69 protein-coding genes (1 of these 69 running past the window's edge) are annotated in these 57671 nt (G+C 27.5%); 4 read left to right on the forward strand and 65 right to left on the reverse strand.

Annotation, left to right across the window (positions count from 1 at the left end; genetic code table 11):
* Nucleotides 1-871: 871 nt before the first annotated feature.
* The 7 genes from OXH55_RS06555 to OXH55_RS06585 all read right to left on the reverse strand — a co-directional run bounded on the left by OXH55_RS06555 (nt 872) and on the right by OXH55_RS06585 (nt 10079).
* Nucleotides 872-2149 carry an FAD-dependent oxidoreductase gene (locus tag OXH55_RS06555; RefSeq protein WP_268049030.1) on the reverse strand — a complete coding sequence of 426 codons (1278 nt, stop codon included), beginning with the start codon at nt 2147-2149 and terminating at the stop codon, nt 872-874.
* A complete protein-coding gene (locus OXH55_RS06560) occupies nt 2146-3129 on the reverse strand; it encodes a sulfide/dihydroorotate dehydrogenase-like FAD/NAD-binding protein (protein ID WP_268049031.1) in 984 nt (327 codons plus the stop codon). The genes OXH55_RS06555 and OXH55_RS06560 overlap by 4 nt, the downstream gene beginning before the upstream one ends.
* A gap of 200 nt (nt 3130-3329) precedes the next feature.
* Nucleotides 3330-4352, reverse strand: coding sequence for a LacI family DNA-binding transcriptional regulator (locus tag OXH55_RS06565; protein WP_268049032.1), 1023 nt, complete (start codon nt 4350-4352; stop codon nt 3330-3332).
* A gap of 53 nt (nt 4353-4405) precedes the next feature.
* Nucleotides 4406-6028, reverse strand: coding sequence for an alpha-glucan family phosphorylase (gene glgP, locus OXH55_RS06570; protein WP_268049033.1), 1623 nt, complete (start codon nt 6026-6028; stop codon nt 4406-4408).
* 188 nt (nt 6029-6216) lie between these two features.
* On the reverse strand, nt 6217-7185 hold the full coding sequence (locus tag OXH55_RS06575; protein ID WP_268049034.1) for an ROK family protein: 969 nt from the start codon (nt 7183-7185) through the stop codon (nt 6217-6219).
* Nucleotides 7186-7505: 320 nt separating this feature from the next.
* The gene (gene recQ, locus OXH55_RS06580) at nt 7506-9635 is read right to left on the reverse strand and encodes a DNA helicase RecQ (protein WP_268049035.1); all 2130 of its coding nucleotides are present in this window, start codon (nt 9633-9635) and stop codon (nt 7506-7508) included.
* Nucleotides 9636-9875: 240 nt separating this feature from the next.
* On the reverse strand, nt 9876-10079 hold the full coding sequence (locus OXH55_RS06585) for a hypothetical protein (RefSeq protein ID WP_268049036.1): 204 nt from the start codon (nt 10077-10079) through the stop codon (nt 9876-9878).
* A gap of 128 nt (nt 10080-10207) precedes the next feature.
* Here OXH55_RS06585 and OXH55_RS06590 point away from each other — a divergent pair, with 128 nt between their 5' ends.
* A complete protein-coding gene (locus tag OXH55_RS06590) occupies nt 10208-10765 on the forward strand; it encodes a 2'-5' RNA ligase family protein (RefSeq protein WP_268049037.1) in 558 nt (185 codons plus the stop codon).
* Nucleotides 10766-10871: 106 nt separating this feature from the next.
* Here OXH55_RS06590 and OXH55_RS06595 read toward each other — a convergent pair whose 3' ends face one another.
* Entirely contained in the window at nt 10872-11990 is a 1119-nt protein-coding gene (locus OXH55_RS06595) for a D-alanyl-D-alanine carboxypeptidase family protein (protein WP_418921833.1), read from the reverse strand.
* A gap of 186 nt (nt 11991-12176) precedes the next feature.
* On the opposite strand from OXH55_RS06595, the gene OXH55_RS20100 reads away from it, so the two are divergent.
* Together OXH55_RS20100 and ytfJ are read left to right on the forward strand one after the other, a co-directional pair.
* The gene (locus OXH55_RS20100; protein ID WP_268049038.1) at nt 12177-12707 is read left to right on the forward strand and encodes a DUF2953 domain-containing protein; all 531 of its coding nucleotides are present in this window, start codon (nt 12177-12179) and stop codon (nt 12705-12707) included.
* A complete protein-coding gene (gene ytfJ, locus OXH55_RS06605) occupies nt 12708-13127 on the forward strand; it encodes a GerW family sporulation protein (protein ID WP_268049039.1) in 420 nt (139 codons plus the stop codon).
* A gap of 3 nt (nt 13128-13130) precedes the next feature.
* On the opposite strand, the gene scpB is transcribed toward ytfJ, so the two are convergent.
* The 43 genes from scpB to dapF form a co-directional block, all read right to left on the reverse strand.
* A complete protein-coding gene (gene scpB, locus OXH55_RS06610) occupies nt 13131-13727 on the reverse strand; it encodes an SMC-Scp complex subunit ScpB (protein ID WP_268049040.1) in 597 nt (198 codons plus the stop codon).
* On the reverse strand, nt 13717-14469 hold the full coding sequence (locus OXH55_RS06615) for a segregation/condensation protein A (RefSeq protein WP_268049041.1): 753 nt from the start codon (nt 14467-14469) through the stop codon (nt 13717-13719). Before OXH55_RS06615 ends, scpB begins: the two co-directional genes overlap by 11 nt.
* On the reverse strand, nt 14447-15649 hold the full coding sequence (locus tag OXH55_RS06620) for a tRNA nucleotidyltransferase/poly(A) polymerase family protein (RefSeq protein ID WP_268049042.1): 1203 nt from the start codon (nt 15647-15649) through the stop codon (nt 14447-14449). Before OXH55_RS06620 ends, OXH55_RS06615 begins: the two co-directional genes overlap by 23 nt.
* A gap of 141 nt (nt 15650-15790) precedes the next feature.
* Nucleotides 15791-16966, reverse strand: coding sequence for a D-alanyl-D-alanine carboxypeptidase family protein (locus tag OXH55_RS06625; protein WP_268049043.1), 1176 nt, complete (start codon nt 16964-16966; stop codon nt 15791-15793).
* A gap of 189 nt (nt 16967-17155) precedes the next feature.
* Nucleotides 17156-18034, reverse strand: coding sequence for a site-specific tyrosine recombinase XerD (xerD, locus tag OXH55_RS06630; protein WP_268049044.1), 879 nt, complete (start codon nt 18032-18034; stop codon nt 17156-17158).
* Nucleotides 18035-18074: 40 nt separating this feature from the next.
* Nucleotides 18075-18305 carry an endonuclease III gene (locus tag OXH55_RS06635; protein ID WP_268049045.1) on the reverse strand — a complete coding sequence of 77 codons (231 nt, stop codon included), beginning with the start codon at nt 18303-18305 and terminating at the stop codon, nt 18075-18077.
* The gene (gene spoIIM, locus OXH55_RS06640) at nt 18302-18955 is read right to left on the reverse strand and encodes a stage II sporulation protein M (RefSeq protein WP_268049046.1); all 654 of its coding nucleotides are present in this window, start codon (nt 18953-18955) and stop codon (nt 18302-18304) included. Before spoIIM ends, OXH55_RS06635 begins: the two co-directional genes overlap by 4 nt.
* A gap of 69 nt (nt 18956-19024) precedes the next feature.
* Nucleotides 19025-19543, reverse strand: coding sequence for an NUDIX hydrolase (locus tag OXH55_RS06645; RefSeq protein WP_268049047.1), 519 nt, complete (start codon nt 19541-19543; stop codon nt 19025-19027).
* A 23-nt stretch (nt 19544-19566) separates the two neighbouring features.
* The gene (gene spo0A / locus OXH55_RS06650) at nt 19567-20379 is read right to left on the reverse strand and encodes a sporulation transcription factor Spo0A (protein ID WP_268049048.1); all 813 of its coding nucleotides are present in this window, start codon (nt 20377-20379) and stop codon (nt 19567-19569) included.
* A 41-nt stretch (nt 20380-20420) separates the two neighbouring features.
* Nucleotides 20421-21710 (reverse strand): SpoIVB peptidase, encoded by a 1290-nt coding sequence (gene spoIVB, locus OXH55_RS06655; RefSeq protein ID WP_268049049.1) that lies wholly within the window; start codon nt 21708-21710, stop codon nt 20421-20423.
* Nucleotides 21711-21881: 171 nt separating this feature from the next.
* Nucleotides 21882-23585: a DNA repair protein RecN gene (recN, locus tag OXH55_RS06660; protein ID WP_268049050.1), complete on the reverse strand. Its 1704-nt coding sequence runs from the start codon at nt 23583-23585 to the stop codon at nt 21882-21884.
* 9 nt (nt 23586-23594) lie between these two features.
* Nucleotides 23595-24050, reverse strand: a complete 456-nt coding sequence (locus OXH55_RS06665) for an arginine repressor (protein ID WP_268049051.1) — start codon at nt 24048-24050, stop codon at nt 23595-23597.
* An 18-nt stretch (nt 24051-24068) separates the two neighbouring features.
* Nucleotides 24069-24890, reverse strand: a complete 822-nt coding sequence (locus OXH55_RS06670) for an NAD(+)/NADH kinase (RefSeq protein WP_268049052.1) — start codon at nt 24888-24890, stop codon at nt 24069-24071.
* Between the two features lie 11 nt (nt 24891-24901).
* Nucleotides 24902-25714 (reverse strand): TlyA family RNA methyltransferase, encoded by an 813-nt coding sequence (locus tag OXH55_RS06675; protein WP_268049053.1) that lies wholly within the window; start codon nt 25712-25714, stop codon nt 24902-24904.
* Between the two features lie 35 nt (nt 25715-25749).
* The gene (dxs, locus tag OXH55_RS06680; RefSeq protein ID WP_268049054.1) at nt 25750-27609 is read right to left on the reverse strand and encodes a 1-deoxy-D-xylulose-5-phosphate synthase; all 1860 of its coding nucleotides are present in this window, start codon (nt 27607-27609) and stop codon (nt 25750-25752) included.
* Between the two features lie 4 nt (nt 27610-27613).
* Nucleotides 27614-28216, reverse strand: coding sequence for a hypothetical protein (locus OXH55_RS06685; protein ID WP_268049055.1), 603 nt, complete (start codon nt 28214-28216; stop codon nt 27614-27616).
* A 673-nt stretch (nt 28217-28889) separates the two neighbouring features.
* Nucleotides 28890-29762: a polyprenyl synthetase family protein gene (locus tag OXH55_RS06690; RefSeq protein WP_268049056.1), complete on the reverse strand. Its 873-nt coding sequence runs from the start codon at nt 29760-29762 to the stop codon at nt 28890-28892.
* 1 nt (nt 29763) lies between these two features.
* A complete protein-coding gene (locus OXH55_RS06695; RefSeq protein ID WP_268049057.1) occupies nt 29764-29985 on the reverse strand; it encodes an exodeoxyribonuclease VII small subunit in 222 nt (73 codons plus the stop codon).
* Nucleotides 29986-30000: 15 nt separating this feature from the next.
* Nucleotides 30001-31209 (reverse strand): exodeoxyribonuclease VII large subunit, encoded by a 1209-nt coding sequence (gene xseA, locus OXH55_RS06700; RefSeq protein WP_268049058.1) that lies wholly within the window; start codon nt 31207-31209, stop codon nt 30001-30003.
* A gap of 1 nt (nt 31210) precedes the next feature.
* Nucleotides 31211-32047, reverse strand: coding sequence for a bifunctional methylenetetrahydrofolate dehydrogenase/methenyltetrahydrofolate cyclohydrolase (locus OXH55_RS06705; RefSeq protein WP_268049059.1), 837 nt, complete (start codon nt 32045-32047; stop codon nt 31211-31213).
* Nucleotides 32048-32072: 25 nt separating this feature from the next.
* Nucleotides 32073-32474: a transcription antitermination factor NusB gene (gene nusB / locus OXH55_RS06710; RefSeq protein ID WP_268049060.1), complete on the reverse strand. Its 402-nt coding sequence runs from the start codon at nt 32472-32474 to the stop codon at nt 32073-32075.
* Nucleotides 32475-32597: 123 nt separating this feature from the next.
* Nucleotides 32598-32990 carry an Asp23/Gls24 family envelope stress response protein gene (locus tag OXH55_RS06715; protein WP_268049061.1) on the reverse strand — a complete coding sequence of 131 codons (393 nt, stop codon included), beginning with the start codon at nt 32988-32990 and terminating at the stop codon, nt 32598-32600.
* 85 nt (nt 32991-33075) lie between these two features.
* Nucleotides 33076-33588 carry a SpoIIIAH-like family protein gene (locus OXH55_RS06720; protein ID WP_268049062.1) on the reverse strand — a complete coding sequence of 171 codons (513 nt, stop codon included), beginning with the start codon at nt 33586-33588 and terminating at the stop codon, nt 33076-33078.
* 72 nt (nt 33589-33660) lie between these two features.
* Nucleotides 33661-34296 (reverse strand): stage III sporulation protein AG, encoded by a 636-nt coding sequence (gene spoIIIAG / locus OXH55_RS06725; RefSeq protein WP_268049063.1) that lies wholly within the window; start codon nt 34294-34296, stop codon nt 33661-33663.
* 40 nt (nt 34297-34336) lie between these two features.
* Entirely contained in the window at nt 34337-34921 is a 585-nt protein-coding gene (spoIIIAF, locus tag OXH55_RS06730) for a stage III sporulation protein AF (RefSeq protein WP_268049064.1), read from the reverse strand.
* A 15-nt stretch (nt 34922-34936) separates the two neighbouring features.
* Nucleotides 34937-36091 (reverse strand): stage III sporulation protein AE, encoded by a 1155-nt coding sequence (gene spoIIIAE, locus OXH55_RS06735; RefSeq protein ID WP_268049065.1) that lies wholly within the window; start codon nt 36089-36091, stop codon nt 34937-34939.
* 21 nt (nt 36092-36112) lie between these two features.
* On the reverse strand, nt 36113-36496 hold the full coding sequence (gene spoIIIAD, locus OXH55_RS06740) for a stage III sporulation protein AD (protein ID WP_268049066.1): 384 nt from the start codon (nt 36494-36496) through the stop codon (nt 36113-36115).
* Between the two features lie 14 nt (nt 36497-36510).
* Nucleotides 36511-36708, reverse strand: coding sequence for a stage III sporulation protein AC (gene spoIIIAC / locus OXH55_RS06745; protein ID WP_268049067.1), 198 nt, complete (start codon nt 36706-36708; stop codon nt 36511-36513).
* 12 nt (nt 36709-36720) lie between these two features.
* Nucleotides 36721-37242 (reverse strand): stage III sporulation protein SpoIIIAB, encoded by a 522-nt coding sequence (gene spoIIIAB, locus OXH55_RS06750; protein WP_268049068.1) that lies wholly within the window; start codon nt 37240-37242, stop codon nt 36721-36723.
* A gap of 1 nt (nt 37243) precedes the next feature.
* Entirely contained in the window at nt 37244-38167 is a 924-nt protein-coding gene (gene spoIIIAA, locus OXH55_RS06755; protein ID WP_268049069.1) for a stage III sporulation protein AA, read from the reverse strand.
* A 136-nt stretch (nt 38168-38303) separates the two neighbouring features.
* Nucleotides 38304-38693: a CD1247 N-terminal domain-containing protein gene (locus OXH55_RS06760; protein WP_268049070.1), complete on the reverse strand. Its 390-nt coding sequence runs from the start codon at nt 38691-38693 to the stop codon at nt 38304-38306.
* Nucleotides 38694-38715: 22 nt separating this feature from the next.
* A complete protein-coding gene (gene efp / locus OXH55_RS06765; RefSeq protein WP_268049071.1) occupies nt 38716-39273 on the reverse strand; it encodes an elongation factor P in 558 nt (185 codons plus the stop codon).
* A gap of 259 nt (nt 39274-39532) precedes the next feature.
* Nucleotides 39533-39946: a hypothetical protein gene (locus tag OXH55_RS06770; RefSeq protein WP_268049072.1), complete on the reverse strand. Its 414-nt coding sequence runs from the start codon at nt 39944-39946 to the stop codon at nt 39533-39535.
* A complete protein-coding gene (locus OXH55_RS06775; protein WP_268049073.1) occupies nt 39939-40409 on the reverse strand; it encodes a hypothetical protein in 471 nt (156 codons plus the stop codon). Before OXH55_RS06775 ends, OXH55_RS06770 begins: the two co-directional genes overlap by 8 nt.
* A 3-nt stretch (nt 40410-40412) precedes the next feature.
* Nucleotides 40413-41186 (reverse strand): hypothetical protein, encoded by a 774-nt coding sequence (locus OXH55_RS06780; protein WP_268049074.1) that lies wholly within the window; start codon nt 41184-41186, stop codon nt 40413-40415.
* A gap of 16 nt (nt 41187-41202) precedes the next feature.
* Nucleotides 41203-41613 carry a hypothetical protein gene (locus OXH55_RS06785; RefSeq protein ID WP_268049075.1) on the reverse strand — a complete coding sequence of 137 codons (411 nt, stop codon included), beginning with the start codon at nt 41611-41613 and terminating at the stop codon, nt 41203-41205.
* Nucleotides 41613-42083 (reverse strand): type II secretion system protein, encoded by a 471-nt coding sequence (locus OXH55_RS06790; protein WP_268049076.1) that lies wholly within the window; start codon nt 42081-42083, stop codon nt 41613-41615. The genes OXH55_RS06785 and OXH55_RS06790 overlap by 1 nt, the downstream gene beginning before the upstream one ends.
* 3 nt (nt 42084-42086) lie before the next feature.
* Nucleotides 42087-42536, reverse strand: coding sequence for a hypothetical protein (locus OXH55_RS06795; protein ID WP_268049077.1), 450 nt, complete (start codon nt 42534-42536; stop codon nt 42087-42089).
* Nucleotides 42520-42960: a prepilin-type N-terminal cleavage/methylation domain-containing protein gene (locus OXH55_RS06800; protein ID WP_268049078.1), complete on the reverse strand. Its 441-nt coding sequence runs from the start codon at nt 42958-42960 to the stop codon at nt 42520-42522. The genes OXH55_RS06795 and OXH55_RS06800 overlap by 17 nt, the downstream gene beginning before the upstream one ends.
* Nucleotides 42961-43025: 65 nt before the next feature.
* Complete coding sequence (locus OXH55_RS06805; protein WP_268049079.1) at nt 43026-43418, reverse strand: type II secretion system protein; 393 nt, start codon at nt 43416-43418, stop codon at nt 43026-43028.
* Between the two features lie 22 nt (nt 43419-43440).
* Complete coding sequence (locus OXH55_RS06810) at nt 43441-44640, reverse strand: type II secretion system F family protein (RefSeq protein WP_268049080.1); 1200 nt, start codon at nt 44638-44640, stop codon at nt 43441-43443.
* Complete coding sequence (locus OXH55_RS06815; RefSeq protein WP_268049081.1) at nt 44627-46303, reverse strand: GspE/PulE family protein; 1677 nt, start codon at nt 46301-46303, stop codon at nt 44627-44629. The genes OXH55_RS06810 and OXH55_RS06815 overlap by 14 nt, the downstream gene beginning before the upstream one ends.
* Before the next feature lie 146 nt (nt 46304-46449).
* Complete coding sequence (dapF, locus tag OXH55_RS06820; protein WP_268049082.1) at nt 46450-47271, reverse strand: diaminopimelate epimerase; 822 nt, start codon at nt 47269-47271, stop codon at nt 46450-46452.
* A 163-nt stretch (nt 47272-47434) separates the two neighbouring features.
* On the opposite strand from dapF, the gene OXH55_RS06825 reads away from it, so the two are divergent.
* Nucleotides 47435-49177 carry an Rqc2 family fibronectin-binding protein gene (locus tag OXH55_RS06825; RefSeq protein WP_268049083.1) on the forward strand — a complete coding sequence of 581 codons (1743 nt, stop codon included), beginning with the start codon at nt 47435-47437 and terminating at the stop codon, nt 49175-49177.
* A 73-nt stretch (nt 49178-49250) separates the two neighbouring features.
* Here the strand turns inward: OXH55_RS06825 and pyrR are convergent, their stop codons facing one another.
* The 14 genes from pyrR to OXH55_RS06895 all read right to left on the reverse strand — a co-directional run.
* Nucleotides 49251-49787 (reverse strand): bifunctional pyr operon transcriptional regulator/uracil phosphoribosyltransferase PyrR, encoded by a 537-nt coding sequence (pyrR, locus tag OXH55_RS06830; RefSeq protein WP_268049084.1) that lies wholly within the window; start codon nt 49785-49787, stop codon nt 49251-49253.
* A 34-nt stretch (nt 49788-49821) separates the two neighbouring features.
* Entirely contained in the window at nt 49822-50730 is a 909-nt protein-coding gene (locus tag OXH55_RS06835; RefSeq protein WP_268049085.1) for an RluA family pseudouridine synthase, read from the reverse strand.
* Nucleotides 50730-51176: a signal peptidase II gene (lspA, locus tag OXH55_RS06840; RefSeq protein WP_268049086.1), complete on the reverse strand. Its 447-nt coding sequence runs from the start codon at nt 51174-51176 to the stop codon at nt 50730-50732. The genes OXH55_RS06835 and lspA overlap by 1 nt, the downstream gene beginning before the upstream one ends.
* Nucleotides 51177-51331: 155 nt before the next feature.
* Entirely contained in the window at nt 51332-51949 is a 618-nt protein-coding gene (locus OXH55_RS06845) for a TraR/DksA C4-type zinc finger protein (protein WP_268049087.1), read from the reverse strand.
* A 108-nt stretch (nt 51950-52057) separates the two neighbouring features.
* A complete protein-coding gene (gene aroF / locus OXH55_RS06850; protein ID WP_268049088.1) occupies nt 52058-52858 on the reverse strand; it encodes a 3-deoxy-7-phosphoheptulonate synthase in 801 nt (266 codons plus the stop codon).
* Between the two features lie 11 nt (nt 52859-52869).
* Nucleotides 52870-53562: a 5'-methylthioadenosine/adenosylhomocysteine nucleosidase gene (locus OXH55_RS06855; RefSeq protein ID WP_268049089.1), complete on the reverse strand. Its 693-nt coding sequence runs from the start codon at nt 53560-53562 to the stop codon at nt 52870-52872.
* A gap of 145 nt (nt 53563-53707) precedes the next feature.
* Nucleotides 53708-54304 (reverse strand): DivIVA domain-containing protein, encoded by a 597-nt coding sequence (locus OXH55_RS06860; protein WP_268049090.1) that lies wholly within the window; start codon nt 54302-54304, stop codon nt 53708-53710.
* 16 nt (nt 54305-54320) lie between these two features.
* Entirely contained in the window at nt 54321-55103 is a 783-nt protein-coding gene (locus tag OXH55_RS06865) for a YlmH family RNA-binding protein (RefSeq protein ID WP_268049091.1), read from the reverse strand.
* A 3-nt stretch (nt 55104-55106) separates the two neighbouring features.
* Nucleotides 55107-55388 (reverse strand): YggT family protein, encoded by a 282-nt coding sequence (locus OXH55_RS06870; protein ID WP_268049092.1) that lies wholly within the window; start codon nt 55386-55388, stop codon nt 55107-55109.
* A 2-nt stretch (nt 55389-55390) separates the two neighbouring features.
* Nucleotides 55391-55852, reverse strand: coding sequence for a cell division protein SepF (locus OXH55_RS06875; RefSeq protein ID WP_268049093.1), 462 nt, complete (start codon nt 55850-55852; stop codon nt 55391-55393).
* A gap of 12 nt (nt 55853-55864) precedes the next feature.
* Nucleotides 55865-56530 carry a YggS family pyridoxal phosphate-dependent enzyme gene (locus tag OXH55_RS06880; RefSeq protein ID WP_268049637.1) on the reverse strand — a complete coding sequence of 222 codons (666 nt, stop codon included), beginning with the start codon at nt 56528-56530 and terminating at the stop codon, nt 55865-55867.
* Nucleotides 56531-56552: 22 nt separating this feature from the next.
* Nucleotides 56553-57296: a DUF881 domain-containing protein gene (locus OXH55_RS06885; protein WP_268049094.1), complete on the reverse strand. Its 744-nt coding sequence runs from the start codon at nt 57294-57296 to the stop codon at nt 56553-56555.
* 12 nt (nt 57297-57308) lie between these two features.
* Nucleotides 57309-57647, reverse strand: coding sequence for a small basic family protein (locus OXH55_RS06890; RefSeq protein ID WP_268049095.1), 339 nt, complete (start codon nt 57645-57647; stop codon nt 57309-57311).
* A 15-nt stretch (nt 57648-57662) separates the two neighbouring features.
* A protein-coding gene (locus tag OXH55_RS06895; RefSeq protein WP_268049096.1) for a DUF881 domain-containing protein crosses the window boundary here: on the reverse strand, nt 57663-57671 show its end. The gene runs 705 nt beyond the window's last position; the window shows 9 of its 714 coding nt (coding positions 706-714); its start codon lies beyond the right edge, outside the window; its stop codon occupies nt 57663-57665.

Raw genomic sequence — 57671 nt, forward strand, 5'->3', positions numbered from 1 at the left:
ATGTGTTAGGCACGCCGCCAGCGTTCGTCCTGAGCCAGGATCAAACTCTCAATTTAAAAGTTTAATCTTTACTCAAATTTATTGACTGACTGTGTTTCCTTACTTCTGTTTAATTTTCAAAGACCAATTTCTTTCTCGCCGCCTTGCGACAGCTCACTTAGTATATCATCTCAACTTGTCCTTGTCAACAACTTTTTTGAATTTTTTAAAATTCATATTTCGTTGTTAATCTGCCGCCCTCTTGTGGCGACGAAGAATATCTTATCATAAATCCCAACCCAATTATGCTTAATAAATCGAATCTGATTAAATTATCTTTTGCTTTCTACGTATTTTTTGATTTTTCTATATTATTATTATAGTGATACACCTGGGAAGGTATATAAGGAAATTCAACTCAACAACCACCTCATTAAAGTAATTGGGTTGATTTACGTGCTCAAAATCCAAATACATCTGAAATAATTAACTATATTATAGATAAATTGTTAATATAGTTATATAAACCCCTTCCTTGGTTAACGATATATTTATGGAAATTTAAAACAAAAGTCATTTCATTTATAAAATACGAAGCAATAGTCTTTAACAACATTATTAATAGATCATCTACAATATAATTAAATAAATTAGCCTATATCTTTTATTACTAAATAAAATAAGATATAGGCTTTGTATTTTGGATAAAAAACTATCTACATACTTTCTATTAAGATTCTTTTGTTTTACAGTTTATTTAGTTGATGATTTTCCTATGTTATCTTTAAAAGTTATAAAATTATTAAACATACCTAAAACCTTGTCTTCAAGTTTTCATATAACTTATAGAATTGTTTGTGAAATTACAAATATTATAGACTAGCCCTTTATTTTACACCAACTGCTGCCCTAATATTCCATTCAAATTCAATTTATCAATTCTAGATTTAATCACTTCTATGTCAATTGTATATAATCCTTGTTCTTGCATTCTCTTGAAATATTCTGCTCCTGCAAAAGTATATCTGTTACGTCTTCCTTCTGCTGTCATCATTTTATAATTTGCATAAGCTATAATATCTCCTATGGCTGTACTTCTTGGAAGAATTAGCATTGGCATACCAAGTGTATATCTCACTGCATTGTGTCCTGCTAATGAACCAGTACAAATAGCTTCAGTATGACCTACAAACAACCCCGCTTTCTCTCCTGCACAGAATAAATTATCTATTCCTTTAACTTTCATATCATCAGTTCTTGGAGCTACTGAAAGATATCTTATCGAATTTCCTTTTCCTCCTGCATATGGATCAATATATTTTGCTGATTCAAATCCTTTTATTTTTCTTAATTTGTCTAATGGATAATATGTTGTCATTAACTTAACATGTCCTGTGTCTAAAAGAATTAAATTCTCTGCAAATTCTTTTAAAGCGTATTGCTGACAAACCTTAACTTTTAGCTTATCTAGGTTTACATCTTCTGGTGGAACTTTTGCTATATATACTCCTTTTTCTTCTAATTCTTTAATTATTCCAGGATCTAAACTCTCTTTACAAAGCTTACAAGAACCACTGAAAGCTCCAAATACATCTACTTCTCTTTCACCCTGCAAATCATCTACTCCTGCTCTAGCACTTATACTAACTCTTGGTCCAAAGGCTGGACATCTAAGAGTGCACATAGAACATCCATTTCCATAGCGCAAGCAATTACCCATAGGACCTGTTGATCCTGTAGTTTCAATAAATACATCTCCATCTACATAAGTACCATCTGATAAATAAATACCTTTTATTTTGCTATCTTCCTTTTCTACATCCACAATCCTAGTTATGAAATTTAATTCTATACCAACTGATTTTAAATAATTTCTAACTTCAGGTTCTATTTTATTTACATCATAAAGCCATGCATGTTTATGCCCTGGGAAATCCATATTTTTATGTCTGCTATTTTTATCAGTTAAATTTATTAAATCTCCACTACCAAGAGCTATTAACTCTTCTGAAGCAGTAAATCTTCCGTTATTTCTCATTATCCCGCCAACATTGCCAAGTCCTAAAAGCATATCTGTTTTTTCATAAAGACTTACTTGTGCGCCAGCTTTCTTAGCTGTAATTGCTGCAGCACAACCAGCCCATCCGCCGCCTATTACAATAACCTTCATATTAATCTTCTCCCTTCAAAGATATATTTAGGATCTGTTTGCAGCTTGCAAAGTCTTTTTACTCTATGCCCTTTAAACCTTGCCGTACATGCACCACATACCCCTTCGCCACAGCACATTTTAGCATTGTTGCAGCAAGAGTAACTTACACAATCATCAAGGTATTTCATAACCTTATAAATTAAAATATCTGCTCCAGCACAATGTACTAGATTAATATTTTCTTCCTTTAGTAATTTAGATAATATGTTCTTCAAGTCTTCTGTTATTTCTCCATTTGAAAAAGTATTACATTCAATTACATTTGCACTGCATATATCCAAATATTTTTTGATAAATATTTCATTATAATTTGCCTTATCAATAATTGCTGTAATTTTATTTCCATTAGAATATAATTTTTTCATAACTGGTATCATCGGGGCTTGACCTATCCCCCTAGCAATTATAATTGAATGTGCATCTTTACTGTTATAAACATGTTTTATTCCAAATACACCATTCCAAAAAGGTCCTTTAACTAAGATATCTTCATCCTCTTTTAATTCATCAATTTTTTTAGTTTTAGTACCTTTTATTTCTAAAGCAATTTTTATAGTATTTTCTTGTAAATCTACATCCATAATAGAAAGTGGTGCATCATAAAATTTATCAGTACATGGATTTCTCAAAAACACAAAACTTCCCGGACGTACTAATTCTTGTGCAAGTTTATGTGTTGTACGTATCGTAAGTATTATTAAGTCATTATCTGCTGTTTCTTTTTTTACTATTTTACATTTATAATTTTTTCTTCCTTCTTTTGCTTTCATCCCATTCCAAACATATTCTTGATATACACAAGTTCCTTTCCACTTCACACAATCACAAAAAGTTTTGCCGCAAAGTTGAGAGCATAACAGGCAATCTCCTGTTTCAGCTAAATGGCAAGGACAATACTCAGTTGCACAATCAATACAATCTATTATTTCATACTTCATTTTTGGCCCTCCCTTAACCACTATACTATTAAAATATTTTAATAGTGCATATTTTGTTACATACATAACAACAAAAAATTAAAAGACAAGAAGTCTTGTTTCATTAACTTCTTGTCTTTTATAAAATATACTGTATAATCGTTTACAGCATCTATTCAATTTTATCTCGTAACGATACATATAAAATTAATATTTATATGTTAAAAATTCCTTTCAATAACAGAGTCTCTATGTATTATCTCTGTCTCTACAATTTTTTTCCTATCATTAAACTTACCTTTACCATTTATCTTCTTTAAAAGCAATTCAGCCGCATAAAAACCAAGATTGTATATATTAATATCTATGGAAGTTAGCGGTGGTGCAGTAAGTTGAGAAATATAGAAATTATTAAAGCTTATAATTGATATATCTTCTGGGATTTTCACATTCATTTCACTAGCTGCCTTAATAGCTCCTAATGCCATTATATCGTCAGTAATTAATACTGATGTAGGAGGATTTTTAGCACTTAATATTTTCTTCATGCCCTCATATCCACCCTTTTCTATGAATTCACTTGAAATCACCATATTTTCGTCTATATCAATAGAATTTTCTATAAGTGCCTTTTTATATCCCTCATATCTATCTACGGAAACCAGCAGGTTCATAGAACCATTAATAAGCCCGATTCGCCTATGTCCTTGATTAATTAGATATATCATAGCGTCATAAGCAGCCTTAACATTATCATTATCTACATAAATAATATCTGAATCATCCACTGGACGTCCTATTACTGAAAATGAAATATTCATTTTCCTAAGTTCTGCAAGTATTGGATCATCAACACTTGTATACATTAAAATTATACCATCAACCATTCTTCCTCTTACAAGGGAATGCATAGAAACAATTTGCTCTTCCTTTGTTTCACCACCAGTTAAAAGGATATTATACTTCCTATTATATAAGGCTTTAGTAATTCCTCTTAAGGCTTCTGGAAAAAAAGGGTTTAACAAGGATTTTTCAGCAGAATTAGGCATTATAATTCCTATAGTCTTTGTTGCCTTGGATACAAGACTTCTTGCAATAGCGTTGGGATGATATGACATATCTTTCATTATTTTCCTTACTTTTTCTTTAGTAGCATCACTAATTCTCGAATCATCTGAGATAACTCTTGATACAGTTGACGGTGCTACCCCCGCTTTTTTTGCAATTTCTTTTATCGTTACCATTTTGACACCCACTCATTTCTAAATATTATAACACCTAATTATATCATCATTTTTTATTTTATATAGAGTTTTTCATAATATTCTTCTATCATTCTATTCATAGAAAAATATTCTCGTGTACTTTTAATACTTGTTTTCATCATTTCTATCCATTTTTCTTTGTTTTCATAATAAGTAGGTATTACTTCGTTTAAAATCACATCATATAATGCATCACAATCGTGTTTATCTAATTCTTCAACATTATCGCTTTCAAATCCATCTCCAAACTGCCATCCATTTATCTTATGCTGGCAAGCTTCTGGCCACCACCCATCTAAGATTGAACAATTTAGTACTCCGTTCATAGCCGCTTTCATTCCAGATGTACCACTAGCTTCTAAAGGTCTTCTTGGATTATTTAGCCATATATCTGCTCCTCTTGTAAGAGCTCTTCCAATATTCATATCATAGTTTTGTAAGAATACAACACTATTGGGATATTCTTTTGTCATTTTTTCTAACTTTCCAACTATCTTCTTTCCAGTATCATCTAATGGATGTCCTTTGCCTGAAAATACAATTTGTACTTTTCCACTCTTAAGAAGTGGAGCAATTATTTCTTCTTTAGTAAAAATTAAATCACTTCTTTTATATGGTGCTGCTCTTCTTGAAAAACCTATAAGTAGTTTATCAGAATCTAATTTCACACCATTTTTTTCTTCAACAAAAGCAATAAGTTCTTTCTTATTTTCCATATGAGCCTTCCATATGTCTCCATCTATCTCATAAGCTTTAGTTACTCTTTCATCAACCCATGTAGGTACGTGAATTGCATTTGTTATTCCAATTATTTCACTTCTTCCAGAAGTAGTCTTCCACATCTTATTAGCAGTCTCTGCATGAAGCTGTGCTACTGCATTAGATTTTCTTGAAAGTCTTAAAGCAGCAACAGTCATATTAAACGGTTCTCCACCTATTCTTACCATTTGTTCTCTGTTTAATCCATTAAAGGCTCCCATATAGCCTAACGCATCTATTGTATGAGATTCATTTCCTTGTATAATAGGTGTATGAGTTGTAAAAACAACTTCTTCTCGAGTTTGTCTCCAAGCTTCTTCAAAACTATAACCGGATTGCATTTTCTCTTTTATGAGTTCCAAAGCTGCAAGAACAGCATGACCTTCATTAAAATGATATACATCTATATTCAAGCCAAGTTCTCTTAACAGTTTTACTCCACCTATTCCTAGAACTATTTCTTGGGCTATTCTTTCTTCTTTAAACCATCCATATAATTGCCCAGTTATCCATCTATCTTCACCATTATTTTCAGGTATATCTGTATCTAAAAGATATATAGGATTATTTCTAAATTTTTCAATTTTCCAAACCTTACAAACTACATCTCTATTTCTTATCTTAACGGTTACCTTTATTCCTGTATCTTCTAAAAAATCATAAGTATAGTTGTGATATGAATCGTATGGCGTTCCATCATCTCCTATGCATTGGTCACTATATCCCTGTTTCCACTTTATACCTATACCTATTAATGGCACATTTAAGTCCTTAGCAGCTTTTAAATAATCACCTGCAAGTATTCCAAGACCACCTGCATACATTTTAAAATTTGATTCTAAACCATACTCCATGCAGAAATATGCAACTAAGGGTAACTTCTTATTATCTAGCATATAAAACTCCTCCTTAAATATTAAGAATACTCTTATATTCAGTTATAAAGTTCTAAACTAATTTCCGTAAATTTAGCTTTCTTCATTTGAAATGCAAACGTTTGCTTAATTTATAAAATAAGTATATCACAAATTTTCAATATTGTCATAATATTTCAAAACATTTTGTGATATACTTATTTTCCTACTTAAATTATATCTAGCATAGCTGCACCAATAATTCCTGCATCATTCCCTAAAGTTGCCTTTTCCATTTTGCATAAAGGAATTTCTTTGTAAAGCTTATATTTATTAATTTCATCTATTAATTTATCTTCAAAAAAGTCCCAAGCTGCAGATACTCCTCCTCCAATTGATATTAAATCCACATCCATTATGCTTAACAAATTATTTATTCCTATAGCTAAATATTTTACAAATCTATCTATAACAAGATTTGCTACTTTATCTCCTTCTTTTGCACAATCAAAAACTACTTTAGCATCTATCTTATTTACCTCTTCATTTACAAGCTCCATTATTCTACTATTCATTCCTTCATTAATGAGTTTTTGAGCATATTTTATTATTGCTGTTGCTGAAGCAAAAGTTTCAAAGCACCCATTATTTCCACAGGAACAATTATAAAAATTCTCTCCTAAAGTCATATGTCCAATTTCAAAAGCAATACCATTCTTCCCTCTATATATTTTACCATCTAACAGTAATCCTCCACCAACGCCAGTACCTAATGTAACCATAAAGGAATTTTTATGATTTTTCATACTGCCAGCTAAATATTCACCTCCAGCAGCTGCATTGGCATCATTTTCAATTAAAATATTAATATTTATATCTTTTTCAAACACATTATTTAATTCAGTTTTAAGTATTTCTCTAAGCTTTATATTTTTCCAATATAAATTTACACACTCTTTAACTATTCCATTTTCATAGTCAACAAGTCCTGGTACTCCTATACCTATTAATTCAATATCATCTATAACTAATTTATTTTTTTCTAATAAGTTTTTAATTAAACTCACCATATCTTTTATTATACTTTCAGCACCATTTTCACAATTGGTTTTTGTACTCATCTTACAAATAAGCTTTGCTTCACTATCTACAAGTCCTGCAGCTATATTTGTTCCTCCTAAGTCAATTCCTATATGCATTTATATTACCCTCTTTCTTATATTTTTCACTCTATATTTATAAAATAGATTTTTACAAAAGCCATAACAATCTGCAATCGTTTGCCTTAAATGCAAAATTTTCTTAGTATTTTCTTTATTATAACATTATCTTTTAATTCTTACATCATTTAATTTGATTTGAATTATTTTTTGTATATTTTGCACATATATGTATCAATGAATTTTTATATTTTAAGTCAAATTGTACATTGAATTTAGCTGTATACGTTATAATATATTAATAAATATTTTTCAGTTAAAGCATAGAAGAATGTTGCTACGCAACATTCTTCTTTCTTCTAGTTTGCATTTTTATACTTGCACAACACAGCCTTAATAGCATTGTAGTCTACATCATCTGGTAGAAGTTCCTTAATAGGTTTCAATCTCTCACAACCTACTTCTTTAATTTTTTCTAGTATAAGTTCTTCATATTTTTTAGGAATGAAAATGTTCCAATCTATTTCAAGCCCTTCCAATCCACATCTCATTATGTGCTCTTTAACTGTATCTCTTTTAATTCCTCTATGCTGTACTATTTCTTCTAAGGATTTACCTTCCTTCAACATATTATATGTGCTTACATGGCTTGGAATCTTTTTTTCTTTATCTACAGCTGCTTCTTCAACAACTTTATCTTCAATATTTCTTACTTTGTGTTCATTATTATAGTGAATTAATACCTGTAAAAATTCTTCACCATATTTTTCAAATTTCTTTTCTCCTACCCCTTTAATATTTAACATTTCTTCTCTATTTAAAGGTACTATCTCACTCATTTCTTTAAGAGAGCTATCTGCAAATACAATATATGGAGGAACAGCTTCTCTTTGAGCAATTATTTTTCTTACTTCTCGAAGCTTATCGAATAATGAGTTATCAACCTTAACCTTTTCTTTTCTCTTATATACTTTTTGCATAACTTTTTGTTTGTTTTTCAGTACTTCAACTGCTTTATTTCTTAACTTTACCACTGCAAACTCTTCTTCTGTAAGAGTTAAGTATTCTTCTGCAATTAAAGTATTTATCAAATCTTTTATTCCTTTTATAGTATAATTTTTCATTATTCCATAGGTTGATAATTTATCAAACTCTAAATTCAATACCTTTTGATTTTTAGAACCTCTCAATACCTCAGCTGCCATAGTAACTCCATATTTTTCTTTCATTCTATATATACAAGAAAATATCTTTTGAGCATCTATAGTTATATCTACAATTTCACCATCATTTTTACAGCTCCCACAATTATCACATTTATCTTGAACATTTCGTTCTCCAAAATACTCTAAAATATATTTTCTCAAGCACCTAGTAGTATGACAGTAATCTACCATAGCCTGGAGTTTTCTATATTCATTTATTTTTCTCTCTTCTGTAAAAACAGTTTGTTCTATAAAAAACTTTTGAAGCATAGTATCCCGTGGTCCAAATAACAATATACATTCTCCACTTTCACCATCTCTACCAGCTCTTCCTGCTTCTTGATAGTAAGCTTCAATATTTTTGGGCATATTATAATGTATAACAAATCTAACATTAGATTTATCTATACCCATACCAAATGCATTTGTTGCTACCATTATTTTTATATCATCATATAAGAATTGTTCCTGACTTTCCTGTCTTTCATTATCACTCATCCCTGCATGATATCTACCTACAGAATATCCTTTTTTCTGAAGTCTAATATAAACATTGTCTACTTCTTTTCTTGTTGCTGCATAAATTATTCCTGATTTATCCTTATTATCCTCTAAATATTTTAAAATAAAATCATTTTTATTTTCATTTTTTATTACAGAAAAAGAAAGATTTTGTCTATCAAATCCCGTTATAAAAGTATTTGGTTCTTTTAAACCTAATATTTTTACAACATCCTCCTTAACTTCAACTGTTGCTGTTGCTGTAAAGGCTGATACTACTGGTCTTGGATGAAATCTTTCTAGAAAAGGAGCTATTGCTCTATAACTTAGTCTAAAATCATGCCCCCATTGTGAAGCACAATGAGCTTCATCTATAGCAATTTGTGAAACATTTAAGGTTTGTAAAAGCCTATAAAAGGATTCTACATCTAACCTTTCTGGAGCAACATATAAAAGCTTTAGTTCTCCCTGAGCAGCTCTATATATTGTATCTTTTACTTCATTTATACTTTGCGTACTATTAATAACCCCTGCTGATATTCCAAGGCTATTTAGAGAATCTACCTGATCCTTCATGAGTGAAATAAGTGGAGATATTACTAAGGTAAGTCCTTCTAACATCACAGCTGGTATCTGATAGCAAAGAGACTTTCCACCACCTGTAGGCATTATAGCAAAAGTATCTTTTCCTTCTAATATACTATCAATAATTTCTTTTTGCCCTTTTCTAAATTCTGTATATCCATAATATTTTTTTAGTATTTCTCGTGCATTTTCCTGCATTTTTTCCTCCTAACAAATTAAAACACTTTGATATATTTAATTATATACACTATTTTCAAAATTAAACTATTTGTCGTACTTAAGATTGCAAATAGATTTTACAAAAGATTCTAGTTACTCCATAAACCTTTGATAACAAATTTATAAACTCATATAATCACTTTTTTATTATAAAACAGGTGAACATAAAAATAAATGCTTCTCTTTAAATAAGCAGAAGCATTTATCTTATAATAATCCCTATATAAATAATATTTCTAAAGATTTTAACTCATCAATTTTAACTTCTTTATCTAATATTTTAATAGTTTTTCCACTAACTTTTTTTGAACTCATTAAAAACTTAATTAACTTTAAATAATTAATACTTGATATGACATTTTTAGTATCATTTTCATTCAATACTTCTTTTTTACCATTTTTGTAATTAAGTCCCAATCTCATTCTTATACCTCCATAATATTGTTACATATAAATTATATTCACTATCTATACCAAAATATGTTATAAATCTATATAATATAAATACATACTTTATTTATGCTATAATGAAAAATAAAAAGGGGTGTAAAATGGTATATTATCTTGTAGGATTGTTAGATAAAACTTCATATAAATATATTGAAAAAATTCAAAAAGATCTATCTGATAAATTTAATCTTTATACTGAGTTACCTGTACTACATGTAACTTTAGAAGTTATTAACGAACCTGATATTGAAAAACTTACATTTTGGTTAGATAACTTACTTAAAAAGTATTCTAAATTTACCATTAATATAAACGGAGTTATTTGTTTTGATCCTCCTTTTAAATCTGTAAATTTAAAGGTTGAAAAAGATATACACATAATGAATCTTATCGAAAATATAAACTCTGTTTTAAAAGCTGAAGGATTTAAGGTTAGGGAAAACATTGATGATTGGGATTTGCATATATCCCTTGCAAATTCTTATTTTTCTAAACGTGATTGGTCTGCAGAAGAATTTCAAGCTGCTTGCCTTTTGACTAAAAAAAAATACTTCAAAAAACAATCTAAAATAACTGAAATTCAGCTGTGGAAACCAATAAATGATAAAAATTCTATGGTTGTAAAAAGTTTTACTCTTAAGAATTCCACTGAAAAATAGGTAAAATCTTTTACTAATTTAATTATAAGAATATTTACTTCTACAGATAAAGAGATAGAAAGACTAAATTAACTTTCTATCTCTTTATCTATGATAAAATATATTCTTATTTTTCTTTAGATTTCAAAATTTTTTCTAATATATTTTTAAATTTAGAAGAAGCATTCATCTGTACATCCTTTTCACATTTTAATCCCTTACTAAAAATCATTTCTCCATTTTTGTAAATCGAAACTTTTGCAAGGTTATCATTTTTCTTCAAATCATGTTTAATATTCTTAGGTTTAATAATCTTAGTTTCATAGCTTTCTCCCTTTTTAAAAGGTATTATTATATCTTGGTCACAGACTAAATTCACTTCTTTATCTTCATCATATTTGTACTTTTCAACAATTTGTCCCTTCTTTATTACTTTTTTAAATTCATAATTATCTTTTACATAATCGTAAATCTTTTTAGTTTCATTCCACCTCTTATTACAGTTTAGCACTACTATAATTACATCATCTTCTCCCATATTAATGGAAGTTACAAGGCATTTTCCAGCATTACCTGTATATCCTGTTTTAACACCATTAGCAGCAGGAATTTGATACAATATTTTGTTTATATTATGGTAGCTTCTACTAAATCCATATTCCTTTGCATCAACATCCTTAACACTAACAATTTTATTAAATAATTTATTTTCTTTTGCTTTTGCAGTTATTAAGGCTAAATCATAAGCTGTTGAATAATGATATTGACTATCTAACCCATGAGGTGACTCAAAATGAGTATTTATTGCTCCTATTTCTTCAGCATATTCATTCATAAGCTTTAAAAACTCATCAACACTTTCACACATACCTTCCGCTATTGCTATAGCAGCATCGTTTCCAGATCTCAACATAAGTCCATATAATAACTCTCTTAATGTTATTATCTCTCCTTTTTTATACTTTACTTGTGAACCATGAATATTAGCTGCCTTACTTGATATTTCAATTTTTTTGTCTAAATTACCATATTTTAAAGCTACTAATGTAGTCATAATTTTAGTAGTACTAGCAATAGGTATTAACATATCTGAATTTTTTTCATATAAAACACATCTTGATTTACTATCAATTGCAATTGAACTTCTAGCATCAATATACATAGGTTTTGCCATAACTGGACTAGTAAATATATTCATAAAAATCATTATACTTACTAATAATGCTGTAGTATGTTTATTTTCCATATTTAAAGCTTCACCCACCTCTCTTTTTTATTCTTTTCAAAATTTAAATAAATACTCGTGAAATGTTTTCCCATTACCTTTAAAATATAAACCTAAGGATAATCTTTTAATATTTTCACACTTTTGTTATATTTCTTAATCAATGTGTAAATAATAATAGATATTATAAATTATGGAGGATTTTATGTGATTTGGATTATACTAACTTTACTATTTTTCTTTTTTCCTATACCTATAATAATTAATTTAAAATATATTGAAAATAATTTATCTGTATATATATTCGGAATAAAATTATATCCACGTGAAAAATCTAGTAAAAAATCAAAAAAAAAGATTAAAAGAAAAAAAACAAAGAAAATTTTTTTAAAAACATATAAAGAACTCTGGCATAAGATAACTAATAGTTCTGTGAAGCCTTCCCTTTATTTTAAATTTAATATGATATATGGATTAGATGATGCCGCTAAAACAGCAATTTCTTATGGAATTCTTTCGTCAATATCATTCTTTTTATATAACTTATTATGTTCTTTTTTTCATGTACGTGAATTGAAAATTAATCCACAGACAAATTTTGAAAAATCTATGTTAGAACTTAAAATACAAAGTATAATTATAATCAATCTTGTTAAAATTATCTATATAAGTTTATTAGTTTTTTTAACGCTAAAAGGTAACTCAAAAAAATCTCTAAATTCAAAGGAGGCAATGTAATTGGAAACACATCCTATAGAAGGTTTAATGAAAAGTACCTTAGAAAATTTAAAAGATATGATAGATGTAAATACTATAGTAGGTGACCCTATTGAAACAGTAGATGGAACATTAATAATACCTATCTCCTCATTATCTTTAGGCTTTGCTTCAGGTGGAAGTGAATTTGAGCAAAAGGCTCAAAATAACAGTAATACTAAATATCCTTTTGGTGGCGGTGCAGGTTCTGGAATTACAGTTAAACCTGTAGCATTTTTAGTTATAAAAGAAGATTGTATAAGACTTCTTCCTGTTGATCAAAAAAATACATATGATAGAATTGTAGATGGAGTACCTCAAATTATAGATATATTAAAAAACTCATTTTCTCAAAAATCTTCTGATAAAAATAAAGATGATATAACAGTAGAGGAAGAATAAAATTTATTCTTCCTCTACTGTTATATTTTCTTCATAATTCTCTTCTATGAAATTTTCCATTAAAGGCATCTGTTCTAAGTCTTGTAATCCAAAGTGCTTTAAAAACTCATCGGTTGTTACATACATAATTGGTCTACCAGGAACCTTTTTTCTTCCTGCTTCTTTAATTAAATTTTTCTCAACTAAAGTTTGAATGGCCTTATCACTTTTAACCCCTCTTATTTCATCAATTTCTATTCTAGTTATTGGCTGCTTATATACTATAACAGCTAAAGATTCTAAAGCAGCTCTAGATAATCCCTGTCTTACATTTGTTTTAAGTAACTTTTGCACATAATCACTATTTTCTGACTTTGTAACAAACATGTATTCATTATTCATACTGATTAATATTATACCTCTATCCTCTAACTCATACCTTTCTCTTAATTCTTCAAGTAAGTCTCTAGTATATTTTTCACTACAATCAATTATTGAAGAAATTTCTTTAAGACTTAGTGAATCTCCACTAACAAATAAAAGGGATTCTATTATTGAAAAGTGTCTATTTTTTGTGGATACTTCTCTTATTTCGATTTGATTTATATTTTTATCTGTCATTACTGCTTATCTCCTCTATATATATTTCTTTAAAGTTTCCCTCTTGAATTGCTGATACCATTCTTAACTTTATTAATTCAAGCAATGCTAGAAAAGTAACAACTCTTTCAATTTTACTTGAACACTTATTCATGAGGTTAGAAAAATATATTTTTTGATTATTTATTATTTCATTACTTATTTCAACCATCTTATCCTCAATCTTAAATTTATCTAGAGGAATTTCTCTTTCCATCACACTATCGGTATTCATTTTATTATGATAATTAGTTATTAATTCATTATATATATTAAATAGATGCAAAATCGTTATATCTTTTAATATATCTTTATTATCCCTGTTATCCTTTTTTTCTTCTATTATTTCGGGTTTCTTTTGAAAAACAACTCCCACTTTTTTTTCTCTATCTGCTAAGAAATTTGCAACCAATTTAAACTTCTTATATTCTAAAAGCTTACTTACCAACTCTTGTCTTGGATCTTCCTCTTCTTCACTCTCTTCATCTTTTTTAGTTTTTGGCAAAAGCATTTTTGATTTTATTTCTAATAAAGTAGCAGCTGTAACTATAAACTCAGAAGTACTATCCAAATCCATTTCTTTCATCCCATCTAAATATTTTAAATATTGATTAGTAATATCATATATTTTAATATCATATATATCCATTTCATTTTTTTTAATTAAATGTAAAAGTAAATCAAAAGGCCCTTCAAAGTTTTCAATTTTTATGTTCAACGCCATTTAAAATCTCTCCCAAATTTCTTTTTAATAAGTTTTCTTCATTAGCTATCATAGTATTCATCTTAATTTTTAATAAATATTTAAGTATATTTCCTATTTTCTTTCCTTCATTTATTCCTAATTCTTTAATTTCATTACCTCTTATCTTTAATTTTATATTTTTTAAATTATTTAAATAGTTATATATTTTATATTTATTCTTATAATCAAAACTATATAAAATTAGTTCATATTCATTTAAATTTTTAAGCACATCATATATTATAAAATTATCAATAGTTTTGCAAGTAAAATGTGAAACTTTTTCTATTTCAATATTATATTTGACTAAAGCCTCTTTCAATTTTCTATTTAAAACTGAATTGTCTGTAAATATATTTCTATCTTCTCTATCTCTTAAACTTAAAAATAAATTTATTATTCTGTGATTTATATCAGAGTAGTTGCATAAGTCATTTTGTTTTCCTAGTAATTCTTTGTTAATATTAAAAATCCCTAACTTTTTGCAAAGTAAAATATTACGTATCCATTTTTCTTCTTCACACAGTAAAATAATTTCTCTCATTATCCTATCATTACTTATAAATTTTAATACACCATTTTGTAAATTATCCTTTATCTCATCAATATCTTCTAAACCAAAATTATATCTTACACTATATTTCACAGCTCTAAATATTCTAGTTGGATCTTCAGTATAGCTATTATCATGTACTTTAGCAATTTTCTTCAGTTCCAAGTCATTTGTTCCATTATGCCTATCAATTATTTCATTACCAATAATATTATAAGCAATAGAATTAATAGTAAAATCTCTTCTATATAAATCATCTTCTATGCTAGATGGAATAACTTCTGGCAATACCCCTGGATAACTATAACTTTCTTTTCTACACCTTATTAAGTCTATCTCTATTCCATTATTGAAGATAATTGTGCTTGTTTCAAATTTTTTATAATATTTAAAGCTTTTCACTTCCTTCAGTTGATTTATTATGCACATAGGATTACAGGTTATACATATATCTATATCTTTAATCTCTTTATCTAGTAAAATATCTCTTACTGCACCTCCTACTATATAACCTCTAACTCCCAACTCATTTAATTTATTTTTCATTAAATTTATTACATGTATTTCTTCTTTACTTAATTTATTTATTATATTATTTTTTCTCATATGTAAATTATACACTCTAAAATGTTCATATAAAAGTTGAACTATACAAAAAAAACTTATGCAACCGCATAAGTTTTTTTGTAATTAATCTTAAAATATTTATTTTACATATTCATATGTTGTACTTTCATTGGTAGGATTTTATACTGCTTTATCAAATAAGCCCATTAAATGGTATTTTATATTATCTAGTATATTATGAAGTTTCATATCTCTATCACTATAAACAGGAACTTTTCCATAAAGTTTATCATTTACATACACTTCACAATACCCTATAATCTCATTCTTTTTGTATTCTCTCTTACTTTCTTTTAAAACACATTTTTTAGTTATTTTATTTTCTACTCCTCTTTCTAAAATAACAGTTAAATCTTCTCCAGATTTTGCCATAATATACTTGTCACCTTTTTTATTTAAAGAAATCTTTTCTACATCGCTGTGTTTAACCATAATCTTTTTAGCTTCAAATTTTGAAAATCCATGATTCATTAACATACTAGCATCTCTGTTTCTAACTTTGTAAGTTGGCGCCCCCATTATAACCGCTAACATTCTGATATTGTCTCTTGTAGCAGTAGCTGAGATACAGTACTTAGCTTCATTTGTAAATCCTGTCTTTAATCCATCGCACCCTTTATAAAATCTAACTAATTTATTATGATTAACTAATCCTATTGGCTGTTTTCTGCCTTCAGATATAGTTTCCATATATGTCCCTGAATATTTTAAAATTTTTTCATGCTTCAATAATTCCCGTGACATAATAGCTATATCATAAGCACTTGTTAAATGTCCTTCTGCTGAAAGGCCATGACAATTCTTAAATGTAGTATCTTTCATTCCTAACTCTTTTACTCTTTCATTCATTCTTTTAACAAAAGCATCCTCACTTCCACTTATGTACTCAGCTAATGCCACAGCTGCATCATTTCCTGAGGCTATTGCAACTCCTTTTAAAATCTCTTCTACTGTTCTTATTTCTCCTGTATCTAAAAGCATACTACTACTTCCATTTCCACCCATTTTTTTAGCATTTTCACTTACTACAATCTTATCATTGATTTTAATTTTTCCAGAATCAATATCTTCCATAGCTAAAAGCATAGTCATTATTTTAGTTACAGATGCTGGAGCAAATTTTTCATGAATATTTTTTTCAAAAATTATTTTACCACTATAAGGTTCCATCAACAATCCGGACCTCGCTTCTACATCAAGTCCCTTTTCATCCCCTTTGACTGGTAACACAAATATTTGACTTATAAATATTGTTACTAATAAAACATATATTATTACCTTATTTTTATTTTTCATATTAATCCCCTTTCTATATCACTATGAATTTATAATTTTATTTTTACCAATTAAAATAAGATTATGACAAAATATCAAAAAATAAAAATAAGTGTCTTAAATAATAAAACACTTATTGTTAAAAAAACACTTAAAAACATATTAAATTTAACATTACATATTCAAAACAATAAATGCACAACCTTAAGACTATGCCCTAGGATGTGCATTTTTGTAAACATCAACTATTTTGCTTTGCTTTGAAATACCAGAATAAATTTGAGTGGTAGCTATAGAATTGTGTCCTAAAAGTTCTTGTACCGATTTCATATCCGCACCATTTTGAAGTAAATGTACTGCAAAAGAATGTCTTAAAGTATAAGAATTTATTTTTTTATTTATATTTATTTCTTTAGCATAATTCTTTACTAGCTTCCAAAAACCCTGTCTTGTCATCTTTTCTCCTCTTAAATTGAAAAACAAAAGATTTGAGTTGTTTAAATTTATATTTTGACGAATTTCTAAATATTCATTTAAGCAATTAACAGCATAACTTCCTATTGGAATAATTCTTTCTTTATTTTTTGTCCCCTTACATTTTATATATGCTAATTTTATATTTACATCAAAAATAGTTAGGTTTAATAGTTCAGAAACTTTTATACCTGTAGCATACATAAGTTCCAGCATAGCCTTATCTCTAACCCCTTTAGAAGTACTACAATCAGGCGCAGTTAAAAATCTATCAACTTCATCTACTGTAAGTATCTCAGGAAGATTACGTTTATTTTTAGGTACTTCAAAATCAATTAAAGGATTTTCAGAAATTTTTCCATTCTTAATCAAGTATTTATAAAAGCTTCTAAGAGAAACTAAGTTTCTTATTATAGAACTATTTGCACGCCCTTCTTTTTTTAGTGTCTGAACATAAGCCATTATAGATATCATGTCTACATTTATGGTATTTTCTTCCCTTTTAACTAAAAAGTCACTAAATTTTTTTATATCTCTCTTATATGCTTCTACAGTATTATTGCTTAATTCCTTTTTTTTCATATCTTCTACAAATCGAATTAAATATTCATTCATATCTTTTCTCCATTGTTTATTCTATATATTCTTTTATTTATTATAAAGCAAAAAATTGGTTTACAACATAAATAAAATTCCATAAAACAATTTCATTTTTATTTAGAACACTAAAAACTAAAATACCATCTTTATAATAAGCATATTTATTTATAAATGCTCTTATTAATAAATCAATAATACAAGGTAATATTATTCCAAAAATTAATACTATCAAAATACACTTAAAAAGCAATAAAATAAAGTTATATATATCTTGAATATCATTCATCCAAAAGCACATCCTGTACTTGATACTATTAATTTTAACATACTTGGAGTTATATATGATTCTAATAAAAATCCAAGTATCATAAATCCAAAAATAAATAAAAATATAGTTGAATAGGGTAATACTTTAATTAAGTTATTATTTTTATTTATATTTTTAAATCCATTATATTTTAAAAGCATTAATGAAAATTCCATAGCAGTAGCAGAAGCAATAATAATACACGGTATATATATTACATTTTGTGGGAATATGGTTAAAATATTTATAAGTATTCCCTTAGTTCCTAATCCATTAATCACAAAACTTGTTGTAAAACCTATCGTAAAACCTTTAATTAAGTCAATAAACAATATTATTGGAATTCCAAGCATAGAAAGTCCTAAAAACCATATACCTATAATTATAGGTATATTATTTTTTATTGCTTGTAAAAATATATGCTTTTTATCTACACTACTCAAATCAATATTTTGAGTGAAATTTAAAAAATAACTTATCAAGCTATCCTTTTCAACTTCACCCATATATTTAACAGTATAAACTCCAAGCACTATACCTATACATAAAAATAATAAACTTATAACATATAAAAATAAATTTCTCTGTATATGTGTAACTAAAATTCCAAACGTTTTTCTGTTTTTCATACATTATTCCTCCTTCTGTTAATCATCTTTTTAATATTTATGATTACAGAAGAAGTAATATGCACATTTTTAAATCATCATAAAAGCAGAAATGGTTTTAGCATCTATAATTTCACCTTTTTTTATCATCTCTTTTATTTTATCGACCTGTACTTCACAAACCTTTATAAATTCGTCTTCATCTCCACCGATATTCCCATCATATAATTGCTCTGCTTTGTAAATATCAATATATTCATCACAAAATCCAGGTGTAGTAGCTATTTTACCTAAATAAGTAAATTTCTTTGCTTTATAACCTGTTTCCTCTTCTAATTCTCTTCTACCACAAGTTTCAGCATCTTCTCCTGGTTCTAACTTTCCTGCTGGAAGCTCTAGTATAGTTTTTTCTATAGGATTTCTAAACTGTTCTACTAAAATTATAGTATCATCGGTTTTATATGCTAAAATTGCTACTGCTCCTGGGTGCTTTATAATTTCTCGTTTTGCTATCTTTCCATTTGGTAATTCTACAGTTCTTACATCTAAACTCAAGATTCTACCTTTATATCCATTTACCTCTTCTAAAGTTTTTTCATAATACTCCATCCAAAAGCCTCCAAAACTATTTATTAGCTTACTTTATTTTTCAATCTTAACTTATCAGCAACCATTGCTATAAACTCTGAATTTGTTGGTTTACCTTTTCCGTTATGTATAGTATAACCAAAAATTTTATTTATAGTTTCTACTTGACCTCTTGACCATGCTACTTCTATCGCATGTCTGATTGCTCTTTCCACTCTACTAGCTGTTGTATTATATTTTTTTGCTATTGATGGATATAATTCTTTAGTAACTGCTGACAATAATTCTACATCGTTTACTACCATACTTATAGCTTCTCTTAAATACATATAACCTTTAATATGTGCAGGTACACCTATTTCATGTATAATATTTGTAATTTCTGATTCTAAATCTAATGGTTCACTTCTTCTTACTTTAACTTCTTCTGTTTCAATTAAAGAAACTGTTTTCTTAACTTGATCACTTGAAATAGTATTGTTAAACATTTGTCTTATTCTCTTTGTAAAAACATCCATATCAAATGGTTTAACCACATAATAGTCTGCTCCCAAAGTAATAGCTCTTTGTGTAATTTTATCCTGTCCTACTGCTGATAATACTATTACTCTTGGCATTGGGTCAATGTTCATAGTGTTTAATCTTTCTAATACCCCAAGACCATCTAAATGGGGCATAATTATATCAAGTACTACTAAATCAGGCTTCTTTTCCTGTATTAACTTTAATGCTTCTATTCCATCTTTTGCAACACCTGTAACAACAATATCTCTTTGATTTAATAAATAATCATTAAGGATATTACAAAATTCTTTGTTATCATCTGCAATAACTACACTTATTTTATTATTTTCCATAATTATATCTCCCCTTTATATATATTCCATTTCTTAACAATTTAAATTCGACAAAAGTATGAAAATTCCTTCTTAGTTAGAAAAATTTTCAAAATAACTACAAAAATACACAACTTTATCAATAATAGTAAAATATCTGTCTCTTTCAACATCCATTCAATATAAATACCATATCCCACATCAGGCCTATTAATCAACACATGGGTTACAGCACCAACTATTTTGTCACCTTGTATAATAGGGCTTCCACTCATTCCTTGAACAATTCCACCTGTTTTACTTAACAAAACTGGATCAGTAACCTTTATAATCATACTTTTAGGTCCTGGTTCATCTTGTGTCAACAATTTTTCAATTTTAATATCATATAGTTTAGGCTGAGTTCCATCTATAGTTGTTAAGATTTTTGCTGCTCCTTCTTTTATTTCATTTCTTAAAGCAATTTTCATAGGTTTATTATATTTACTTCCGATTAACTTATCGTTTCCATCTCCATATATCCCACAAATAGTATTTTTATTTACTTTTCCTAAACTTACTTCTTCATTTATAAATATTCCTCTCAATTCTCCTGGATTACCTTTTTGACCCTTTCTTAAAGAAATAATTGATGATTGAACAACTTCTCCATTACTAATTTTTAATATTGTTCCTGTATCTACATCTGTAATAGGATGTCCTAAAGCAGCAAATTTGCTACTTTTTTTATCATAAAAGGTTAATGTACCTACTCCTGATGTAGAATCTCTAACCCACAAACCAATTTTATACTCGTTATCACTTTTATCTTTTATTGGCTTTACTACCTTTTCTATAATTTTATCATTTCTTTCTAGAGTTATTTTCATTTTTTTACTTTTATTTGATTCTAATTCTTTAATAAGTTCATCTGAACCATTTATACTTGAATCATTTATTTTTGTAACAACATCTCCTACCTGTATTCCACTTTCTGCTGAAGGACTCACCACTTTACCTTTTGAAGTTTCTATATCAGAAAATGCAACTACTAATACACCTTTCGTACTTAATTTTACACCTACTGGTGTTCCTCCTGGATAAACATATATTTCTGGTATAGACTTAACTGAAACTGATTTAATAGGTAATACGCCTAATAAACTAACATCTAAAATTTGATCATTTTGTTTTATATCTTTAGTTTTTAAAGTGTCTTTATTAAATTTTATAATATAATTGGATCTCAATTCCTGACCTTCTCTTACAAAAATAGTATCTGGTAAAGCTATAGTTTTGTAATATATACCAATAGATAAAATTATCAAAGGAATTAAAATCCAGCATATTATGCATTTCATTTTATTCTTCATATTTTTACCTCCTGCATAACACACCTTGTTTGATTTTAATTTACCCTTTTTAAAAATTTATTATGCTATTGTATATCTGCAAACTTAGTAATTCTTTATTAGGAAAACAAATATATGATAATTTACTTAGAAAAAAAATAAAAAATTCATAATCATATACTGATTATGAATTTATTCAGTAGAAAACAGTTCTATTTTTCTGTTTCTAGCTAACTTTATCATTTCTTTTGAATGTTCTATTGTTAATTCTGTAATTTCAGAACCACCAATCATTCTAGCAATTTCCTTTTCTTTTGCCTCTTTGCTCATTTTTCTAATGTCAGTAAAAGTTTTTTCATTTTTTACCTCTTTAGCAACTAAAAAATGTGAATCTGACATACTTGCAATCTGAGGTAAATGAGTAACACAAAATACTTGGCGATTTTTTGATATAAGACACATTTTTTCAGCAACTCTTTGAGCTGTTCTTCCACTTATACCAGTATCTATTTCATCAAATATAATCGATGGTATTTCATCTTTATTAACAAAAACAGTTTTTAAACCAAGCATTATTCTTGACAATTCTCCTCCCGATACAACCTTTTCTAGTGATTTAAGTGGCTGTCCAGGATTTGTTGAAATCAAAAATTGAACTTTATCACATCCATTGTTATAAAATTCATCTTCATAAGAAATATCTATCTTAAAAACACTTTTCTCTAATCCTACATAATCTAATTCATTTTTAATTCTTTGCTCTAATATTTTTGCAATATCACTTCTTACGTTATGAATAACTTTAGCTTGTTCTTTCATTTTCATACTTATTTTTTCTTGTTCTTTTTTTAATTCCTCAATAACTTCAGTACTATTAACCATATCATCATATTGTCTGGAAATTTTTTCTTTATATTCTAAAATCTCTTCAATAGAACTGCCATATTTTCTTTTATATGTATCTATTTGAAATATTCTACTATTTATGTATTCTAATTCGTTCTTATCATAAGATATACTGTCTTGTATACTCCTAATCTCTGAAATATCTTCTTGTATATTAAAGTATGCTTCTTCTAGTGAATTAGCAATTACTTTTACTTTGTCAAGCTTGTCTTCAATACTCCTAAGTTCACGTATAACTTTATTTAAAGAATCATATACCGACATAAAATTATCATTACTATTATACAAAATAGTATAACTATTTATAAGAACATTACTAATTTTTTCAAAATTATTCAGAAGTGTATATTGATCTTCTAATTCTGTATCTTCATTAGGCTTTAGATTTGCTTTATTTATTTCGTCAATTTGATACTTTAAAAAATCAATTAATTTTTCTCTTTCTCCATTATTAATACCTAAATCTGATATTTTATTATCTATCTCTGTTAATTTTTTATAATTCTCATTATATTTCTTTAGTAATCCTTCTAATTTTTCTTCTCCGAATTTATCTAAGTAAGATATATGAGTGGAATGATTTAATAAATCTTGATTTTCATGTTGTCCATGAATATTTATTAATGTCTCAGCAAGTATTTTTATTTTAGATATTAAAACAGATTTACCATTTATTTTTATAACACTTTTTCCTGATTTAAAAGTTTCTCTACTGATTATAACTATTTCCTCAAACTCTATTTCCATCTCTTTCAAAAGTTCAAATGTATTCTTATTTTCAATGTCAAAAATAGCTTCTACAAAAGTTCTATCTTCACCTATTCTAATTAAATTCTTGTTAAACTTTTCTCCAAGAACAAAATTTATTGCATCAATTATTATGGATTTACCAGCTCCTGTTTCGCCTGTTAAAATATTGAATCCTTTTTCAAAAGATATACTTAAATTTTCTATTAATGCAAAATTTTTAATATTTAATTGAAGAAGCATAATAACCTCCTATTTTGAAGAAAGCATCTTTTTAAGTTTTTTAACCAATTCATAAGCTTTTTCTTCATTAATAGATAAAATAAAAATTGTATTGTCCCCAGCTATGGTTCCTGCAATTCCTGGAAAACTCATAGAATCTATAGCCTCAGCAGCTGCAGACCCAGAACCTGAGATAGTCTTAACAACTACCATATTTTGCACCTTTTCAACACTAATAACAGTATGCGTAAAAACATTTACTAACTTATTTGATAAAAAATTTTCTGTTGGTCCAATAGATGCATACTTATATGTACCTTTATCTGATAAAACTTTAATTAATTTTAATTCTTTGATATCTCTTGATACTGTAGCTTGAGTTACATCCATACCTATTTTTTTTAGTTCTTCTGCTAATTCCTCTTGTGTCTCAATATCTTTTAACTTAATTATTTCTAAAATTTTTGAATGACGTTCTATCTTCATATCTTATCTCCTCAATAATTAAAAAATTTTTTTTCTTAATACTTCAAAGTAATCATATCCATCAATTTTAATTAATTTACATTTTATATTACATTTTTTAATTATTACTTTTTCAAATTTTTCTAAATCAATTGACTGTTGTCCATCTACAGTTAAAAAAACACTTTCATTGTTTCTGTAAATTTTAATACTAATTTCACTATTACTTTCTAAAATTATACTTCGCATTTGCATAGAATGAGGACATATTGGTGTAAGTAACATTACATCTAAAGTTGGATAAATTATTGGTCCTCCAGCTGAAAGAGCATATGCAGTTGATCCAGTAGGAGTGGAAATAATCATACCGTCCGCCTTAAAGGATGTATAAAACTTATCATCAATAAATATGTCATATTTAAATATTCTTGACAATGTTCCTTTAGAAATTACAACATCATTAAGGGAATTAAACTTTTTTTTATCTTTTTCATTAATAATTTCACATTGAAGCATCATTCTATCTTCGATATTATATTTACCTTCACTTAATTTTTTAATAGCCGTTTCAAACTCTAAGCTTTCAACTGCTGTTAAAAAACCTAAATTGCCCATATTAATTCCTAAAATAGGTACTTCACAGAACGATATAGCTCTAGCAGTCCTCAAAATAGTACCATCACCGCCTAAAGCTATAATTATATCAAGTTCTTCTTTTTCTACATTTTCTAATCCTATAGAATCATTATATATTTTAATATTTGCATCTTTAATATATTTTTTTATTTTGCCAATTATATTATTAATAACTTTTTCATCAATAAACTTACTGCTATTGATGTTAACACCAATATTAATCATTCTTCCTCCTGCTATAAATTACTATGTGAAGAATCAACGACAGAATTTATAGTTTCAAAATCAAAATTCTCTTTATAATCCTTATCTTTTGTAAAGTACACTAGATATTCAATATTTCCTTCTGGCCCTTTTACTGGCGAATGATCCAACCCAATAATTTTCAAATCATTCTCCACCAAGAAATTCAGTATGTCATTTATTACTTCCTTATGTGTACTTGCTTCTCTAACAACACCTTTTTTGCCAATTTTATCTCTACCAGCTTCAAATTGAGGTTTAATTAAAGCTACAATTTCTCCTTTATCACCCAACAAATTAACAATTGCTGGAACTATTTTTTTTAATGATATAAAAGATACATCTATACTGGCAAAGTCTGAGTACTCTCCAATATCTTCATGAGTTAAGTATCTTGCATTTGTTCTCTCCATACATACAACTCTTGGATCAGTTCTCAATTTCCATGCATATTGACCATAACCTACATCAACTGCAAAAATCTTTTTCGCTCCATTTTGAAGCATACAATCACTAAAACCACCAGTTGACGCACCAATATCCATACATACTTTATCTTTTAAATCAATTTCAAAGCTTTTTATTGCTTTTTCAAGCTTAAATCCACCTCTACTTACGTAAGGCATAACTTTTCCTTTAAATTCTATATTCGCATTTTCAATAACTTTTTCTCCACATTTATCTATTCTTTGGCCATCTACAAAAATTTCTCCAGCCATTATACTAGCTTTAGCTCTTTCTCTTGATTCAAAAAAATTTTTTTTTACTAAAAGCACATCTAATCTTTCTTTTTTCACTGAGCTCATTTTAAAACTCCTTTGTTTAGGTTTATTAAAAATTATTAAATAATCTTAACGATACTTTCTATGATTCCATCTACATCCAATTTATTTGTCTTATATAAAATATCCACACTTCCATGAGAAATAAATTTATCATCATAACCTAAGTTTAAAATTTTCACTTTTTTATCAGATAAGTTTGCATAATCCAATACCATGGTTCCTAAACCACCAATTTTTACATTATCTTCTATAGTAACAATTTTATAATTATTTGTTATCAAATAATTTAAGAGGTTTACATCTATCGGTTTTATAAAATTCGCATTAATAACAGTAAGTTCTATACCTTGCGCTTTCATTTTTTCTCTTGCTTTTAAAGCTGTCTGAACCATTTTCCCCACAGCAATAATTGCTATATTACCTTCTTTGTAAAGTACTTCCCATTTTCCTTTTTTAAAATTAGTTAATGGCTTTAATTTTAAATCACTACTCTCTCCACCTCTTGGATATCGAATAGCTATTGGGAAATTTTGTTCTACAGCCCAACGCAGCATATACTTCAATTCCTCAATACATTTTGGACTCATTATAGTCATATTAGGCATATGGGATAAATATGATATATCAAATACCCCTTGATGTGTTTCTCCATCATTTCCTACTATTCCTGCTCTATCTACAGCCAAAATTACAGGAAGGTTTTGTTGACATATATCATGAATCACCTGATCATATGCCCTCTGAAGAAAAGTAGAATATACAGCAAAAACTGGTTTTAATCCAGCTTGTGCCATTCCAGTTGCCAAAGTTACAGCATGCTGCTCAGCTATACCAACATCAAAAAACCTATCTTTAAATTCTTCACTAAAATCTCTAAGTCCAGTTCCATCCCTCATTGCCGCTGTAATAGCTACTATTTTTTTATTTTTAGATGCCAAATTCATCATTTCATTTCCAAAAGCTTTTGAATATGTATTAACATTTTTTTTATCAACTTTTCCAGTATGTTTATTAAAAACAGAAATTGCATGAAATTTTTCAGAATTTTTTTCAGCAAATTTATAGCCTTTACCTTTCTTGGTAATAGTATGTATAATTACTGGACCTTTAATTGATTTAGCCAAAGCCAAAACTTTAGTAACTTCTTTAATATTATGCCCATCTATTGGTCCAAGATATTTAATTCCCATATCCTCAAAAAACATGCCTGGAACTACAATTTGTTTAATTCCAGATTTTATTTTTCTTATAGATTCTGCAACACTACTTCCAAAATTCGTTTTTCTAAGAGTTTCATTAAACTCATTTTTAAACTTATTATATTTTGGGTCAAGTCTTAATTTACTTAAATACGTAGATACGCCTCCTACATTTTTAGCAATTGACATCTGATTATCATTTAAAATTATTATTAAATTTGTTTTTCTATCTCCAACATCATTTAAAGCTTCTAATGCCATTCCCCCAGTTAATGAACCATCACCTATAACTGCAATTACATTATGATCTTCGTTATTCAAATCTCTTGCTCTCGCCATTCCTAGTGCTGCTGAAATAGAAGTACTACTATGTCCCGTTTCAAAAATATCATACTTACTTTCACATCTTTTGGGGAAACCACTAATTCCTTTATACTGCCTTAATGTATTAAATTTATCTCTTCTTCCCGTTAGTATCTTATGTATATACGTTTGGTGACCAACGTCCCAAACAATTTTATCTTTGTCTATGTCAAAAGTCTTATATAAACTTAATGTAAGCTCTACTACACCTAAATTTGAAGCTAAATGTCCTCCAGTTTTTGAAATTTTATCTACTAAAAATTCTCTTAATTCTTTAGCTAATTGATTTAATTCGCCAAATGGCATTTTCTTCAAATCATTCACATTATTTATTTTATCAAGTATATTATTCATTTTATCATCTTTCCTTTTTAATAACATGTATTACCTTTGATACAGCAAAAATAATATCATTACAATTTTTTATAGCAAAGGTTTTACCAACTGCCTTGCCTCCTACAGTTATAGCAGCAATTATAGCTCCTATTACCGCCCCTATAAAGAGTATATATTTATCACTGGGATTTGCTAAATTTGTAGTAATTTTAGACAAAATTAGTGCTCCTATTGCTCCGCTAACAACACCACATACATCTCCAATTACATCACTACTAAAATTCGATACTTTATCAGCGTTTCTAATTAACTTTACAGCAATTTTGGCTCCATCTATTTTTTTTGCAGCCATTGCATGAAAAGGGGTCTCACTAGCAGCAGTAACCGCTACTCCAACAATATCTGAAATAATACCCAATAAAATTATAGCAATTAATATAATAAATGCTATAATTAAATTTACTTTTGGCAATATCATGTTTGCAAAAAATGAAATACTCCCTGAGAGTATTATTGTCCAAAGTACTATTTTTAATATCCATAATCTATTTTTCTTTTTTTTCTTTTTTTTTCTATTCTTAACTACTTTTTTCTTATTTGAAGTTTTATTTATGGAATTATGCAAAGATTATTCCTCCAATATGTATACAAAGAGGGCAGTATACTAGATAAATCTTACGGCTTAGGTCTAGTAGGATTTCCCATAGAGCAATCCAGACGTCGCCGTCCTGGCAGTTTCCTTTTAATGCTCTACTTATAGTGTTACCATCTATAAAACTAGACTACCACTTAGTCCGTACTGCAATCTCTAGTATACCTCTTTCGAACAGTCTAGGAGTTTTCCTCAACAGTTAGGTACTTTCCTAGCCTCTTTTGCAAAATGGGTTTAAGTAATATTTTACCTCCACCCATTTCACTCAAGGCAGGCTACGCTGCACATAGCTTTTCACCACAATACAGGTTTAATCCATTGTCGTAATATGGGTATCTCTCCCATACCACAAGCAATGGTCTCCGCGAAGGTAGGGTCAATTGCGCATGCCTTTGCGGTTGCCCCATCCCCCTTACTCCCAGCACCAACCCATAACTGGGCGTTACAAGCCAGCACCAGAAACTTCATCGATGTGCCCTTTAGCGGATTTTTAGCCCCGCCCTCAGAAAATACTTACCTGACTAGAATACTGCACCTCTCTTTTATATTTTATATAGGGATTATATCATAGACTATGCAATATTTCAAAATTTGTTTACTCCATTAGAGTATAAATATAGCCATTAATCTTTTATATAGATTAATATTAAAATTCTCTTTTTAAAAGAAAATGGGTTATATCTTTCAAATTACTTGTGTCTTTACCTATATTGTCTAATATTTTTAAACATTCATTAGTTAACTGCTTACACATTTCCTTACATTCTTCTAATCCAAATTTTGATACAAAGGTGATTTTATCATTATCATTATCACTATTAATTTTTTTTCCTAAAATCTTGGAATCTCCAACAATATCTAAAATATCATCTTTTATTTGAAAAGCTAATCCTAGTTTTTTACCAAATTCACATAACAACTTAATATCTTTGTTTTTTGCTTCTCCCAAAATTGCTCCAGATATTATAGCACTTTTAATTAACTCTCCAGTTTTCTTGCTATGCATATAGGACAATTGTTCTTCGCTAATCTTTTTGCCTTCACTAATAACGTCTACTACTTGCCCACCAATCATTCCTTCTACTCCAGAAGCTTTTGAAATTGTTCTGCACGCTTCTATAATATGTTTCTGCGAATTTACTGTGCAATAGTCAAATAGTACGTTCATAGCTTCATTTAAAAGACCGTCACCCGCTAATATAGCTATAGCTTCTCCAAATACTTTATGATTTGTAGGCTTACCTCGTCTCAAATCATCGTCATCCATAGCTGGTAGATCATCATGTATTAGGGAATATGTATGAATCATTTCTAGAGCTGAAGCTAGCGGAATAATTTCCTTATAATTATCTTTGTAAATATTATAAGTACAAATCATTAAAATAGGTCTTATGCGTTTTCCTCCAACTTCTATACTATATTTCATAGCATCATATATTATTTTATTGTATGAACCTTTGTTATCAAAATACTCTTGTAACCATAAATTTATCTCTTCTTTTAACTTGTTAATCTCCATGTTATTCATCAACCTCTATAAAATCTTTTTCTCCCTCTTCGGTTAGGATTTTTATTTTACCTTCAGCTTGATTTAGCATTTTATATAGTTTATTACAAAGCTTTATTCCTTCTTCATAATCTTTTATTGAGTTTTCTAAAGAAAGTTCTTCTTTCTCCATTGTATTTATAATATTCTCTAATTTAGTCATTAAGCTTTCATAAGATTCCTTTTTTCTAGGCATAATAGAACCTCCAATTTACTTTATATCTTCTACCTTATCTATATTAGCTTTAATTTTACCATCCTTAAAGATTATTTTAATCTCACTTAATTGTTTTATTTGCTTAGCACTACTAACAACTGTATTGTCAGTATCTTGAACCAAAGAATAACCTTTATTTAATATATTTAACGGATTATGTGCACCAAGTAAAGAATTTAATTTTGATAATCGTTCTTTTTCAATATCAACTTTGGATGTAATCTTATAAGTAATATTTTGTTTTAAATTATCTAATTTAGCATATTGATTCGCTATGTATGTTGTAGGATTATGTAGTTTTAAATTATTGTATAAACTCTTTAAATCATCATATCTTCTACTAATTCCGTTTTGCATTTCATCATACAATATATCTCTATAATCCACTAACTTATCATTAATTTGTTGAAGATTAAATACAGCTATTTCAGCTGCGGCCGAAGGAGTTGGAACTCTTAAGTCACTTACAAAATCACAAATAGTAAAATCTGTTTCGTGACCAACTCCACTAACTATAGGAGTACTGCACTTATATATTGTATAAGCCAATTCTTCATTGTTAAATGCCCATAGTTCCTCTATAGCTCCTCCCCCTCTAGCTAAAATAATTGTATCCACATCTTCACGTTTATCAAGATATTTTATTGCTTCTATTATGCTTAGACTGGCTTTTTCTCCTTGAACAAGTGTAGGATAAATTAATAAATCCACACTGTTATTTCTTCTTTTAGCTACATTTATTATATCTCTAATAGCTGCACCAGTAGGTGATGTAACAACACCTATTTTTCTAGGGTACTTAGGAATCTTTTTTTTGTTATTCTCATCAAATATTCCTTCTTTAGAAAGTTTTTCTTTTAATTTTTCAAACGCAAGAAACAAATCTCCTATACCATCTTGTTCCATTTCTTCACAGTAAAATTGGTATAAGCCGTCTTTAGCATACACTGAGACTCTTCCTTTCACTATAACCTTATCCCCATTTTCTGGTTCAAATTTTATAGAACTGGCATAAGATCTAAACATTATACAATTTATTTTTCCATATTCGTCTTTTAATGAAAAATACATATGTCCACTGCTATGTAATTTTAAATTTGATATTTCTCCTTTAATACAAGCATTCCTTAAAATAAAATCATTGTCTAAAACTTTTTTTATATAGCTGTTTAATTGTGAAACAGTCAAAGTTTTAATATGCATATTACTCTAATTCCTCACAAAGATTTTTTATTAACATAGTAGTAGTCATTGCTCCTACTCCTCCTGGAACCGGTGTTACAAAAGCCGCTTTTTCTATAACTTCATCAAAACAAATATCTCCTTTAAGCTTTCCATCAACCATAGTAGTGCCTACATCTATTACTATGGCACCTTCTTTAATATACTCTTCAGTAATAAATCCTGGTTTTCCTATAGCTGATACCAAAATATCTGCTTCTCTACAAATTCCCTTTAGATTTTTTGTTTTTGAATGACAAATAGTTACAGTAGCATTTTCATTCAATAATAACTGTGCTGCTGGCTTTCCTACTATGTTACTTCTTCCAATTATGACTGCATGTTTTCCTTGCATATCAATATTAGTGCTTTTTATTAATTCTATTATACCTTTTGGAGTGCATGGTACAAAACCTTTCTCTCCTTTATAAAACCTTCCAGCACTTACACTACTTAATCCATCAATATCCTTTTCATAACATATTTTTGATGTTATAACTGCTTCGTTTAAGTGCTTTGGAAGAGGAAGTTGAAGAATTATACCTTTAACTTCCTTATCATTGTTTAATTTTTGAATTATATTAATAAGTTCATCTTCACTAATATTCTCTTCTAAATATATACTTTTTACCTTAACACCTAATTTTGAGCATAATTTATTTTGACTATTTACATAGTATACTGAACCACCATCATTCCCTACTAAAATATTAGCCATACATGGAGGTTCACATCCTAAGTGAATTTTTTTCTGAATAAACTTATTAATTTCTTCTCTATGTTTTTCTGCAAGCTTCTTTCCATCTAATTTTATTCCCATACTGAACGAACCTCCATACATTATCTTATTGTTTAATCATGTTTCCAAGTACCCCATTGATAAATGAAGGTGAATTATCATCTGAATATTTCTTGGCAAGTTCTATACCCTCATTAACAGCCACTTTATTTGGTATCTCCTCCATAAATAGAATTTCAAAAGTTGACATTCTAAGTATAGATAAATCTACTTTAGATAATCTATTTAACGTCCATTTTTTCAAATTTTCTTCTATCTTTTGATCTATAGTTTTAATATTTTCGTTAATTCCTTTTACCACAGTTTGAATATAATCGAAATCAACATCATTTAATTCAATTTCTGTATTTTCTTTAAAGTTCTTAAGTATTTCTTCATATTCCCCTTTATTTATAGTCATTTCAAATAATAATTTCATTGCAATTTCTCTTGATTTTCTTCTGTTCATATTTTCCTCCTATATATGTAATTAATAATACAATTTTTACCCACATTTCAATTATTGTCAACTTATTTATTATTATACACTTTTGAACATGGAAACACCCTCTGTTTTCAGAGGGTGTGATATTTACTCTTCGTTTTCTTTACTATTTTCATCCAATTTAGGAAGTACTACGTTTTGAATGTAAATATTAACAGCTGAAACATTAAGTCCAGTCATTGATTCAACTGATTTCTTTACATTTTCTTGAACCTTTTCAGCTACTTCTGGAATTTTTATGCCATATTTAACTACAACATACAAATCTATAATAGCACTTTCTTCTCCTACATTTACCTTTACACCTTTAGATACATTTTTCTTACCACTTAGCATTTGAGTTATTCCTCCAACTAAAGTGGCGCTCATTCCTTCTATACCATCTATTTCAGAAGCTGCTAAGCCTGCAATAACCTCTACTACTTCATCTGATATTTTAACAATTCCCATTTCAACTTCTTTTTTTATATTTTCGTCCATTTTTGTACCTCCTTTGCTTTGATTTTTCAAAACAAATTACTCATATGCTTATTATATCAAATAGAGTATGATTTTACAAATATAATTATTCTTTTCGTTCTATTTCAACATCTCTTATTTGAGTTACATCCATTACAACCTCTTGAATTTGTTTTTTCTGTTCTTCTGTTAATTCCTTAGGTGATTTCACAATAATTGTAACTTTTTTTTCTTGAATATAGCAAAGAGCATCTTCATAATCTTTACCTTTTAAAACAGTTTCAATCTGAGATTGTTTTGGTCCAGCTAATGCAAGTTTAGAATATTTCTTAGATATTTCTGCCTTATCTTCCTTTGATGTATGTTCATCATCCATTAATGATTTTAATGTTTGAAGGGCTTGAGCTTCTTTATTATCTCTTATAATTTGCTGTTCTTGAAAAAAATTGCTTGAACTATTTTTTTTGCTTGAATCATTAATAGAAATAGCACTCTTTCCATTTGGCATATCATTACCAGCTACATAATCTAAATCAGCATTTAATTTTGTGGCTAGTATTCCAAAACACACAATAAGTGCCAACAAAACAACAATAATCACACCTTGTTTTTTATTCATTTAGATTCCTCCCATTTCCTCTTGAAAATTATCTTTCTAAAAAATTAATATGCATTGTATACAAAATATATGTTATTTTTTCATAGGGTAAACATTAACTTTATTTTCTGATAAACTGAATAAATTAACAACAGCCTTATGAATTTGAAGCTTTATAAGTCTATTTTCAGCACCTTCAGCTACCACGCATACTCCAGTAACTTCTGGATTATATTCTTTTACTATCAAAGGCTCAGTTCCATTTTCAGTATTCATCATTACAACCGTTCTCCCATCATTCTTTTGTGTTATTTTTCTTGTTCCTCCCTCAGTATCTTTCTCTTCAGTAAGACTTGTAGAATCATTTACATTAAAAGCAGGTACTCGCTCTTCACCCCCTTTAAAATAAATCATTACTTTTACTTTTCCTACGCCTTCTATATTCTCTAAAGTATCTTTAAGCTTTAATTCCATTTTTGTTTGTTCATTTTTATACTCTGTATTAAGTTTTGCTTCATCATCTTTTTTCTGTTCTAGAACACCTGTATTATCTTTGTTTGCTTTATTATTTAACTTAAAAGTACTAGTATTTTTTAAAGTACTGCCAAATATGGCTAATAATATGCCTACTAATAGTAAAATTATTAAGTTTGTTATCATATTTTTTCCCTTTTTATCTTTAGCCTTCTCTTTAAGCTTATCTACATCAAAATTTTTCTTTACATTCATCCTCTCACCCTCATTTGAAAATTTTTATCATTTTATAATCTTACATTTTATAAATCTTGATATCATCTTTTGAAATATCAAGGATTCCACTTAAATATTCCTTTATCATATCACTCTTCTTATGATCTTCTATTTCTGACCCGCCAACTTCTTTACTATCTTTTATTTCAATTTTTTTAATCTTTTTTATTTTTCCTTCAGTAACACCTACATTTATGGCATTTATAATGAAATTTTCTTCTTCCATATTGTAACTTACATCTACTAAAACCTCATAATTGTCCTTAGGAAATTTTTCCTTAAGCTTTTTGATGCACAACTTTTCCAAATTTGTTGAAAAAACATTTATAGTATTATCTATGCTGCTCGTCTTATATTTATCATAATCTTTAGTATATTCTTTTTCTTCAAAATATTTTGAAGCTGAATTAACATAAGTATCCATATCAAAATTTTTATCAAATATTTTAATAATTGGATTAATAATAACAGTTATTAATATCAGCCCTAAAACAAATTTTGCATATTTTTTAATTTTATTATTAGGTAATATCATTTCCACAGCTGTAATAAAAAAAACCGCTGTACAAATATTAATTATCCATATTTTAAGATGTTCCAGCATATCATTCTGCTCCTCCTATCCACCTATAACAATTTTTCCTGCTGATGCAATAATAGATACCATTATAAAAAACATAACAGATACACTAATAAGACAGGAAGTAATTAATATGAGCGAATCTCCTGCTGAACCAATACATTTAACTAATCTTTTATCGCTTACTGGTTCGATAAGCGCTGCTGTAAGTTTATATATCAACGCCATTGCAATCATCTTAATTACCGGGAAAATAATTATTGCAATTAAAATAATTAACCCAATACTACTTAAAGCATTTTTCAAAAGTAATGAATAACCAGCAACTGTAGATATTGCATCAGATAAACTTTTACCTACTATAGGTACAAAATTATCCACTGCAAATTTCACAGTTTTTTCAGCAACAGCATCTATTGTAGAAGTAGTTATTCCTCTTATCGTTATAATCCCTATGAATATTGTCATAATAATACCTTGCACCCAAAGAACTACTTGATTTAGCAATTTTGATAGTTTATCTACTTTATACTCTTCTGAAATATTGTTAACAAATTGTATGACAAATGCCATACCAATTATAGGTATTAATAAATCTATAAATATTCTTGCACTGATATTAGTTACTCCAATTATTATAGGATCCATAGCAGCTGCCTGTGTAAACCCTCCTACAGAAGCTAAAAGCATCAATAATACAGGTATTAAAGCTGCCATAAAATCGGTCATGCTTTTAATTGCATCCTTAGCAGTAGATATTCCTATATAAAAGCTCTTAGTAATAAGTACTATGAGCAGAGCATAGCATGCAAAATATGCTATATTAGATAAATTGCCATTGCTGAAAGCATTCTCTAAATTACTAATCAGCGCACAAATTATACATATTACTATTATCATAGCCATTAACTTTCCACAGGCAGCTACTTCTTTAAACCCGTAAGTTAATAATGCTTTTATAATTTTTTTAACAGAAAACTTTCCATCTCCACTTTTCATATACTGCTTAACATATGTTTTAACATCCATATCATTTAAAATCTCATATTCTGTTTTCATATTGCTTATATAATCATATAGCTGTTCAATTTTCATATTATCTTTACTATCAAGTAGTGGATTTTCAGTATAAGCTTGTACATTAGAAAAGGGGATTAATAAAAACATAATTATTATGATTAATATTTTTTTCATATATTATACCTCGTATCCCTTTTACATAATTTTTAAAATCCCTTGAAGCACTGCCATAAGAATAGGAATTGCTAATACTAATATTAATATTTTACCTGCAAATTCAACCTTTGAGGCAAGACTACTTTCCCCTGCATCCTTACATATCTCACTGCAGAAGGATGCTAAATAAGCAATCCCTAAAATTTTAAAAACAATATTTAAATAAACAAAATCAATATTGGCTTTAAGAGAAAGTTCTTGAAGCAGTTGGAGCACTGAAGTTACTTTATCTATCATGAATATAAATATTAATATTCCAGCCGCTAAGCTAATATGTACTGCTAGATCACTTCTTTTATTTTTTATCACAAGCACGATAGACAGTGTCACAAAGGCAAATCCAACAACTTTTAATATTTCCATATATAATAAGCCTCCTAAAATCGGAACATAGTTTTGACAGTGCTAAATAATTTATTTATTAAATCTATCACCATCATTAACACAATTACAATTCCAGCTAAATTAGCTATTACAGCATAATCGTCTTTCCCAGTAGTTTTTAAAATTTTATCTAATACAATTATTACAATACCTACAGCAGCAATTTTAAATATCAAACTCACATCCAACACTATTTTTACCTCCTATACAATCATAATTACTAAGATAGCACCTAATGAGAATCCTAAATACCTATACATTTTAATATTTTTCTGCATTACTACCTCAGCAGCATTTACTTGTTTTTTTAAATTAGTTAAAGATAGTGATAATATGCTTTTCTGACCTTCTACATCTGATTCTCCTAAGGTTCTAGCTAAATCCAAAAGTACTCTAATGTCTTCTTTCTTTAGATTAATCAGTTCTTTATTACATTCTATAGATTTTTTGAATCCTTCATACACACTATCTACCTCATTGTTATCTAGTAATTGCGAAACCTCTAGAAAAATATTTTTTATAGGCTTATTACATTTTTCACCTATATGTTCAAAAATTTCTGGTAGCGATGTGCGAGTATAAACTATCTCACTTTCTAATTGGTATAAAGCTTGTTCAATTTCTTTCAATTGTATAACTCTACTTCTTAGATTCTCTCCATAAATAAATCCTATTAAGGAACAACTTACTAAAATCAAAATACATCCTAAAGTCTTTAGAAACATATTATCTCCTCCAAAGTTTCTCTTTTTCATTAAAGTCATAAATATATTCCACTCTTCCAACTTCTTTAGAAGCATTTAAGATTACAGCTCTTTGAAAAACATCATTATCTAATATATCTTTAAATACAGCTCTGTTATATAAATCTTCAACTCCAAATCCATGAATAGTTGTAATCAAATTTACTCCTGAATTCATAGCAACAAGTATACTCTCGATATCCTTATAAGTTCCTATCTCATCACACACAATCACATCAGGTGCCATACTTCTAACCGCCATCATAATACCTTCACTTTTAAGACAACTATCAAGTACATCTGTTCTTATACCTACATTCATTTGAGGTATGCCATTACTACACCCTCCAATTTCACTTCTTTCATCTATTATGCATATTTTTTTGCCAGATACCTCTGTATATCCTGTTTTTATTCCGTCAGATAAATTTCTAGCAATATCTCTTATTAATGTGGTTTTTCCACACTTAGGCGGTGATATTATAATAGTATTTAAAACTCTGTTACCTTCAACAATATAAGGCATTATTTTATTTGAACAGTCAATAACTTCTCTACATATTCTAATGTTTAAAGAAGCTACATTTTTTATTGTTTTCACTCTATTATTATCTATAACGCAAGTTCCACATATACCAACTCTATGACCACCCTTTATTGTGATAAATCCATTCTTTATATCCTCTTCAAAAGCATAAATTGAGTAATTACTCATACGCTGCAACACAGTTTTTATATCCTCTTCTGTAACTATATACTCTTTTATAAATTCCTCATTTCCTATATAAAGTTGTAATGGTTTATTTACTTTAATCCTTATTTCTTGCATTTTTTCAAGGTTTTTTGTGTATTCTAATATTCTTCTTATGCTTTGTGGCAAAATATAAAAAATTTCTTTAGTGTTCATACTTTTTATCCTCCCTTCTTATTAAATTTTTATTTATCTCATCTTCAAATTATTCCAATAAAAGAAAAAAACACAATTATATTTTTAGTTTAAAATAAAAAATAGCATATAGAACAAATATTCTATATGCTATCACTTATCTATCTTTATTGCTTTTTAAATTAATAAAATTGCCGCAATTAGGACACAGTATTTTATTTTCATTATCTACTAAACTTTTCTCAATAGCTAATACCTCACTACATCCATCACAACAAACATCTATATAATCATAGCTATTAAATTCTTCATCCTCTTCTTCAAAGCCGTACAGTTCATCTTCTAAGTTACCTAAGTTCTCATCTAAAACTGTTACATATTCATTTACCTCAGCTTGATTATATTCAATTTCATTAATTTTTTCTACAATGTCAAATAAAATATCATTTACTTGAGATAATATTTTACTTTCTGTAGAATCTTTATTAACCTCTAATTTATCAATGGCTTCTTTTAACGAAGTTACTTTTGACATAAGAGAACTCATTTTATCACTCCCTTTAGGGCAGTTATACTCTCTCCATGTAGTCACCAGTTCTAGTATCTACTCTTATCATGTCTCCTTCATTTACAAATAAAGGTACATTTACAACTGCTCCAGTTTCTAGTTTTGCTGGTTTCAGTACGTTAGTTGTAGTATTTCCTTTAACTCCTGGTTCACATTCAACTATTTGAAGTTCAACAAAGTTAGGTGCTTCAACTGAAAAAGCTTCACCCTTGTAGAATTTAATTATTGCAAACATATTTTCTTTAAGGTACTTAATAGCTTCTTCTACTTGTTCAAATCCTAATGGTATTTGTTCAAATGTTTCTTGATCCATGAAGTAATATAATTGTCCATCATCATATAAATATTGCATTTCTTTTCTTTCTATAACTGCTTCCTGAAACTTAGTTGATGGATTAAAAGTAGTTTCTGTAGCTCCACCACTTATAACATTTCTAATTTTTGCTCTTACAAATGCTGCACCCTTTCCTGGTTTAACATGTAAAAAGTCAATTACAGTAAAAACTTGTCCATCTAATTCAAAAGTAGTTCCTTTTCTTAAATCTCCAGCTGAAATCATTATGTATCCCTCCACTAAAGTATTATTATTATTTTTATTATAACCCTAAAAGTTATATTAATACTAATCTTATCACTATTCAAAGAGTTTATTATATAAGACCAGACCTAATTTCTTTTTAGAGCTTTTTCCTATGGTATTAAAACTATAAGTTTTATGACCCTTATTCAACCAATGATATTTTATCAAAACTTGCGAATATTTGCAAATAGATTTATTTTATGTATGAATTTTTACACTACCTAAATTTATACTAATGTTATATTGAAAATTTTAAAATAACATTAGTATAAATATTTTTATTTTCTAAAATTTTTATTTCTAATTCCTTAACACCATAAAAATTTTCTTTTCTCTTTATCATTTGTAAAAAACTATAGAGTTTTTTTACTTCTCCTTTAAATTCTAACTGTAAACATACCAAATTAGGTGTTTCATTATCTTTTAATATTCTTTTTATTTGTACATAATCCTTATTGTTTATATCCTTTAGTATATCTGTATATGTATAATGCTTATTATTTTTTGTTGTTTTATTTATTTTTAATTGTTGAAGTTGCTGTTGTTTATGAAGCAAATTTTTCTTTTGGAACTTTGCAAATATAACACCAATTATAAGCAATATACTTAATAAATATATTAATAAATTATTTTTAAATCTTTCATTAATCATTATTTACCTCTAAACTTATTTTTAATCTAATATTATTATTTTCTGTAACTGATTCTAAATCTAAAATTTTAATTTTTTTACTTTTTTCAATATACTCTATAAACTCACTAATTTTTTGTTTATCAGAATAGCTACCATCTAATTGTATTTTTTTATCCTTTATCTTAACATAAAAAAAATTCTTTTTATCACCTAAATAAACTATGAAATTTTTCAATGTATTTATTGTGCTTATCTTTTTCTTTCGCATAACATATAATCTATTTCTTTCAACTTTAACATTCTGAATGCTTTGTTCAACCTCTTTATTAATACTAATTATATTTTTAGAATTTATAATTATATCTATTCCTATAATTGTTATACATAGTAATAAGATAACCAAATTTATCTTAAATCTTAAATAACTTTTTTCTTTAACTCTCTTTCTATACCATAATGGTAAAAAATTATATTCATTCATTACTTAACTCCTATTTAGAATAAAAGTCTCCATTATAATCTCCTCATCAAATTCACCTAAATTTTCATATGTATATTTTTTTTCATTCATTAAGTACTCTTTGAATCTAATATCATTTAAATTAACACTATATACTTTATTGATTTTTTTATCTAACCCTAAAACTTTATCATTGATATAATCATATTGACTAATAACAAACTCATAGTTTTCGTTATTATCTCTAATAACCTTATTAGCTATGATCTTATCATCACTCACTGCTGTTATATATAAATTTTCATTATAATTAAATATAAAAATATAACTCTTATCCAAAACGTAATTTTTAAAATACTGTAAAAAATAAAATTGTATCAAATTAACTTTCTTGATTACATTATTACACTTTATACAGTGTTTTAATCCATTTAATCTTTGGCAATTTACACAGAAAACCAATAGTTCCAACTCATTTTCTTGCTCTTTATATATTGTATAGGAATAAAAAATTTCTTCCGCTTTTCTACCATATAAATGTATCAATTGATTTTCAACTATATTATCCAATTTATATCCATATACTTTAGGTAAACTCATATATTTAATATATATCTCTTCTCCTTCAACCATAATATAAATATTTTTCTTTCTCACTCTAGTCTTTAAGTCCTCTAAATCTTTTATAATTACCCTTTCTAAGCCTTTCTTTTCTTTAATTAATTTATGTTTTTTTCCTAATTTAAGACTATTAATATTATGATTGCATATTTCAAGAATTATATCTTTCTTTAACATAGTATTTTCTCCTTATTTAACACTCTGTTTTCAAATAACTAAATTCAATTTTTTTCTGATTATCTTCTCTTATCTTATAAATATAATATTCTCTTCTATATGTTTTACCATCTGGTGGATAGATATATAATATAATGTTTCTTTTTTCTTTATCATACATTACATAAGAATTCTTAAAGCTAATTTCTCTGTCATTAATATTACTTAGTAAATTATGTACACTCTCATTATTTATATTAACACTTGAATTTTCTTTAATATATTTATTTATGCGGCTCAATAAATACTCCTTATGCTTTTCATATATATCTTGACCTAAATTGTAATAAATAAAATCTAAATTATTTTTTCTTCTTAAAATTTGAATACTAAAACTACAAAGTAAACTTGTAAGAATTATACTGAGAATAAGTAATGTAAAAATCATTATATATCCTCTTTTCTTTCTTTTAATCCTATACATCTTTCAAATATTTCTCCATTATTCGTTTTTATAGTTACATAAATAATATTTTTATTTTTATAGATTGTAAAATCCTTAATATCCTCTACTATAGAAACAGGTTTATACGTTGAATTTATATACTTAAAATAATCTATTATAATTTTACATTTATTTTGTGACATACTCCTCTTTTCTATAGTATTTGTATCACCATTTACTTTCTCTATAATTAACTTACTATTTTCTATTCTAATAGCCTTATTTCTAACATCTTTAACTTCTGTTTCAATAAATCTCAAGGCTTCTTGTGAATAATTTTCATACCTGTCTTCTCTAATAACACTTTTATAATTCTTAACCTCTCTAAAAACCATATTCGTCATTACCAATGTTAATATAGATATTATCGATAAGGAAATTACAAGTTCAATTAAGGTAAATCCTCTTTTCACTTTCTAATATTCCCCCTTAAAACAAACAGCTCTCATCACTTTATTATGATTTTGTATATTAACATACAACTCTAGATTAATTTTTAAGACCTCCTTATCATCCTCAATGCTCATAATTAAATACGGTCTATGTTTTATTTCTTCTGATGTAAAAATATTCTTAGCTCCTTCAATTTTCAAACTCTCCAGACTAATATTTTCTTTATTTATTATCACTAAATTCTTACTTTCCATTACTTTAATATCATCATAGTTATAGTTGTAATATATGTCCTCTTTTAGTGAATCTAAAAACTCTACATATTCATTTACTTGTCTATTGTAGCTATTTAACTTTAAGTTATTTATTTTAATAGATAATATAAAACTACTTAACAAAAAAAATATAGCCATACTGCAAACAACTTCCACCATACCTATTCCTTTTTTCTTACACTTATTTAATCTGAACATAATTAGTACCTACTCTCAAGGTTATAAAATGATTTTTCCCTTTTCTATCTTTATAAGTTATAGTACACGCATCACTTGTATTACCTAAATTATCTATATAAATCAATTGCTTGCCACTTGATGTATTTATAGATTCTAATTTAAACTCTTTGGGCATCTCATAACTTTTAACTGTTAAACCACAATGAAAGGTAATACTCCTTGAATCAAAAACTAAATATCCAGTTTTATTTTTCCCTTTACAATATTGTTTTGAATCATTTATAATATGCAAAATAGAATTATTACATATATCAACATTAAAGCTGTTAAGCGTAGAATTATATATTCCGTAGCAATTTGTTATTGATATTCCACTTAGAATTGATATTATACTTAATACTATAACTACTTCTATTAAAGTTGTTCCTTTTTTCTTATTCATTTTTATTAATTTCCTATTATCTCCTTATTCTATGCTGTTTTTCATCTTCATTAAAGGTCTGAACGCTATTTAGAAGTGGGATATATTTGTTTCAATTTATCTACAATAGTATATTTGTTATCATTATCAATTTCCAAAGTATATCCTTTACCATCAATATTGTACTCAATCTTAACCCCTTCATCATTAGGTTTTGCAGTAATAATTTGAATTCCCACCAGATCCTTAGTTGTATTTTTTATTGCTTCCTCCGAATAATTATTATTATTTTCCATATAGCTCATAAAAGCAGCAGTATATATCTGTCTACCTGTATCAATGGCCTTCATTTTTATAGCTTTTTCTCTGTATCCATTAAACCTAGGAACTAAAAAACTACTTAGCACCAAAATTACAGCCATGACAACTATAAGCTCAATCAACGTAAATCCTTTGCTAGTTAATTCTTTTTTTTTCACTGTTACTTCCTCCTAAATTCCTTTAAAACATTGTTTCTATTGAATCCATTATATCTATAATAGGAAACATAAATTTAACAATAACAAATGTTATTATTATAGATAAAATTAAAATAGTTATAGGTTCAATGAGAGACGATATTTTATTAACAATTCCATTTATATTCTCTTCATAAATACTAGCAACATTGTCCAGCATCTCATCTATATTTCCAGTTTCTTCTCCAACTAATACCATTGACACAAAAAATTTTTCAAATAATTTAGTATTCTCTAAAGCATTTGATAAACTCATACCTTCTCTAATATTCAAAATTAAATTAGAGATTTTATGTTTATGATATTTATCATTAAAACTATTTTGTATTATTTCTAGAGATGTTAATATAGGCACTCCACTGCTAATAAGTAAACTTAGACTTTGAGCAAATTTGATTTCATAAATCTCTTTATAAAATTCTTTAATTCCAGGAATAGAAAATTTAATCATATTGAATATCCTCTTGTCATAACCTTTAACTCTAATAAACATTAAAAGCATCAACAAGCATACAGCAATTATTTTCGACTCATTACTATTTATAAATTTATTAATAGTCATAATTTCTTTAACTTCTTCAGTAATATGCATATTATTTATTGCTAAATTATTAATAAATATAGGTATTATTTTAGTAATAATAATTATTGTAATCACTATAGTTGTTATAAATACTATAACTGGATATATTAAAAGAGATCTTATTTTTGTATAAACATTATGTTCCTTCCAATAATATTCATAAAGATTTAGTAAAACTTTTTCCATATTACCACTTTGCTCACCTATCTTAATCATGTGAACCATAAACTTAGGATATATCTTCGGAAACTTATCTAAACTTTCCGAAAAATCTTTTCCCTTTTCTACATCACTTTTTACTACATATAAACTAGTATTTATTTGTGAATTTAGCTTTTGATATAAAAGTATATCTAAGCCTCTAGTTATATTAATCCCACATTTTAAAATTTCTGATAGCTGTTTGCAAAATATTGCTATATCTTTACAGCTTACCTTATAACTAAAATCTTTTATATTTAAATATCTAACTCTATAATCTATTAAAAAATATCCTTTATTTCTCATTAATTCTATAAGTTCTTTTTCATCATTTAAAATATATTTGCCTTTAATAAAATTTCCATTTAAATTTACTGCTTTATATTTATAAGTTTTCATAAGCTCCCTTCATCATCTCTTGAACGGTTGTTATACCTTTTAACACTAATGTCTTGCAACTATTATTTAACGTACTCATTCCTTCTTTAATACTGTATTCTCTTAATTCTTCTATGGATTTATTTTGACAAATTAATTTCTTGTGATTAGAATTTAAATACATTATTTCAAATATGGCTCTTCTTCCTTTATATCCTGTATTATTACACTTTATACATCCTCTACCTCTAAAGAGTTCATGGCAATTACTTACCCCTAAAATTTTTAATTCTTCTTCTTTGGGTATATACTTCTCCTTGCAATAAGGACAAATTTCTCTAATAAGCCTCTGGGCAATTACTGCAACTAATGCATCCGCAGTTAAATAGTTAGGTACATTCATATTTATCAGTCTTTCAATTGCACTAGGCGCACTATTAGTGTGAAGAGTAGAAAATACTAAATGCCCTGTAATTGCTGCTTTAACCGCTATCTGAGCGGTTTCTTCATCTCTTATTTCACCGACCATAATAATATCAGGATCCTGTCTCAAAACACTTCTAAGCCCTGCAGCAAAATCTAATCCCGACTTATAATTTACATTAACTTGATTTACTCCTTTTATTGTGTATTCTACAGGGTCCTCTATTGTAATTATGTTTTTCTCTTCAGAATTTATTTCATTAATTAATGTATATAGGGTAGTGGATTTTCCGCATCCAGTTGGTCCAGTTGCAAGTACAATACCATTTGAGGTTTCTAAAATCTTTCTGAGAAGTGCATATTCATCATTATTTAACTTTAAAGACTTAAGCGAAATATTACTATCTTCCTTATATAAAATTCTTATAGCAATTTTTTCTCCATACACAGTTGGAATTGTAGATACCCTAAAATCCAATTTCTTATTGTCTATTTTTAATTGCATTTTTCCGTCTTGTGGTATTAACTTTTTTGAAATGTCCATACTTGACATTATTTTTAATCTAGTACAAATTGCTGGATATACTTCTTTAGGAATTTTATTTTTTCCTTTAAGCACACCATCAATCCTATACCGTATATTCACTTCATTTTCAAATGGCTCTAAATGAATATCACTAGCTTTTTCACTAATTGCTCCATAGATTATGGAATTAGTAATTCTAACTATAGGTGATTTGTCAATTTCATTTTTAACTAATTGATTTTTTATGGTTTCATTTTTTAGCTTCTCAATACCTTCGCTTTTTAAATCCTTTAAAGCTGCACTTGCAAATTCTTTATCATAATAGCTTTCAATAGCATAAATTATTTTGTTTTTTCTCTCTATATAAGGAATAATATCCTTATTGGTCAAAAATCTTATATCATCTATAACCATAGCATTAAGAGGATTAGTCATAGCAACACATATTTTTTCATTTTTTACTCCAAAAGGAATGACATTATATTTTTTTGATATTTCTTTTGGAAGCAATTTTACCACATCTGTTGGAATATCTAAATTGTCTAATTCTACACTTTCAATATGAAAATTTTTTTTAAATATTTTGTACAAAACACTTTTTTTTACATAATTATTGTTTAATAGTATTTCTACTAATTCAGCTTTAGTTTTTCTTTGAATTTTTAATACTTTATTATAATCATCTATAGCTATTACCTTTTCTTTTAACAATGTGTTTCCTAATATATCTCTCATACGCATCTCCTAATCCCATAAATTTCATAAACATTTTTTACCATATCATTTTAATATTTTTATCACTTTTAAATTATTTAATCACTTTTTTTCAAAAAATAAAAAAATCTTATTCAAATAATCTCGAATAAGATTTTTTACTCTTTTTATATTAATATTTCTCCATTAAAGACTATTTCCGCAGGTCCAGTCATTAATACACCGTCATCCGTAATTTGTATTAAAAGTTCCCCTCCTGGAACAATTACCTTAACTTTAGATTCTGTGAATCCTAAATGATTACAACAAATAACAGATGCACAACTTCCCGTTCCACATGCTAATGTTGGCCCTGCTCCTCTTTCCCAAGTTTTAACTTTAATTAAATTGTTGTCTGTAACTTCACAAAAATTCACATTAGTTCCTTGTTTAAATAAATGATGTTTTTCAATACCATTTCCTTCTTCTACACTATATTGCTCTAAATTCCCCATAACGACCGTATGAGGTACACCCATAAGCATTGATGTAATCTTATATTCCCTATCCTTTACACTAATCTTCTTTTCAATAATTTCTTCCTTAACATCAGCACCAAAATCCTCAGGTTTATAAGAATAATTTCCCATATTTATGGTTATTCCTTTAACTTCATTACCTTCTATATCTAAATAAGCAATTTTAACTCCATCACCAGTCTCAATCTTTACAATTTTTTTATCAATTATTCCTTTATGATAAACATATTTTGCAAAACATCTTATGCCATTTCCACACATTTCTGCATAAGAACCATCAGCATTAAATATAACCATCTGTATATCAGCAATTTCACTCTTTCGAACTATTAATATTCCATCTCCACCTATTCCATAACGTCTATGGCAAAGTTTTTTTGCTATCTCCTGTTCTTTTCCCTTTAATATTTCTTCAAAATCCTCTATAACTATAAAATCATTTCCTGTACCTTGCATTTTAGTAAACTTCATATATTTTGCCCCCAATCATACTCCTAATATATTTTACTATATTAGTAACATATTACTTTAAATATATCATATAGTCAATATAACGCTTTTCATTATTATTGATTATTACACTAGTAAATAATATACTATAAATATATGTTTATATAAAAGAAAGGATGATACCATGGCATTAGACGGAATATTTTTATACAGCATCATACATGAATTAAAAGATACTATAATCAATGGAAAAGTAGATAAAGTAAATCAGCCTGAAAAGGATGAAATAATACTAAACATTCGTCAAGGAAGAAAACTTATCAAACTGCTAATTAGTGCAAGTTCAAACTACCCTAGAATACATTTAACAGAAACAAATAAGCCTAATCCATTAAAAGCTCCAATGTTTTGTATGGTACTCAGAAAATACTTAACAAATTCAAGAATTATAGACATTAATCAAATAAATAACGATAGAATAGTAGTTCTAACCTTTGAAAGTAGAGATGAGTTAGGCTTTGATAGTATATATTCTCTAGTAATTGAAATAATGGGTAGACATAGTAATATAACTTTAGTACGTGAAAGAGATGGAATAATAATGGATAGTATTAAACATATTACTCCAGATGTTAATAGTTATAGAAGTACTTTCCCTGGAATTAAATATGTTTATCCTCCAAAATCCACTAAGTTAAATCCTTTTAATTTTTCTTTTGGTGAAGCTGAAAATTATATTAATGAAAATAATATTGACTTAAATGAAAATATGTTCCTTATGCTTTTTACAGGAATAAGTAAAACGCTTTCAAAAGAATTAGCTTTTAATTTAAACTTAGCTAATATTACACTAAATACAGAATCATTTAATAATATAATAGATTATTGTAAAAATATTTTTAACAAAATAAATTTAAAGAAATTTGAGTACTTTTCATACAAAAATGATAATTCGTTGATAGATTTTTATTGCTTCGACTTAAAAAGTATGGGTAAATACACTAAAACCTCTTACGTTTCTCCATCAACACTACTAGAAAGCTTCTATTTTACAAAAGATAAACTTGATAGATTGAAAGCTAAAAGTTCTGATCTTCAAAAAATTGTTAATAATAACATAAATAGATGTATAAAAAAAGCAAAAATATTAAATAACACTTTGAAAAAATGTGAAGATAAAGAAAAAGTCAAACTTTATGGTGAACTTATAACAGCCAATATATATGCATTAGAAAAAGGTATGAAAGAAATTGAAGTTTTAAATTATTATAGTGAAAAAGGAGAAAATATAAAAATTAAACTTGATGAAAATAAAACTCCTTCACAAAATGTTCAATCATACTATAAAAAATATAATAAACTAAAAAAATCAGAAGAAGCCGCACATGAACAGTTAGAACAAAATACAGATGAATTGAACTATCTATATTCTGTACTAACAAATATAAAAAATGCCAATAGCTATGATGAAATAGAAGAAATAAAAAAAGAACTGATAGAGACAAATTACATCAAGTTTAAAAAGTCTCGTAAAACGAAAAAATCTAAAGCTCTAAAACCTTTGCACTTTATATCTAGTGATGGATTTGATATATACGTCGGTAAAAATAATATACAAAATGACAATCTAACTTTAAAATTTGCCAATAAACATGACATATGGCTCCACACAAAAGAAATACCAGGCTCACACGTTATTATTAGAAACTCTGGTGAAATTCCTGATAGAACATTAATGGAAGCTGCAAATTTAGCTGCTTATTATAGTAAAGGCCAGCAATCATCTAAAGTACCTGTAGATTATACAGAAATAAAAAACGTAAAAAAACCAAGTGGTGCGAAACCTGGTATGGTAATATATTATACTAATCAAACCCTATATATAACTCCTGAAGAACCAAAATTAAAAGAAATTAATAATAAATAATTACCAAATAAAATCCCCTATCATAAAATAGGGGATTTTATTTGGTAATATCATAAAATTTTATTGAATTAAATTAAACTTCATAAATCACAACGGAATCTTCTTTATCCAATTCTTCAACATTAACAGATATTATTTCTTTACTTGAAGTAGGAACATTTTTCCCAACATAATCTGCTCTTATTGGAAGTTCTCTATGCCCTCTATCAACAAGTACAGCTAACTGTATATTTGCAGGTCTACCATGTTCAATAATAGCTTCCATAGCAGCTCTTACAGTTCTTCCTGTATAAAGCACATCATCTACTAATATTATTTTTTTATTTTTTACATCAATTCCAATATGTTCATTATTAACTACTGGCTGCTCTCCTAATTCTGTTAAATCATCTCTGTAAAGAGTAATATCTACGCATCCAACTTGAACACTCTCACCTTCAAACTCTCCTATAAGTTTTGCTATTCTGTGAGCTATAGGAACACCTCTCCTTTGTATTCCTACCAATACAATATCCTCAACTCCCTTGTTTTTTTCAATAATTTCGTGGGATATTCTTTTCAAAGTTCTCTTTATAGCTTTGTCATCTAAAAGTACTGATTTAAATTCCATTATTTTATTCCTCCCCTCTTAGATACATAATAAATTATTTTCTAAGTTTTGTAAGTACTTCTACGAAATATTCTGGAAGTTCAGATTCAAATTCAAGATACTTTTCAGTAGAAGGATGTATAAACCCTAATTTTTTTGCATGAAGCATTTGACCATTCAATCTAAATTTCTGCTTTTTATATCCATAAACAGGATCTCCAACTAAAGGATGTCCAAGATAGCCCATATGTACTCTTATTTGATGAGTCCTTCCAGTTTCCAGTATACATTTTACTAAAGTATTTCTCTCAAATCTTTCTATCACTTCATAATGAGTTACAGCTCTCTTTCCACCACTAACTATAGCCATTTTTATTCTTTCTCTAGGATGTCTTGCAAGGGGTTTATCAACTGCCCCACTTTCTTCCTTAATTACTCCCTCAGTAAGTGCAATATATTCTCTCGTCATAGAATGATCTTTTAACTGCTCTGCTAATTTTCTGTGAGAATTATCATTTTTAGCTATAACTAAAATCCCTGAGGTATCTTTATCTATTCTGTGAACAATACCAGGTCTAATAACTCCATTTATCCCTGATAAATCTTTACAGTGATATAAAAGTGCATTTACCAAAGTTCCTGTATAATTTCCTGGTGCAGGATGTACAACAATTCCCTGAGGCTTATTTATAACGATTAAATCACTATCCTCATACAATATATCTAAAGGTATATTCTCTGGTTGTACAACAAGTTCTTCTAATTCAGGAATATTTACAGTTATTTTATCATAAATTTTTAATTTATAATTTGATTTTTTATTTTTATCATTTACTATTACGTTTTCATTTTCAATAAGTTTCTGTATATACGATCTTGATTTACCTTCAAAAACTTGTGATAAATATACATCTAATCTACAATTTACTGAATTTTCATCTATTATAAATTCTTTTAAATTCATTATTCCTCTTCCTTTAATATGCAAATAGCTAAAATTATTGTTCCAACTACAACTAATATATCCGCTACATTAAAAGTTGGAAAGTAATATACATTCTTATAATGCAGCATTATAAAGTCAATTACATATTTATGTATAACTCTATCATATAGGTTACCTAATGCTCCACTAATAATCAAAGCAAAACTTATTCTAAGTGCTTTTGACTTAGGCTTATATTTAAATAAATAAAATATCATACCTATTAAAACGGCTAAAGTTACTATAGTTAATAATAGTATTTTACCTTGAAATATTCCAAAGGCAGCCCCTTTATTTTCTAAATATTGAAATGTAAAAAAATTCTTTATTATTTCAATATCACTACCATCTTTAAGGATATTTAAAGCCCAATTCTTCGTAACTCTATCAAGAAAAATTCCTATAATTATAACTAGGAACTCCATATTATCCCCCCAAATAATTTGTATATAGTAGTAAAAAAGAAAAGATATTATGCATTTTCTATATAAACTGAAAATAATCTTAATCTTTTCTTTTTTAACTTATAACAAATTTAATTTTTGAAATTTGTTATCTATAACTTGCTTTAAACTCTGTATTAATCTGGTAACTGTTGTTTATATTGAGCATTACTTATTTTTTCAACACCTTCAACATATCCGACCTCATCCTCATCTTCATACTCATAATCACCATAATCATATACTTTTCTCATTTTATTAAAGTTTTCAACAGTTTGATAACTATCTTCTGCATCAAACTCTACGTTATTTCTATGATGTTTATATCGAAAAGGACTTCCTAAAGCTGCTTCTTCACTTGGTCTATTATATATATCATCTATATTTTTACTGTTTTGCTCTTTTTTACACTCTATACAGTACTGTGTATAAGGAATAAAATTCAATCTTTCCTCTGTAATATCTTTTCCACATACTCTGCATTTTCCATAGTTACCATTATCTACAGATCTTATGGCTATATCTATTTTATTTAAAATATCCATTTCATTTTTCTTTAAGGCAATTCCCTTTTCTTTATCAAATAATTCTGTTGCAGTATCAGATGGATGATTATCATAAAAAGATAGTTCTTGAGACATCTCACTGTTTGAATCTATTACCTCATTTTCCTTCATTTGAGTCAATAAAGCTTCCACTTTATTTTTTTCTTTAATAAGTCTATTTTTATAATTCATCATTTTATCTTTATCCATAAATAACAACTCCTTCTTACATTTAAATAATTTCTTCTTACTTAAACACATGAGGTCTATTATTTATTTTTTCTAAAGATAACTTTTTTATTACACAAAAAATTTTTACTAAAAATACATAGTAAATTTCTTTACATCTTCCATTATTTTTACTAATTGAGGAATTGATATAGTCTGTCTAGCATCTGATATAGCTTTTTCTGGATTTATATGACTTTCAATTTCAAGTCCATCTGCACCAGCACAAATAGCAGATATAGACATTTTAGGTACCAACTCTCTAAGTCCTGTACCATGACTTGGATCAACAATTATAGGAAGTCTATATTTTTCTTTAATTGCTGCAACCAAATTTAAATCCAAGGTATTTCTGGTATATGTTTCAAAGGTTCTTATTCCTCTTTCACATAATATAACATTCTGATTCCCTTCTGCCATTATATATTCCGCTGCATACAACCATTCTTCTAAAGTAGCACTCATTCCTCTTTTTAATAATATGGGAATTTTAGTTTTTCCAACTTCTTTCAAAAGGCTGTAGTTATACATATTTCTAGAACCAATTTGAATAATATCAGTATAGTTACCAGCCTTTTCTACATCTCTAGTATCCATTATCTCTGTAATAACAGGTAAATCTACTTCCTTACCAACTTGACTAATTATCTTAAGCCCTTCCTCTTCAAGTCCTTGAAAACTATAAGGAGAAGTTCTAGGCTTATATGCACCACCTCTTAAGATGTGTACACCTATTTTTTTTAATTCCTTAGCAATAGAAAGCAAGCTTTCATAGCTTTCTATTGCACATGGTCCAGAAATTATAACTTTTTCCTTTCCACCTATAATAATATCTTTTACTTTTACCTTTATTGATTCTCCATAAACTTTATCTACAAGTAATTTTTCCATTTATTTCTCACCTACATAGCCTCTATCATGCTCTTTAATATATTTGTAGAATTTTCAACAGCGATAGGTATAAATTTTTCATAATCAATGTGAGCACCATTACTAGCATTATCAGAAATTGATCTTATTATAACAAAAGGCACATTATTTAGATAGCATACTTGAGCTATACTTCCACCTTCCATTTCACAACCTATAGCATCAAATTCTTCTTTTAACCAATTTATCTTTTCTAAACTTGCAATAAATTGATCTCCCGATACTATTCTTCCCACAAAACTATTATAATTTGTGTTTTTCTCGCAAGCATTTTTTGCAAGCTTTACTAATTCCTCATCGCATTTAAAGTCAAAAGCTTCCAATCTAGGGATTTGTCCAAGTTTATCTCCGAAAACAGATGTATCTATATCGTGTTGTACTAAACTATCAGCAATTACAACATCTCCAGGATATATGTTTTCACCAATTCCACCAGCTACACCAACATTTATAATTTTATCAGCTTTATAATCATCAATCAAAATTTGCGTACAAACTGCTGCATTAACTTTACCTATACCACTTCTTACTACTACTACTTCTTTATCCCATAAAGTTCCTATATTGAATTGCATTCCTGCTTTAATTTCTTTTTTACTTATTTTAATATTCTTTAATAAGATTTCTATTTCTTCATCCATTGCACCTATAATTCCAATATCCATATTTTTTCTCCTTTCACAAATAAAAATTTATCAAAATATACAATATTTCTATGCTTATATAAGAATACAGTAATACTTTTTTATTGTCAACAACGCTGTACTTATCAATAAATTAAAAAATCTCACTCAATGAGTGAGATATATACTAATCTTCTTTAGCAAAAAAGCTTTTAATTAAATCTAAATCATTATCAGCATATTCTTGTGTAACTGGTTCTTCATTCTCAATTTCTTTAGCTTTAACAGGAATCTCAGATACCTCAACGGTACTTCCTACATTATAATTTTTAATAAAATCCCCTTCTAAACTATTAAAAGTCTCTACTTGAGCATTCATAAAATTTTTAAATTTAGCTCTAAATTTTAAAAATTCTTGTTTTAATCTTTCATAGTCATCATTAATTTTCACAACATCATTATGCGCTTTATCAATTATTTTTTGTGCAGAGTCATTTGCCTTTTTTATTATTAAATCAGCCTCAGACTGAGCTGATTCTCTTGCTTGCTCTGCAGCATTTTGTGCTAATAATAGAGTGTTTTGAATTGTAGATTCTATTTTTGAATAATGTTTTATTCTTTCTTCTGACAACTCTAATTTTTCTTTCAAACCTGAATTTTCCTTATATAAAGTTTCATAATCCTCAGCAATTTTATCTAAAAATTCATCAACTTCATCACAATCGTAACCTCTAAGGGATTTTTTAAATTCTTTATTGTTTATGTCCATTGATGTTATTATCAAATTAACCACCCCATACTCATATGTATTTTTTTATTTTTACTTTCGACCTTTGTTTTTGGGTCTTTCCTATCACTTCTAAAATTTTAAACTTCCCATATCCTCTCACAGCAATAATAGTTCCTTCTCTAATACACTGATTTTTATTATTTATTCTTTGATAATCTGTAAGAACTTTTCCTTTATTAATCATATCCACAGATGCACTTCTTGATATGTTACATAAAGCTGAAATAACACAATCACTTCTCATGGAAGTAACAATTATATTTTTCTCTTCGAATTTGTATTGAGGAATAACACATGAACTACGGTCTAGTATTTCAATACTGCAAGGAGCTCTCCCAATCTTACTCAAATTTTCCTTTACATAATAACAAACTTCGTTAAAAACAGGAATATAACAACTTTGGTCTTCAACAATCAAGTCCCCAAATTTTTCTCTTTTAATGCCTAGTGACATTAACGCTCCTAAAAAATCAGAATGCCCTAATTTTGAAAAAGATGATTTATTATTAATTTTAATCAATTCTACTGGATATTTATGAAAATCTTCATCTTCATATAGTGGTAAAATTGCTATGATTCTTCTTTCACTTTCCTCAAATACACCAAAGCTCCCTATATTACATTCTAATAAATCGCTTATATTTTTTAATGCATTCCATATACTTGGTGGATAAAATTCGTTTAAATATAAGGATTTATTAATTTTTATGCTAAGTGCAATTTTATCATAAATATTAGACAAAGCAACCTTATCTTCAAAATCAATATTAGCTAAAAATTCTTTTTTATTCATACTTTATAAAATCCTTAAAACTATACTAACAATATTTCTTAATGCTCCAATAATAAATAAAGCAAGTATAGGTGATAAATCTACAGGCAGTCCAGGAATAAGTCTTTCCTGTATTTTTCTTCCTGGTGATAAAAAAGGCTCCGTAAAAATATGTATTGTTTCAGTTATTGTATTTCTGCCTCTATAAATCCATGAAAGGACTATATCAACTATTATTAAAAGTTCTAAAAGGTCAAATAATAAATTAAATGCACTTCTAAGAATAAGTATCATTTTATCCTCCAATCTTATTTACCCCAATTTATTAATCCTTTACTTGAAAGTTCACTTTTCAATTCATTTGATATTTCAACATTTGATGGAGATAATATATATACTGCTTTCTCTATTTCTTCAAGAGAACCTGAAAGAGCATAACTAGCTCCAGCCATAAAATCTAAAAGTCTTTGAGCAATTTTAGACTCAAGGGTAGTCATATTTACTACTATAATCTTTCTATTTCTTAAATTATCGCAAATTTCTATAGCTTGATCATAATCAGTAGGTTTAAGTATTATAATTTTTGCACTTGTTGCTGCATGAATACTTACAACTTTATTATTTTGTATTTTATGTTTAGATGAATCAAAAATATTATCTATAGGCTGTTCTTCTTCTAAAGAAGCAGCATTTTCCATTTCTTCTATCTCATCTACTTCATCTTCCAATCCTAAAAAATCCATAACTTTATTTATCATTTTGCCAGCCATTTTATATCCCTCCTAAATATTTTTATACATTCTCTTTCCAAATATACCTTCACCTATTCTTACCATATTTGCTCCCTCTGAAATAGCTATTTTATAATCTCCAGTCATACCCATTGAAAGATATTCCATTCTAACATTAGAATACTGTTTTTTAGCTAAATCATCATAGATTCTTTTCATTTTTGCAAAGTATTTTCTACAGCTCTCTTCATCTCCTTTAGGAATTACTGTCATAATTCCTTTAACCTTCACACTACTACACTTTTCACAAGCACTTATTAGTTCTTCTAGATTTTCTTCTAATATACCTGACTTATTAGGATCACGTCCTATATTTATCTGAATTAAAACATTGGCAATCTGCCCTTTGGCAGCATATTTCTTTTCAATTTCTTCTAAAAGTTTAATATTATCTAATGAATGTATTAAATATACTTTACCTACAATATATTTTACTTTATTCCTTTGTAGATGTCCAATTAAATGCCATCTTACATCAGAATGAAATTTTTCAACTTTCTCTGTAAATTCTTGAACTTTATTTTCTCCAAAATCTCTAGCTCCAGCTTGATAAGCTTCTTCAAGCTCTTCAATGGTTCTAGTTTTTGAAACAGAAATAAGTGTAATATCATCAGATATTTCATTTTTAATTTTGTTAATATTCTCTGCTATACACACCATTATCTACCCCTTATAAATATTATTTAGTATTATCTTTTTTAACCTCTGTCATATATTTATATTCTATTTTTCCTTCATTAGCTAAAATTTTTATTTTGTCTGACTTAATTATATTTACATCTATACCTCTTAATTTTAAATAAGTCAAATACCCCATGTCAGATGTCATGTAACTATATATTTTGTCTTTGTTTCCAATTACTTTTATATTAAATGGAGCTGGTATTTTTATTCCATCTAACTCAATAAATGCTCCCCAACAGAAAATATCTGATTTATCAATAATCCTCTGACCATTTATAGATATAACTTCTGCTCCAGCATTTTTAAGCTCATTAACTAGATTAATGATATCATTATCATGTATAATCCCTGCTTTTTGGTCAATAGCATCTTCTACATTTCCTGAAAAATCACTACTAGCATCTTTTAACTTTATTACTATTCCTTGTCCCTCTACATCAATATTGCCTAAAGTCATTTCATTATTGAAAATCTCTTTATTCATTTCTCTTATAATCTGAAATTTATCATTTTGATTTTCAAGATATTTCTCTAATTTTTTACGTTCTTTATAGTATGTTTCTTGCAAATTTGAAATATCTTTATTTAACTTATTAACATAATCATATGCTTCTTGGTACTCTGTTGGAGTCAAAAACACTTTATTATTTATTTTCTTCAAATTCATATTTGATGAAATTAATACCCCTATAATTATAGAAGCAATAAAAACAAATATTGTTGCTTCATTTGTTTTCATTTACTCACCTCATTAATGTGACTTTGCTTTTTCCAATAATAATCTTCTTACTGCTGCAAAATTATTAAATATTCTTTCACCAAATACAATAACAGCAGCTAAATATATAGGCATCCCCAATTTATCACCAAGGTATGTAAGTGCTGCTGCTAAAACAGCATTTCCAAAAAAACCTGAAATAAATATATCTGTTCTAAATCTTTTATCAATTGATGCTTTTATAGCTCCAAATACAGAATCTAAACACGCAAAAATTGCAACAGACAAATATGGTGAAAATTTCAGGGGAATACTTATATCCCAAAACATTCCTATAATAGTTCCAATTAGCAATCCAATGAATATAATCATTTAAAACACCTCGAGTTATTTTTT

The organism is Clostridium ganghwense, from assembly GCF_026735165.1.
Classification (GTDB): domain Bacteria; phylum Bacillota; class Clostridia; order Clostridiales; family Clostridiaceae; genus Clostridium_H; species Clostridium_H ganghwense.

Coding starts and splice junctions, on each gene's coding strand:
- OXH55_RS06555 (WP_268049030.1), bottom strand. CDS start 2,149: ATGAAGGTTATTGTAATAGGCGGCGGATGGGCTGGTTGTGCTGCAGCA.
- OXH55_RS06560 (WP_268049031.1), bottom strand. CDS start 3,129: ATGAAGTATGAAATAATAGATTGTATTGATTGTGCAACTGAGTATTGT.
- OXH55_RS06565 (WP_268049032.1), bottom strand. CDS start 4,352: ATGGTAACGATAAAAGAAATTGCAAAAAAAGCGGGGGTAGCACCGTCA.
- glgP (WP_268049033.1), bottom strand. CDS start 6,028: ATGCTAGATAATAAGAAGTTACCCTTAGTTGCATATTTCTGCATGGAG.
- OXH55_RS06575 (WP_268049034.1), bottom strand. CDS start 7,185: ATGCATATAGGAATTGACTTAGGAGGAACAAATATAGCTGCAGGACTT.
- recQ (WP_268049035.1), bottom strand. CDS start 9,635: ATGCAGGAAAATGCACGAGAAATACTAAAAAAATATTATGGATATACA.
- OXH55_RS06585 (WP_268049036.1), bottom strand. CDS start 10,079: ATGAGATTGGGACTTAATTACAAAAATGGTAAAAAAGAAGTATTGAAT.
- OXH55_RS06590 (WP_268049037.1), top strand. CDS start 10,208: ATGGTATATTATCTTGTAGGATTGTTAGATAAAACTTCATATAAATAT.
- OXH55_RS06595 (WP_418921833.1), bottom strand. CDS start 11,990: ATGGAAAATAAACATACTACAGCATTATTAGTAAGTATAATGATTTTT.
- scpB (WP_268049040.1), bottom strand. CDS start 13,727: ATGACAGATAAAAATATAAATCAAATCGAAATAAGAGAAGTATCCACA.
- OXH55_RS06615 (WP_268049041.1), bottom strand. CDS start 14,469: ATGGCGTTGAACATAAAAATTGAAAACTTTGAAGGGCCTTTTGATTTA.
- OXH55_RS06620 (WP_268049042.1), bottom strand. CDS start 15,649: ATGAGAAAAAATAATATAATAAATAAATTAAGTAAAGAAGAAATACAT.
- OXH55_RS06625 (WP_268049043.1), bottom strand. CDS start 16,966: ATGAAAAATAAAAATAAGGTAATAATATATGTTTTATTAGTAACAATA.
- xerD (WP_268049044.1), bottom strand. CDS start 18,034: ATGAATGAATATTTAATTCGATTTGTAGAAGATATGAAAAAAAAGGAA.
- OXH55_RS06635 (WP_268049045.1), bottom strand. CDS start 18,305: ATGAATGATATTCAAGATATATATAACTTTATTTTATTGCTTTTTAAG.
- spoIIM (WP_268049046.1), bottom strand. CDS start 18,955: ATGAAAAACAGAAAAACGTTTGGAATTTTAGTTACACATATACAGAGA.
- OXH55_RS06645 (WP_268049047.1), bottom strand. CDS start 19,543: ATGGAGTATTATGAAAAAACTTTAGAAGAGGTAAATGGATATAAAGGT.
- spo0A (WP_268049048.1), bottom strand. CDS start 20,379: ATGGAAAATAATAAAATAAGTGTAGTTATTGCAGATGATAACAAAGAA.
- spoIVB (WP_268049049.1), bottom strand. CDS start 21,710: ATGAAGAATAAAATGAAATGCATAATATGCTGGATTTTAATTCCTTTG.
- recN (WP_268049050.1), bottom strand. CDS start 23,585: ATGCTTCTTCAATTAAATATTAAAAATTTTGCATTAATAGAAAATTTA.
- OXH55_RS06665 (WP_268049051.1), bottom strand. CDS start 24,050: ATGAAGATAGAACGTCATTCAAAAATTTTAGAAATAATTAAGTTAAAA.
- OXH55_RS06670 (WP_268049052.1), bottom strand. CDS start 24,890: ATGATTAATATTGGTGTTAACATCAATAGCAGTAAGTTTATTGATGAA.
- OXH55_RS06675 (WP_268049053.1), bottom strand. CDS start 25,714: ATGAGCTCAGTGAAAAAAGAAAGATTAGATGTGCTTTTAGTAAAAAAA.
- dxs (WP_268049054.1), bottom strand. CDS start 27,609: ATGAATAATATACTTGATAAAATAAATAATGTGAATGATTTGAAGAAA.
- OXH55_RS06690 (WP_268049056.1), bottom strand. CDS start 29,762: ATGGAGATTAACAAGTTAAAAGAAGAGATAAATTTATGGTTACAAGAG.
- OXH55_RS06695 (WP_268049057.1), bottom strand. CDS start 29,985: ATGCCTAGAAAAAAGGAATCTTATGAAAGCTTAATGACTAAATTAGAG.
- xseA (WP_268049058.1), bottom strand. CDS start 31,209: ATGCATATTAAAACTTTGACTGTTTCACAATTAAACAGCTATATAAAA.
- OXH55_RS06705 (WP_268049059.1), bottom strand. CDS start 32,047: ATGGGAATAAAATTAGATGGAAAGAAGCTTGCAGAAAAACATAGAGAA.
- nusB (WP_268049060.1), bottom strand. CDS start 32,474: ATGAACAGAAGAAAATCAAGAGAAATTGCAATGAAATTATTATTTGAA.
- OXH55_RS06715 (WP_268049061.1), bottom strand. CDS start 32,990: ATGGACGAAAATATAAAAAAAGAAGTTGAAATGGGAATTGTTAAAATA.
- OXH55_RS06720 (WP_268049062.1), bottom strand. CDS start 33,588: ATGAATAAAAAACAAGGTGTGATTATTGTTGTTTTGTTGGCACTTATT.
- spoIIIAG (WP_268049063.1), bottom strand. CDS start 34,296: ATGAATGTAAAGAAAAATTTTGATGTAGATAAGCTTAAAGAGAAGGCT.
- spoIIIAF (WP_268049064.1), bottom strand. CDS start 34,921: ATGCTGGAACATCTTAAAATATGGATAATTAATATTTGTACAGCGGTT.
- spoIIIAE (WP_268049065.1), bottom strand. CDS start 36,091: ATGAAAAAAATATTAATCATAATAATTATGTTTTTATTAATCCCCTTT.
- spoIIIAD (WP_268049066.1), bottom strand. CDS start 36,496: ATGGAAATATTAAAAGTTGTTGGATTTGCCTTTGTGACACTGTCTATC.
- spoIIIAB (WP_268049068.1), bottom strand. CDS start 37,242: ATGTTTCTAAAGACTTTAGGATGTATTTTGATTTTAGTAAGTTGTTCC.
- spoIIIAA (WP_268049069.1), bottom strand. CDS start 38,167: ATGAACACTAAAGAAATTTTTTATATTTTGCCACAAAGCATAAGAAGA.
- OXH55_RS06760 (WP_268049070.1), bottom strand. CDS start 38,693: ATGAGTTCTCTTATGTCAAAAGTAACTTCGTTAAAAGAAGCCATTGAT.
- efp (WP_268049071.1), bottom strand. CDS start 39,273: ATGATTTCAGCTGGAGATTTAAGAAAAGGAACTACTTTTGAATTAGAT.
- OXH55_RS06770 (WP_268049072.1), bottom strand. CDS start 39,946: ATGATTAATGAAAGATTTAAAAATAATTTATTAATATATTTATTAAGT.
- OXH55_RS06775 (WP_268049073.1), bottom strand. CDS start 40,409: ATGAATGAATATAATTTTTTACCATTATGGTATAGAAAGAGAGTTAAA.
- OXH55_RS06780 (WP_268049074.1), bottom strand. CDS start 41,186: ATGTTAAAGAAAGATATAATTCTTGAAATATGCAATCATAATATTAAT.
- OXH55_RS06785 (WP_268049075.1), bottom strand. CDS start 41,613: ATGATTTTTACATTACTTATTCTCAGTATAATTCTTACAAGTTTACTT.
- OXH55_RS06795 (WP_268049077.1), bottom strand. CDS start 42,536: ATGTTCAGATTAAATAAGTGTAAGAAAAAAGGAATAGGTATGGTGGAA.
- OXH55_RS06800 (WP_268049078.1), bottom strand. CDS start 42,960: ATGAATAAGAAAAAAGGAACAACTTTAATAGAAGTAGTTATAGTATTA.
- OXH55_RS06810 (WP_268049080.1), bottom strand. CDS start 44,640: ATGAAAACTTATAAATATAAAGCAGTAAATTTAAATGGAAATTTTATT.
- OXH55_RS06815 (WP_268049081.1), bottom strand. CDS start 46,303: ATGAGAGATATATTAGGAAACACATTGTTAAAAGAAAAGGTAATAGCT.
- dapF (WP_268049082.1), bottom strand. CDS start 47,271: ATGAAGTTTACTAAAATGCAAGGTACAGGAAATGATTTTATAGTTATA.
- OXH55_RS06825 (WP_268049083.1), top strand. CDS start 47,435: ATGGCATTAGACGGAATATTTTTATACAGCATCATACATGAATTAAAA.
- pyrR (WP_268049084.1), bottom strand. CDS start 49,787: ATGGAATTTAAATCAGTACTTTTAGATGACAAAGCTATAAAGAGAACT.
- OXH55_RS06835 (WP_268049085.1), bottom strand. CDS start 50,730: ATGAATTTAAAAGAATTTATAATAGATGAAAATTCAGTAAATTGTAGA.
- lspA (WP_268049086.1), bottom strand. CDS start 51,176: ATGGAGTTCCTAGTTATAATTATAGGAATTTTTCTTGATAGAGTTACG.
- OXH55_RS06845 (WP_268049087.1), bottom strand. CDS start 51,949: ATGGATAAAGATAAAATGATGAATTATAAAAATAGACTTATTAAAGAA.
- aroF (WP_268049088.1), bottom strand. CDS start 52,858: ATGGAAAAATTACTTGTAGATAAAGTTTATGGAGAATCAATAAAGGTA.
- OXH55_RS06855 (WP_268049089.1), bottom strand. CDS start 53,562: ATGGATATTGGAATTATAGGTGCAATGGATGAAGAAATAGAAATCTTA.
- OXH55_RS06865 (WP_268049091.1), bottom strand. CDS start 55,103: ATGAATAAAAAAGAATTTTTAGCTAATATTGATTTTGAAGATAAGGTT.
- OXH55_RS06875 (WP_268049093.1), bottom strand. CDS start 55,852: ATGGCTGGCAAAATGATAAATAAAGTTATGGATTTTTTAGGATTGGAA.
- OXH55_RS06885 (WP_268049094.1), bottom strand. CDS start 57,296: ATGAAAACAAATGAAGCAACAATATTTGTTTTTATTGCTTCTATAATT.
- OXH55_RS06890 (WP_268049095.1), bottom strand. CDS start 57,647: ATGATTATATTCATTGGATTGCTAATTGGAACTATTATAGGAATGTTT.